At 40.0% G+C, this 57,671-nt stretch carries 53 protein-coding genes and 1 tRNA gene (2 of these 54 running past the window's edge); 29 read left to right on the forward strand and 25 right to left on the reverse strand.

Annotated elements, in window-relative coordinates; genetic code table 11:
• The 12 genes from EHQ58_RS11285 to EHQ58_RS11340 form a co-directional block, all read right to left on the reverse strand.
• Positions 1 to 501 carry the 5' portion of an LA_2490 family SGNH/GDSL-type esterase gene (locus tag EHQ58_RS11285; protein WP_135623995.1) on the reverse strand. It extends 747 nt beyond the left edge of the window, so the window shows 501 of its 1,248 coding nt (coding positions 1-501); its start codon is at positions 499 to 501; its stop codon lies off the left edge, out of view.
• 49 nt (positions 502 to 550) lie between these two features.
• Positions 551 to 1,231: a DUF6989 domain-containing protein gene (locus EHQ58_RS11290; RefSeq protein WP_135623996.1), complete on the reverse strand. Its 681-nt coding sequence runs from the start codon at positions 1,229 to 1,231 to the stop codon at positions 551 to 553.
• 66 nt (positions 1,232 to 1,297) lie between these two features.
• Positions 1,298 to 1,374: transfer RNA gene (locus tag EHQ58_RS11295), tRNA-Val, on the reverse strand.
• A 15-nt stretch (positions 1,375 to 1,389) separates the two neighbouring features.
• Entirely contained in the window at positions 1,390 to 2,697 is a 1,308-nt protein-coding gene (locus tag EHQ58_RS11300) for a UvrD-helicase domain-containing protein (protein WP_135623997.1), read from the reverse strand.
• A 39-nt stretch (positions 2,698 to 2,736) separates the two neighbouring features.
• Positions 2,737 to 5,529, reverse strand: a complete 2,793-nt coding sequence (locus tag EHQ58_RS11305) for a TonB-dependent receptor plug domain-containing protein (protein WP_135623998.1) — start codon at positions 5,527 to 5,529, stop codon at positions 2,737 to 2,739.
• Between the two features lie 9 nt (positions 5,530 to 5,538).
• Positions 5,539 to 7,074 (reverse strand): ABC transporter substrate binding protein, encoded by a 1,536-nt coding sequence (locus EHQ58_RS11310; protein WP_135623999.1) that lies wholly within the window; start codon positions 7,072 to 7,074, stop codon positions 5,539 to 5,541.
• A 3-nt stretch (positions 7,075 to 7,077) separates the two neighbouring features.
• A complete protein-coding gene (locus tag EHQ58_RS11315) occupies positions 7,078 to 9,522 on the reverse strand; it encodes a SpoIIE family protein phosphatase (protein ID WP_167883612.1) in 2,445 nt (814 codons plus the stop codon).
• 69 nt (positions 9,523 to 9,591) lie between these two features.
• The gene (locus EHQ58_RS11320) at positions 9,592 to 12,459 is read right to left on the reverse strand and encodes a TonB-dependent receptor plug domain-containing protein (RefSeq protein ID WP_167883613.1); all 2,868 of its coding nucleotides are present in this window, start codon (positions 12,457 to 12,459) and stop codon (positions 9,592 to 9,594) included.
• Between the two features lie 67 nt (positions 12,460 to 12,526).
• Positions 12,527 to 14,308, reverse strand: a complete 1,782-nt coding sequence (locus tag EHQ58_RS11325; protein ID WP_135624002.1) for a hypothetical protein — start codon at positions 14,306 to 14,308, stop codon at positions 12,527 to 12,529.
• 167 nt (positions 14,309 to 14,475) lie between these two features.
• Positions 14,476 to 15,723 (reverse strand): serine hydroxymethyltransferase, encoded by a 1,248-nt coding sequence (gene glyA, locus EHQ58_RS11330; RefSeq protein WP_135624003.1) that lies wholly within the window; start codon positions 15,721 to 15,723, stop codon positions 14,476 to 14,478.
• On the reverse strand, positions 15,720 to 16,592 hold the full coding sequence (locus EHQ58_RS11335) for a lipoate--protein ligase family protein (RefSeq protein WP_135624004.1): 873 nt from the start codon (positions 16,590 to 16,592) through the stop codon (positions 15,720 to 15,722). Before EHQ58_RS11335 ends, glyA begins: the two co-directional genes overlap by 4 nt.
• The gene (locus EHQ58_RS11340; RefSeq protein ID WP_135624005.1) at positions 16,589 to 17,410 is read right to left on the reverse strand and encodes a rhomboid family intramembrane serine protease; all 822 of its coding nucleotides are present in this window, start codon (positions 17,408 to 17,410) and stop codon (positions 16,589 to 16,591) included. Before EHQ58_RS11340 ends, EHQ58_RS11335 begins: the two co-directional genes overlap by 4 nt.
• Positions 17,411 to 17,468: 58 nt before the next feature.
• Here EHQ58_RS11340 and EHQ58_RS11345 point away from each other — a divergent pair, with 58 nt between their 5' ends.
• From EHQ58_RS11345 to EHQ58_RS11355, 3 genes are all read left to right on the forward strand, one after another.
• On the forward strand, positions 17,469 to 18,422 hold the full coding sequence (locus EHQ58_RS11345; protein WP_135624288.1) for an MBL fold metallo-hydrolase: 954 nt from the start codon (positions 17,469 to 17,471) through the stop codon (positions 18,420 to 18,422).
• Between the two features lie 15 nt (positions 18,423 to 18,437).
• Positions 18,438 to 20,858, forward strand: a complete 2,421-nt coding sequence (locus tag EHQ58_RS11350) for a penicillin-binding protein 1A (RefSeq protein ID WP_135624006.1) — start codon at positions 18,438 to 18,440, stop codon at positions 20,856 to 20,858.
• A 152-nt stretch (positions 20,859 to 21,010) separates the two neighbouring features.
• A complete protein-coding gene (locus EHQ58_RS11355) occupies positions 21,011 to 21,445 on the forward strand; it encodes a tetratricopeptide repeat protein (protein WP_135624007.1) in 435 nt (144 codons plus the stop codon).
• 47 nt (positions 21,446 to 21,492) lie between these two features.
• On the opposite strand, the gene EHQ58_RS11360 is transcribed toward EHQ58_RS11355, so the two are convergent.
• Genes EHQ58_RS11360 through sppA form a run of 3 tightly spaced genes read right to left on the reverse strand, consistent with a single transcriptional unit; the run spans position 21,493 to position 24,562 of the window.
• Positions 21,493 to 22,164 carry a hypothetical protein gene (locus tag EHQ58_RS11360; RefSeq protein WP_135624008.1) on the reverse strand — a complete coding sequence of 224 codons (672 nt, stop codon included), beginning with the start codon at positions 22,162 to 22,164 and terminating at the stop codon, positions 21,493 to 21,495.
• The gene (locus EHQ58_RS11365; RefSeq protein WP_135624009.1) at positions 22,133 to 23,560 is read right to left on the reverse strand and encodes an MBOAT family O-acyltransferase; all 1,428 of its coding nucleotides are present in this window, start codon (positions 23,558 to 23,560) and stop codon (positions 22,133 to 22,135) included. Before EHQ58_RS11365 ends, EHQ58_RS11360 begins: the two co-directional genes overlap by 32 nt.
• Before the next feature lie 6 nt (positions 23,561 to 23,566).
• Positions 23,567 to 24,562: a signal peptide peptidase SppA gene (gene sppA, locus EHQ58_RS11370; protein ID WP_135624010.1), complete on the reverse strand. Its 996-nt coding sequence runs from the start codon at positions 24,560 to 24,562 to the stop codon at positions 23,567 to 23,569.
• A gap of 24 nt (positions 24,563 to 24,586) precedes the next feature.
• Between sppA and EHQ58_RS11375 the strand changes: the two genes are divergently transcribed.
• Positions 24,587 to 25,519 carry an aldose 1-epimerase gene (locus tag EHQ58_RS11375; RefSeq protein WP_246047335.1) on the forward strand — a complete coding sequence of 311 codons (933 nt, stop codon included), beginning with the start codon at positions 24,587 to 24,589 and terminating at the stop codon, positions 25,517 to 25,519.
• Positions 25,520 to 25,568: 49 nt separating this feature from the next.
• Positions 25,569 to 25,781, forward strand: coding sequence for a hypothetical protein (locus tag EHQ58_RS11380; RefSeq protein WP_135624011.1), 213 nt, complete (start codon positions 25,569 to 25,571; stop codon positions 25,779 to 25,781).
• On the opposite strand, the gene EHQ58_RS11385 is transcribed toward EHQ58_RS11380, so the two are convergent.
• A complete protein-coding gene (locus tag EHQ58_RS11385) occupies positions 25,732 to 26,661 on the reverse strand; it encodes a hypothetical protein (protein ID WP_135624012.1) in 930 nt (309 codons plus the stop codon). The genes EHQ58_RS11380 and EHQ58_RS11385 overlap by 50 nt on opposite strands.
• A gap of 39 nt (positions 26,662 to 26,700) precedes the next feature.
• Between EHQ58_RS11385 and EHQ58_RS11390 the strand changes: the two genes are divergently transcribed.
• The 5 genes from EHQ58_RS11390 (at position 26,701) to EHQ58_RS11410 (ending at position 30,736) form a co-directional block, all read left to right on the forward strand.
• Complete coding sequence (locus EHQ58_RS11390; protein ID WP_135624013.1) at positions 26,701 to 27,471, forward strand: LOG family protein; 771 nt, start codon at positions 26,701 to 26,703, stop codon at positions 27,469 to 27,471.
• Positions 27,472 to 27,490: 19 nt separating this feature from the next.
• Positions 27,491 to 27,781, forward strand: coding sequence for a 50S ribosomal protein L28 (gene rpmB, locus EHQ58_RS11395; RefSeq protein ID WP_135624014.1), 291 nt, complete (start codon positions 27,491 to 27,493; stop codon positions 27,779 to 27,781).
• A 21-nt stretch (positions 27,782 to 27,802) separates the two neighbouring features.
• A complete protein-coding gene (gene nth, locus EHQ58_RS11400; protein ID WP_135624015.1) occupies positions 27,803 to 28,456 on the forward strand; it encodes an endonuclease III in 654 nt (217 codons plus the stop codon).
• A 775-nt stretch (positions 28,457 to 29,231) separates the two neighbouring features.
• A complete protein-coding gene (locus EHQ58_RS11405; RefSeq protein ID WP_135624016.1) occupies positions 29,232 to 30,143 on the forward strand; it encodes a UbiA-like polyprenyltransferase in 912 nt (303 codons plus the stop codon).
• The gene (locus tag EHQ58_RS11410; protein ID WP_135624017.1) at positions 30,140 to 30,736 is read left to right on the forward strand and encodes a UbiX family flavin prenyltransferase; all 597 of its coding nucleotides are present in this window, start codon (positions 30,140 to 30,142) and stop codon (positions 30,734 to 30,736) included. Before EHQ58_RS11405 ends, EHQ58_RS11410 begins: the two co-directional genes overlap by 4 nt.
• On the opposite strand, the gene EHQ58_RS11415 is transcribed toward EHQ58_RS11410, so the two are convergent.
• A complete protein-coding gene (locus tag EHQ58_RS11415; protein ID WP_167883614.1) occupies positions 30,720 to 31,133 on the reverse strand; it encodes an acyl-CoA thioesterase in 414 nt (137 codons plus the stop codon). The two genes, EHQ58_RS11410 and EHQ58_RS11415, sit on opposite strands and share 17 nt — an antisense overlap.
• A gap of 68 nt (positions 31,134 to 31,201) precedes the next feature.
• Between EHQ58_RS11415 and pyrB the strand changes: the two genes are divergently transcribed.
• The 12 genes from pyrB (at position 31,202) to EHQ58_RS11475 (ending at position 40,615) form a co-directional block, all read left to right on the forward strand.
• The gene (gene pyrB / locus EHQ58_RS11420; protein ID WP_135624018.1) at positions 31,202 to 32,155 is read left to right on the forward strand and encodes an aspartate carbamoyltransferase; all 954 of its coding nucleotides are present in this window, start codon (positions 31,202 to 31,204) and stop codon (positions 32,153 to 32,155) included.
• A complete protein-coding gene (locus tag EHQ58_RS11425) occupies positions 32,148 to 32,519 on the forward strand; it encodes a DUF2203 domain-containing protein (RefSeq protein ID WP_135624019.1) in 372 nt (123 codons plus the stop codon). Before pyrB ends, EHQ58_RS11425 begins: the two co-directional genes overlap by 8 nt.
• A complete protein-coding gene (locus EHQ58_RS11430; protein ID WP_135624020.1) occupies positions 32,503 to 33,729 on the forward strand; it encodes an LL-diaminopimelate aminotransferase in 1,227 nt (408 codons plus the stop codon). The genes EHQ58_RS11425 and EHQ58_RS11430 overlap by 17 nt, the downstream gene beginning before the upstream one ends.
• A 52-nt stretch (positions 33,730 to 33,781) precedes the next feature.
• Complete coding sequence (locus tag EHQ58_RS11435; protein WP_135624021.1) at positions 33,782 to 34,771, forward strand: adhesin OmpL37 family surface protein; 990 nt, start codon at positions 33,782 to 33,784, stop codon at positions 34,769 to 34,771.
• 1 nt (position 34,772) lies between these two features.
• Positions 34,773 to 35,411: a hypothetical protein gene (locus EHQ58_RS11440; RefSeq protein ID WP_135624022.1), complete on the forward strand. Its 639-nt coding sequence runs from the start codon at positions 34,773 to 34,775 to the stop codon at positions 35,409 to 35,411.
• Positions 35,412 to 35,489: 78 nt separating this feature from the next.
• Positions 35,490 to 36,632, forward strand: coding sequence for a CBS domain-containing protein (locus tag EHQ58_RS11445; protein WP_246047336.1), 1,143 nt, complete (start codon positions 35,490 to 35,492; stop codon positions 36,630 to 36,632).
• Between the two features lie 130 nt (positions 36,633 to 36,762).
• Positions 36,763 to 38,166 (forward strand): transcription termination factor Rho, encoded by a 1,404-nt coding sequence (gene rho, locus EHQ58_RS11450; RefSeq protein WP_135624024.1) that lies wholly within the window; start codon positions 36,763 to 36,765, stop codon positions 38,164 to 38,166.
• Between the two features lie 10 nt (positions 38,167 to 38,176).
• Entirely contained in the window at positions 38,177 to 38,377 is a 201-nt protein-coding gene (gene rpmE / locus EHQ58_RS11455; RefSeq protein ID WP_135624025.1) for a 50S ribosomal protein L31, read from the forward strand.
• 55 nt (positions 38,378 to 38,432) lie between these two features.
• Entirely contained in the window at positions 38,433 to 39,221 is a 789-nt protein-coding gene (locus EHQ58_RS11460; RefSeq protein WP_135624026.1) for a pentapeptide repeat-containing protein, read from the forward strand.
• Positions 39,222 to 39,226: 5 nt separating this feature from the next.
• Entirely contained in the window at positions 39,227 to 39,415 is a 189-nt protein-coding gene (locus tag EHQ58_RS11465; protein WP_135624027.1) for a hypothetical protein, read from the forward strand.
• Between the two features lie 71 nt (positions 39,416 to 39,486).
• On the forward strand, positions 39,487 to 39,846 hold the full coding sequence (locus EHQ58_RS11470; protein WP_135624028.1) for an STAS domain-containing protein: 360 nt from the start codon (positions 39,487 to 39,489) through the stop codon (positions 39,844 to 39,846).
• Position 39,847: 1 nt separating this feature from the next.
• Complete coding sequence (locus EHQ58_RS11475; RefSeq protein ID WP_135624029.1) at positions 39,848 to 40,615, forward strand: LA_1326/LA_4305 family lipoprotein; 768 nt, start codon at positions 39,848 to 39,850, stop codon at positions 40,613 to 40,615.
• Between the two features lie 12 nt (positions 40,616 to 40,627).
• On the opposite strand, the gene EHQ58_RS11480 is transcribed toward EHQ58_RS11475, so the two are convergent.
• The 7 genes from EHQ58_RS11480 to EHQ58_RS11510 all read right to left on the reverse strand — a co-directional run bounded on the left by EHQ58_RS11480 (position 40,628) and on the right by EHQ58_RS11510 (position 50,643).
• Positions 40,628 to 42,298, reverse strand: a complete 1,671-nt coding sequence (locus tag EHQ58_RS11480) for a DUF342 domain-containing protein (RefSeq protein ID WP_135624030.1) — start codon at positions 42,296 to 42,298, stop codon at positions 40,628 to 40,630.
• A 6-nt stretch (positions 42,299 to 42,304) separates the two neighbouring features.
• Positions 42,305 to 43,372 carry a glycosyltransferase family protein gene (locus EHQ58_RS11485; protein ID WP_135624031.1) on the reverse strand — a complete coding sequence of 356 codons (1,068 nt, stop codon included), beginning with the start codon at positions 43,370 to 43,372 and terminating at the stop codon, positions 42,305 to 42,307.
• Between the two features lie 4 nt (positions 43,373 to 43,376).
• Positions 43,377 to 44,210, reverse strand: a complete 834-nt coding sequence (locus EHQ58_RS11490; protein WP_135624032.1) for a TrmH family RNA methyltransferase — start codon at positions 44,208 to 44,210, stop codon at positions 43,377 to 43,379.
• Between the two features lie 6 nt (positions 44,211 to 44,216).
• Positions 44,217 to 45,056 (reverse strand): class I SAM-dependent methyltransferase, encoded by an 840-nt coding sequence (locus tag EHQ58_RS11495; RefSeq protein ID WP_135624033.1) that lies wholly within the window; start codon positions 45,054 to 45,056, stop codon positions 44,217 to 44,219.
• Positions 45,053 to 46,960, reverse strand: a complete 1,908-nt coding sequence (locus EHQ58_RS11500; protein ID WP_246047337.1) for a SpoIIE family protein phosphatase — start codon at positions 46,958 to 46,960, stop codon at positions 45,053 to 45,055. The genes EHQ58_RS11495 and EHQ58_RS11500 overlap by 4 nt, the downstream gene beginning before the upstream one ends.
• 52 nt (positions 46,961 to 47,012) lie before the next feature.
• Positions 47,013 to 48,302, reverse strand: a complete 1,290-nt coding sequence (locus tag EHQ58_RS11505) for a citrate synthase (RefSeq protein ID WP_135624034.1) — start codon at positions 48,300 to 48,302, stop codon at positions 47,013 to 47,015.
• Positions 48,303 to 48,369: 67 nt separating this feature from the next.
• Complete coding sequence (locus EHQ58_RS11510; protein ID WP_135624035.1) at positions 48,370 to 50,643, reverse strand: transglycosylase SLT domain-containing protein; 2,274 nt, start codon at positions 50,641 to 50,643, stop codon at positions 48,370 to 48,372.
• A 48-nt stretch (positions 50,644 to 50,691) separates the two neighbouring features.
• Between EHQ58_RS11510 and EHQ58_RS11515 the strand changes: the two genes are divergently transcribed.
• The 7 genes from EHQ58_RS11515 to EHQ58_RS11545 all read left to right on the forward strand — a co-directional run bounded on the left by EHQ58_RS11515 (position 50,692) and on the right by EHQ58_RS11545 (position 56,446).
• Positions 50,692 to 51,900 carry an LBF_1011 family protein gene (locus tag EHQ58_RS11515; protein ID WP_135624036.1) on the forward strand — a complete coding sequence of 403 codons (1,209 nt, stop codon included), beginning with the start codon at positions 50,692 to 50,694 and terminating at the stop codon, positions 51,898 to 51,900.
• Positions 51,901 to 51,902: 2 nt separating this feature from the next.
• On the forward strand, positions 51,903 to 52,676 hold the full coding sequence (locus EHQ58_RS11520; protein WP_135624037.1) for a hypothetical protein: 774 nt from the start codon (positions 51,903 to 51,905) through the stop codon (positions 52,674 to 52,676).
• Between the two features lie 69 nt (positions 52,677 to 52,745).
• Positions 52,746 to 53,186 (forward strand): bactofilin family protein, encoded by a 441-nt coding sequence (locus tag EHQ58_RS11525; protein ID WP_135624038.1) that lies wholly within the window; start codon positions 52,746 to 52,748, stop codon positions 53,184 to 53,186.
• On the forward strand, positions 53,187 to 54,122 hold the full coding sequence (locus EHQ58_RS11530) for a PdxA family dehydrogenase (protein WP_135624039.1): 936 nt from the start codon (positions 53,187 to 53,189) through the stop codon (positions 54,120 to 54,122).
• 1 nt (position 54,123) lies between these two features.
• Entirely contained in the window at positions 54,124 to 54,543 is a 420-nt protein-coding gene (locus EHQ58_RS11535) for a hypothetical protein (protein ID WP_135624040.1), read from the forward strand.
• Between the two features lie 16 nt (positions 54,544 to 54,559).
• Positions 54,560 to 55,675 (forward strand): DegT/DnrJ/EryC1/StrS aminotransferase family protein, encoded by a 1,116-nt coding sequence (locus tag EHQ58_RS11540; protein WP_135624041.1) that lies wholly within the window; start codon positions 54,560 to 54,562, stop codon positions 55,673 to 55,675.
• Between the two features lie 9 nt (positions 55,676 to 55,684).
• Positions 55,685 to 56,446, forward strand: coding sequence for a hypothetical protein (locus EHQ58_RS11545; protein WP_135624042.1), 762 nt, complete (start codon positions 55,685 to 55,687; stop codon positions 56,444 to 56,446).
• Between the two features lie 77 nt (positions 56,447 to 56,523).
• On the opposite strand, the gene EHQ58_RS11550 is transcribed toward EHQ58_RS11545, so the two are convergent.
• Positions 56,524 to 57,671 carry the 3' portion of a 2-oxoglutarate dehydrogenase E1 component gene (locus EHQ58_RS11550; RefSeq protein WP_135624043.1) on the reverse strand. It continues 1,618 nt past the right edge of the window, so only the last 1,148 of its 2,766 coding nucleotides appear in the window; its start codon lies off the right edge, out of view; the stop codon is at positions 56,524 to 56,526.

The raw sequence follows: 57,671 nt of genomic DNA on the forward strand, positions 1-57,671 counted from the left end.
AAAATCGTTAGGTGATATAAAAAATAAAACTTCCTTAATGTTCGTTACTTTTTGGGATATATCTTCAAGACGTTTGGCATCACCAAGCGAGCCATAAGCATCCACACCTAAATTCAGTGATTGATAGACTTCTTCATTAATCTTGATCCTGTTAAGAAGTGAGCAAAAGGTTTCCTCGTCGGAGACTCCAAATCCCATGACCATACTGTCGCCTAAACAAAATAATTTCGGCCGCTGACTTTCTGGTTCCTCTTTTCCTCTAAGTCCAAGAGAGTTGGTGGTAAATCGACCCTCCCATGCGCCTGCGTAGTGCTTGATGTAGCGGCTTTCATTTGGTTGTAACGTGACTCCGTAGTCGGGATGGTAGGCATGAAGTAATTTGACGTCTCGGTAATATTGGAGTGATGCTGGATTGAATCCTATAAGTAAGAGTTCGGTACCAAGAATTGTCGCGATTGAAAAAATGGCGAAGGTTCCGAATTTCTGCAAAAACGACTTCATCCCTCTAAAATTTTAGAAATGGCTAGAGACGCAAGCATTTCAGACGAAACTATAGGATTCGTTCAATGAGAAGATAGAAGAAAGTAAGGCTACCCAAGTATTGGATCATGATCAAAAATCCTATACTCATCTGAATTAGAAAATGACTCTGAGAGAAACCTTGGTAGGCAAGGTAAGTTACCACACCCAGAATCATTTCTGGGATAAGTACATATATAGCCATGCCACTGACTTTCGTAACATTTTGTGCATACCATGAGTTTAGCATCCAAGACGTAGCTTCCGCTCCGCCAAAGACGACTAAGGATAGGGAAGCAACCCAGAGGCACGTGCCTATAATGGATACAGACCGTTCTTCCAACTTGATTCCAGTGTAAACTAAAATGAATAGGGGGATGGCCCACAAGCCAGCCATATATCCGGATACTGTACCGATCTTAAAGAAACCATCCTCAGGAAAAACTAACACGCCCAAAACATCGGATAGAAACCAATCAGGGAAGACAAGGAAGACAGAAAGGGGAAATAAAAATTTCCAAATCTGAAAAGGAGTAAACCATCTAAAAGTTTTGGATAATATAACTAAGACTATGTGAAATAATGCAGTGAGACTTGCAAATTTGATTCCTGGCTCTAAGTTTACATATCTCATTGTAAGTAGAGAAATGATTCCAAACGAAACAAAAAAAACAAATAATAATGATTCTTCAAGGATGGGTAACTTTTTCATATGACAGAAAATAAAGTAACATTCTGATTCTGAAAAGCAATCTAATTTCTGGGGAAAAATGGCGTTTGGTGGGAGATACTGGGATCGAACCAGCGACCTCTACCATGTCAAGGTAGCGCTCTAACCAGCTGAGCTAATCCCCCAAACGTAGTACCAATTCACCAGAGCAGTCGATATCGTAAAGTAGGTTTTCCCTGCGAATCGAAGTTACGGAAATAACTGAAAAATTCGTCCTCCAGGCCGTGTTTTCTCTTCGGTAATTTCCTACCTAAGAGTATGAGTTCATCTTTCGCCCTTGAAATGCCGACGTAAAGGATTCGTCGCTCCTCTTCGAGTAGGGTGTTGTCCATGGATTCGGGCATCGACCATCCCGCGCTCAGATCTAATATCACGGTACGATATTCTAAGCCCTTGGCCGCATGAATGGTAGTAATTTTTTTCTCTGGGATCCCGGATTGAATCCATTCTTTCCTTCGAAAATTTGATCTAACAAGCATTATCGATTCTTTATCCTCCATTAGCGCTTTCTCTAATTTTTGAACCATATTGTATCGATCTGACTTGGGATTCTCCATCGTGAATTGCAACACTGAGGCATTTCCGTTTCTATGCGATTTGACAATCTTTGAAATTTTAGATTTATTTTTCTGAAGAGCATGAGTAGAAAGATCAATGATTCCCTTTAGAGATCTGTAATTTGTAGTAAGGAAAAATTGTTCTGTTTTATTAAAGTAAGTAGGAAAATTAAGAAATGGCTCTGGTGTTGCTCCGCGAAAACCATAGATTGCCTGCCAGTCATCACCAACCACTATTAGGTTTGGCGGCCGAATTTGTTGCAAGATTTTCAATTGAGTCGTATCCGTATCTTGAAACTCATCCACAATTACGGAATCAAACAATGAAGGTAAAATGTGTGTCCAATTTTCCTTGTTTTCCAATCCATTGAGAGTGATCAAGGGAAGGTCTTCAAATTCCAATAAATTTTCTTTCGCTTTCCATGTACTGAGTGCCTTAATATACTTCTCATATATTTCTGGATGTTCTGACTTAAAATAATAAGCATTCTGACGGAAAAGGATGGAAAACGGTGTGCCGCCGATTTTAAATCGGTCCTTATACAGAAAATCAATTGTGAAAGCTTCGAGTTGCTTTTTTTCAATGATCCGCATCGGAGATTTGCTATAAATTGGATGATAAGATTTAATCATTTGATAGCAGAACGCATGAAAGGTTAAAATTATATATCGGTCTGATAAAAGATTTTGAAGGATTCGATTCTGAAATTCTTCTGCTGCTTTGTTTGTGAAGGTGACTATGAGAGTTCGATCAGGTCTGATGCCACCTTTGCGCTCTTGTTCCGCAAGTAATCCGATCATAGTCGCTGTTTTCCCTGATCCAGCAGCCGCGATGACTTGTTTCACAGGTGCATTGGATTTGATGACAGCTTTTTGTTCCTCATTCCACATAAGGAATAAGGTCCAAAAATTAGTTTATTTATAAAAAAATTAAAACACGGCACGCATTTGTAGCCAGTAAGTTCTACCTTCATAGGTTGGTGTTCCCGCAGCAAGTGAAACATCTCCTGCGATACTATTGATCGGATATAATACTTTAGAGTCTAAAATATTTTTTATGCTGAGCACTATCGAAACCGAGTCATTAACTGAATATTGAAGAGAAACATTTATCAAATGTTTTCCTCTTACGTTCGCGCCTGTTGGAGCGAACCAATTATAATAATATAAATGGTTGATACCGATCGAATATTTATCAGTGGGGATGATTTGCAAATGACTCCTTGTGATATTTTCTGGATATGCTTTGAAATGTTTATTTCGTGTGTCGCTTGTTAAATATTGAGAGGAATGTAGTTCTGTACTTGCACCAAGAACCTTAACTATCGAATGGCTGACACCGATATGGAAGAATTTATGTTCGTAAGCGACACTTACTTCAGCACCACCTTGCCTGAGTAAACCTGGTGTATTCCGAAAGAAAAAATATCCCTTCCAATCACCAGGTTCATCCGTTCCAATTTTGGGCGCTGAATTTGTATCTGGATTTGGATAGATGACTCCTACATCTATGACGTTCTGAATCATATTATAGAATAAAACAGCATCTGTACTCAGTTTGTTTTTATGTTTATATTTTGTCGCGAATTCAATACTCCGCATTTTTTCTGGTTTGGCTTGCGGGATATTTTGGAAAATTGTGGGATTTTTATTATTGTCGACATTTGGAACTTGAGCAAGCTCAACTTGATTGAAATTATCACTTCTTAGCAATCCATCTTTTTGGTATCCACCAGTGTAGGAAACTCCTACTGCACCTCGAAAGCCCTCCTGATAGGAGAGACGAAACTTTAAATCATTATTTGGTGAAACGGTAGTACCGATCCGGGGGGAGAAGTTTGAGCCCCAGAATGGATGCTTGTCATAACGTACGGCAGCAAAGATATCCCATTTTTCGTTTAACTTATGGGCATCTTCCATAAAAAAACTGGCAACAGGGATCGTATTCGTAAAAACAAATTTATTTGTCTCATTTACACGGTAGGGAGAGGGCACACCTTCTTCGATTTTGTAAAAATTGGCTGGCTCTGCTTTATTTACGATAAAATTGTTACCATCTGAATCCATCCGACCTAAATCGTACTTTCGGTATTCCAATCCAATCGCCAAATTATTCTTAGACGAAACTGTCCAATTTAAAATTCCAGACCCACCATACCGATTCTCTCTTGTGCCAGCTAATCTAACTCCAGAATGCGATTGAAACCCAAAGTCGTCCTGCGTATAAAAAAGTCTTGTAGTGAATTTTAACTGCTCAGAAAATTCGTGTAAATAGGAAATGGCTCCGTTTCGTATTTTGCTGATTGCCTCATTTCGATCCCGATAAAAGTTATAAAGATCTCGCCTTTGGTCAGCGAACATCGTATTAATTTTTAAACCTTTGTATTCAATTTGACCATGCATCATTTCATTTTGATTTCGGTCCACCCGGTTTCCACTAGCAGCAGCTATGTTTCCATAGAAGTTACTCCCAAATTGAGAGCTTGTTTTTAAAGCTTGGATTTCTCTCGGATCAGTTATAAGTTCTAGACCTTGGATTTCAGCGCCCTCATAGGTTCTCTGTCTCGTCCAACCCTCACTTCTTATTTTTTGACCCTCATACTGCATCTTAGAAAGATAAAAGTATGTCTTTAATTCCGGAATGATCTTTCCATTGTTTCCCGATTGAATATTAAAATTACGAAAACCATCCTTGCCTCCTCCCATTTGAATGGCTGTATCAGGATTAGACACTCCATTCTTGGTGATGATATTGATAACTCCGAGTAAGGCACCTTGGCCCAAGGTAACCGAACCTGGACCCCTTATTACTTCAATTCGATCGATATAATCTAAATTGATACTGTTAATAATAGAATCTGGAGGACCAAACTGCCATTCCGTGTTCATATTTACACCGTTCAATAATAGCAATACTTTTGAATTTGAATCAGGAGCTAAGCCACGAAATCCAGCAATGGAATCATCTTGGTCTTCAACTTTAAAATAACCTGGTACATACGTCATTAGTAAGTCGTTTATCGTTCTCGCACCTGAAAGTTTAATTTGATTTGAATTGATTACTGTTACAGACACGGGCTGTTTATCTGCATCCTTAATGACGTTGGATGCAACGGTGATGTTTGTTTCGGAAAGCAATCGAAATACTTCCCGACGTTCCTGTTCTTCTTCCTCTTTCGCAATTGAAAAATTTCTATAAGTCTTAATCGGAGAATTAAGGATATACTCTTTTATGTTATGAATTCTTCGGATTCGGTTTTGATTGGTGCGCAAACGGATCACAATTTTTTTTGCAAATTCATCCCATATGAAATCGTTAGAAGATTCCATTTCCTTTATATCGATAGATAAACCATCTAATTCAGTTAAGATGTTGATTTGGTTATGGGCATCGATCAGTTCTGCAGTCTCTGCTTTATAGATATGACCGTAAATGCTCCAATTTGGATTGGCATTATAATATCCATCGATGTAAAATTGATCAGAAGAGGGGATCGCTTTTTCATGCTCTTCTTCGGTAAGAGTGGCTTGAAATCCTGCTTTTTCCAAATTTTGTTTGAGTGAAAGTCGAAAGTTTTCTTCTGCTTTTTTATCCTCAATAGAGCCTTCGATAGGCAAAAATTTTCCAATTTTCACGCTTGTGAGACGAATGGCTTCTCCTTGTAAATCCGAAAATAAATAATTAATAAAAAAACATAGTATAATATACGTATATAATTTCATCGAGTATTTTTACTTTAATCTTTTTTCTAAATTCCGAATGGCTTCTCTTCTTTTAATGGATAAACGTAAGTATTCGATTGCAGTTTTGTCACCTGGATCGAGTAAAAGGACTTTTTCAAAATTGTCGATCGCGGTGTCATAATTTCGATTTTGATACTCTTGGATTCCTTCGGGAGTAAGGGAAGAAACTTGACCAAATTCCTTTTTCCGTAGCGCCTCCAATTCATTCTTTGCATTCGTATTTTGTGGGTAAGTATGTAAAGAATCCAAAAAAGACCGAATCGCTTCAAAAATATGACCTTGGTTTCTTTGTAAGATTGCCTTCTGTCTTTCTTTTTCGCTTTGACTGATAAGAGAGTTTTGAACACCCTCGCGTGCTAGGACAAGATTTGGGTTTAGAGATAATGCTTTTTGATATTCGGCTTTGGCTGATGAATAGTTTCCTGCTTCCGAAAAGTTTTTTGCTTTTTGTAAAATATCCCTAACGAGACTTCCTGAAAGTTTTTCAACCGTTAGCTGTTGGTAGACGATGGCTGATTGGTTCATGGGATCATCTTTTAAAATGCTCTCAAATATTACCTTACTTGATTTCCACTTTCCCTCATTTAGTAATTGTAAGCCTATGGAAAACAAACGACTCTTCTTGGCTCTTTCCTGGATTAAAGTTGGGATTTTTATCTTTGATTCTTTTGCAAAATTTTCATTTAATAAGAAATTGAAATGTTTTGGAAGGTGTACCCTCTCTTTTTCACAATTGGAATTTCCACCTATAATCGCATTAGCCATTTCCCCCGTTTCAATTCCTATTTTTGTATAGTCAGCACTGATGCCAAATGTAGCACCTGATTTAACAAGAGCGGGAAAGGAACTCATAAGAATGATGGAGTTTTTTTTACTAAATTCGGAAATGGTTTCAAAATTTTCAGAATTGTACAAGGGATCAGAAGAAATAAAAAGGGCATCCGGATGTTTTTGCATTTCATTCAAATCTTTTTTGAATGATTCCGGCGTTGTTTTCTTTTTCATGAAAAGCAATCTATTTTTTAAATCAGCATGTTCGCCTTCTTCGGAAGAAAATTCACCTTCCTCGTTGGAATAGAACGAGTAAACGGTTTTTGCATCAGGATAAATATCCTTTAATACATTCAAAAAGGATTCAACGGGAACATCCATCGTAACACCGCAAATATTCGAAGATTCCAAATCAAGACTTTTGGCATAGGATATCATCGAAAATAAGATCGGTAATTTATGAGTATATTCCTGTGCTGCACGCGTAGCTCCCTTCCCAATGGTTATGATCAGTGGAACGCCTTTGTTTTCCAATTCCTGAAAGTAAGTAGCCTGTGATTCATATTCAGAGTCGATGATATCTAGATAGTTAATGTGAATCTCATGATTTATACTTGTTTGGATTCCAAACAGTGCCTGTTCGTAAATAGAATTGTCTGATGTCAATAATACTTCTATTGGCTTTTTATCAACTCCGCTAACTTGTATTGAAGAGAATGTAAGCAGTAAAAATAGAATGATTCGTAATCGCATATTTCAAAGTACCTTTTTACTTTTTTTTAGCGTGGATAATTTTTCTTTCGCTTGCTTAAAGTTAGGTTCTATAACTAAACATTTTTCCCAGTTTTTTTTTGCCTGGTCCAAGTCTCCCGTAAATTGATATATATTTCCGATATTGAAAAGCAGAAGGGTATTTTCTTTATCCAAGGAAAGCGCTTTTAAGTAATATTTTAAAGATTCAGAATATCTTTTTAGTTTAAATAGTCGATCACCAATTTGAATTGCTTCTTCTAGCTGAGCCTCTGGACTCCTTCTCGATATCTCACCAAAGAAGGACACTTCATCGTCAAAAATAGGACTTTTTTGATTTATTTTTGTCTGTAAAGATTTCGTTTTTTGGTGATTTGGTTTTATTTGATCCGCTTTCTCTAACAAAGTTTTTGCTCGATTGAAAATGCCCGATTCAATATAAATTTCAGAAAGATTGTGTAGGTTTTCTAAATGATGAGGATCTCTAAGATAGAGTCTTTCTCCGAAATCAGCAGCTTCAGGCCTCCTTTCCTCGTTTCGATACGCGAGGGAAATTTGGAAGAGCGCCTCATTTTCCATCGGAATCATATCTAATAATTGAGAATAAGATTCGATTGCCTTTTCCCATTGTTTCGTCTCCATATAACCACTACCGAGTAAACGTAAAATGTTAGGTGTTGGTTTATGTTTTGTGACAGCTTTGTTGAGCCATATTAAAGCTTCCTTAGGTTTTCCAGAATCGAGAAGAGAAGTAACTTTCTCGAGAGTGGAATCGAGTTCACCATCTGTATCATGCCGGGATGAAAATCTTTTATTTTGGCTTTCAGAATATACAATGCGTAGAAGCGAAATATCATCATATAAAGATCCAAACTCTTTGATTTTAGTGATGATTTTTACAGGCTCTCCCTCACCCTCCTCGACACGCCTCAAAAACAAATCACTATTTTCATTTATGATTTCATTCTTTCCGTCATAGCCAATGATGATATCATCTCGTCCATCCGATCCTGTTATAATCTGATCTCCAGGTGACAGTTGATAGGTTTTTATGAAAAATCTATTTTCTTGACCAGGAGTACCTATTTTACATAAGTCCATAGCTGATTCGAGAAAACTTGCCTTGCCATCACGATATAATACGCTAGGAGGATGTTCGGCGTTGATATAGTAAAGCATACCTGTCTCATTTTCAATCAGTCCAATACAGACAGAAATATACATAGTACCGTCAAAAGACAAAAAGACGTTTTGGAGGTCTAAAAATCTTTCCTTTAGCCAGATCTCAGGATAAATTTGCATATTTGAATAGGTTCTTGAGCGGATGAGTCCCGCATTAAAAACGACACCTAACGCTAGCGCTCCGCCTGCACCTTGTATTGATTTTCCCATAGCGTCAGCATTTAGAAAGACCGTGTATTCTTTGTTCTGAAGTTTAATGGTATCAGTAATGCAGATGTCACCTCCGATCTGGGAATTCCAATTGCGAAACGAAAATTTCTTTTTTTGTTCTGTAATGAAATCTGTTTTAACATTTTTGGAATAATTATTATTAGAAGACAGTGGTTCAAGAAGTAGGGATGTCAGATAGTAATCTCCATCTTGAGAGATTTTCAACTCATTCACTTCCTCTAATGTTTTGTTTAATGCTTCAGTCCTCTCCAATACTTTTTGTTCAAGGTGATGTGTAAAATCCTGAATTTTTTCTCCCATGGAATTGAATGCGTTTGCTAAATGTCCGATTTCATCTCTTCCTTGGAGTAAGATACGATGACTAAAATCACCTGTTCCAAATTTTTGCGCTCCTTCGCTTAAAATTTGTAATGGATGAGATAAGGAGATGGAAATAAAAAAAGCGATACCGATGCCTATTATGAATAATATCCCCGACGAATATAAGATTGAATTTCTAAGATCGATGATAGGTGAAAAAATTTCCTCGGAATTAAATTCGAAGACAGCGGTTCCTATTCGGATATTTTTATTTTGGTATTTAATATAAATCGGATATGCAAATTCTAAAAGGGATTGTTTGTCTTCTAAGATTTCACGGGAAGCAAGTGAAGTGAGTGAAGAGAAATAAGCAAAAGTTTCACGACTGACCTTTGGATCCTTTTTTTGAGAATCGAGACGTGCAACGATTTCTCCATCCAAATTAATTACAAATGTATCCTTTAAGGCTCGGACATTTGATTCTTTAAGTTTTGTGATCGCGGATGTGGTCGCCTCATAAGTATCGCCAACGAGAAGTTCATCATCAGCAATCTTTGCTATATTGGTCGCTATATTTTTGCAAACTTCGTATGTTTTCTCTATGACAATTCCTTTATTTTTGAAGTAAACGATCGTAGAGAGTGGAACGACACATAATACAACGATTCCAGACACAAGTAAGATCATCTTGGTTCGGAGTTTCGTATTTTCGAGAATGTGAAATTTATGCCGATCCATTATGGATGTCCGATCGCTCATTGAATCGAAAAAAAGAACAAAGTAAAGGAAAAAAGATATTAACGTTCTCTAAAATTTATAGCCAACCGTGAACCAAATATTTCGTCTCTCCAGTGGATGCTGTGTGGGATAGTATTCACCCGTTGCCACGCGAATCCCAGGATCAAAAAATTGTTCATTGAGAACATTGTTCATTTGCAATTGCAAAAACATTCCATCCGTAAAAAAATCTTCCCATCGGATGTTGATTTTTAACATTTGATAGCCTGCCACAGATCCAGTAGGATTCGTCGCGATTGACCGTCTAACATCTATATAATTCGTTCCGGCATAGAACGAGATTTTTGGCTGAAGATAGTAAGTAACTCCTAAAAATGCCTTATGTGGTGCAATATTTGGAATGTCACCACGACTCGGAATTTTAGTAATCCCTAAGATTTCCTTATATAGAATGGCCTCCACGTCATCTCTGTAATTTGCTCCGATTCTTCCTTCCGTAGATGGGGAAGTGGTAAGACCAATAGGTAAATCATAGTAATACCCTTTATTATAAGTATAGTTGAAATGGAGACTTAGATTTTTTTTAACTTCCCATACGAGTTCCGACTCAATTCCAAAAATATTGGCTCGACCTACGTTTTGATTTTGAAGCCAAGTTGATTTTGGAGTGAAGTTTCCAATCGTAGAAGCATCGTTTGTTTGGACTTGTAAAATCAAATCAGATATAGAATTATAAAAAGTTTGGATCGAGGAATATAGCCCTTTTGTGAACCTGTATCCCACTCCGAATTCCACAGATGTAAGTTTCTCTGGTGTTAAACTCGCGTTTGGTTTTCTTTGCGGTGTGAGAGAAAATAATTCAATCGCGGAAGGTTCACGAAAGGCGCGCCCCACAAGGAATTTAAAGGTTAAATCTTTTGTTGCTTGATAGATGGCACTGATTCTTGGCGTACTTGCGTAGCCATAGGTTGTAATATAATCACGACGATAACCAGCGGTAAATGCGAGTTTGCTAAATGGTCTATATACTTGTTGTACAAACATGGCATAATTGGAATATTGATAGCGATCACTACTACCATAGTCTTTTCCTACCACAAAGTTTTTAGCCGAGATCCCCAGAATCAAGGAAACCTTAGTCGTTGGATTCCAATTTAATCGTGATTCACCAAAATACCCATAATCAGGGCGAGAATAGTTGTTTGCAATTGTCGTATCTGTTGGCCGATAAACAGCTCCTGGTCCCACTTGGTTTGGATAGACTTCCCCACTTGAGTTGAGAACCTCTGAGTTCCTAACAATTCCTTCTGTGTCGATGCTAAGAGTGTCATTGATCTTATGATTGTATCCGATGAGAAGCGAATTGCTTCTGAAATCCCAGCGTGATCCTTTAAATCCTGGAAGTCCGAGGCTGCCTTGTTTCATAACATCGATTTGTTGGGTCCCATTCGGAAAGGTTCCTTGTCCTTGTAAATACTGCCAATTGACAGTTTCGAAACGTAAGCCTCCTTTTGAAAATTTAGCTGTTATGTTGTAGGTTTTTTCACCTGAAACATTATAGCCAGGGGACCAATAGTAGCCCACAGAATTTGAATCAGGATTGCACATCGTATTGCCACATAAGTCCTTCGAAAACTTGTAAAATGGATCATACTTATAATTGTAATTTGGATTTTCTTTGGTGGCTCCATTCTGCTTCGGATCGAGTCCTTGGATCCCACCCATATTTGGACCGTCAGTTTGGTAGTAGTAACCGAAGACGCTATACTGGATAGGTGTGGCTCCCTCGGAGACTCCTCGTGCCGAGAAGCTAGCAGCTGCACCTGGATTGGCAAACTTATTTGTGCTTGTTGCTTCGTAAGATCCGAGGGTCAGGTCTGCATGGTTCCCTGGACTTAAGGCACCGTCCTTCATGATGATATTGATAATACCGTTGAAGGCATTAGCACCGTATAGGGCAGAGGCCGGACCAGAAATAACCTCAATGCGAGCTACGTTATTGAGGGGAAATCTTACGCTTCCCGCAAGCATCGCATTCTCGTTTAGATTGTTATCTGGAATGCCATCCACATAAATCAATGTCCGCTGCATTCCACCAACTAATCCTCGTTGGTGTATTAAGTCTGGATAGATTCCGTAATTATGTTGAAAATCAATTCCAGGAATATCATGGAGCGCATCTGATAGAGTTCTATATCCACGCTCGGCAATTTGTTGGGCAGAGATAACGTAAATCGCTGCAGGAGCCTCCTTTCGTTTTGTTTTAGTGCGCGTCGCAGTTACAACTTCTGTATTTTCAAGGAGATTAAAAATTTCTTGAGTCTCTTTTTTGATGTCCTGCTTTTCAATCGGAAAGACAATCTCTTTGCCAAGTTCCGTTTGCACAAGATGATCATTTATATTTTCAGAGTATACTTTTGATTTTGGGTTGAGTTTGATTCTAAAGATGAGTCGATTTACAAATTTATCGATGATGGCATCATCATCTTCAGAAAATTCCTCTTTCGGTAGTTTTAATTCCTTCCATTCTGAAAGTAGATTTGTGATACTAATCGCATCAATGACATAACCCGTCTTGGACGAATAGATTTGTCCATAGAGATTCAACTGGCTACTCGTATCTTTTTTATAATATCCAGACACAATAATGGAATCTTCTGATTTTGCTAAATCAAGTGCGTCAGAAAGACTTTCTTTATCAGAGAGGGCAATAACTTCAAATCCGAGTCTGCTGAATTCGGTTCTGATTTTATCTTTGGTTTGATCTGCGATGGAGGCATTTACTTTCGATTGGAAAGGTAAAAATGATAGGATATACGCTTTTTTAGCCGGTTTTCCATAGAGAGAAAAAGAAAGAGATAAAAACAGGATTACAAGTCGTACCCAATGCATATATTTGCCAGCGCCAATGCTAGCTAAATATAAAAATCCTGTCATGTAAGTTTTATACATGTAAAGGAATAGAGATCACTGTATCTAAAACGCCTGACTCAACAGGGAAAGATCAATCTGTTTCAATGAGAATATAGGCAGAGAACTCGGTAACTTTTGCCCTATAACATTGCTTAAATTCTTTTAAAAATTGACGATTCAAAATATCATATTTCTGATCTTTTTTTAGCAAAAACATTTTCCCACTTTGACAAATTTCTTTCATCTCGCCGCTTTGGATCAGATCCATATATTTTTTTGCACTTCCTAATGATTCCTCTTCGAGTGCATCATTCACAAGAAAATTTGGATGGTAAACTCCCCTGACAAATACTTTCGAATAACAAGCCCAAACCGCCTCAGGCGTGCAAGAATCCACAGGGAACAAAGGATAAATTGTGAAATCCTGATTACCGCGAGAAGTTTTGCTCTTTTCTTTTTTATTCTGAAAATACTTTGCTTCTTCGCTTAATTCTAAGTTTTCTACTCGTATGCTGAAGATATCTCTAAAATTTGATCTGGTCAAATATAAGTTGATCAGAATGGAGATGGAAAAACCAAACGAAATCAGAAGAATGAGTAGTACCATCAAAATTGATTTAGTTTTTTTGTTTTCCCAATTCGATAAAGGAAGATTTATGACGGACACAAAAATCGACATGAGCGCAAATTTATGTAAATTATCCCATTCGTTGATTTGTTTGAAAGTAAAGAGCAACGGAAATCCAAAACAAATACCGAAGGAGACAATTTTGTAGATGGATGAAATTTTAATATTTTTCCTTAAGAGTGAGATCAGTAAAAAAGAATATATAAATACTAATGGTCCGCTCAATCGAAAATATTCCAAGATCGATTCCCAAGATTTGTTAAATACGAGAATTTGAACGGGATCATATTCCGGTCCGCTCATCGTCGCACTCGGGACTACTTTAGAAAGGAGGAGCGCAAGGAGCAGGAAAAAAATATATTTTGATAGCTCAATGATCGTGTAACGCGAGAATACTACCTTCTGTTCATATAAGAGAGAAACAACTAAGGTAACGAACAAAATCAAAAGAAATACTGAGAATACACTCGCATTTGCTGTAATCTGAAACATCACCAAACAAAATGCTATAAAAATGAAACGAAAATTTCTATTAAAAATGCCCTTCGAAAATAGAAAAACAAGCAAAACGGGTGTTATATATCCGAGAGGCCACGAATTGGATGAAAAATATTCGAGTAAATGAATATATTCATACCATCCTTGCAATTCTCCATAATTTTGAATAAAGCCGTTTCTCGGGAAACTGCTTGCAGTTAAGAGTAAAATAGAGACGAAAAAAATTCCCAGTCTCCCTGGATTCAAAATATTAACTGTTGTAAGAATGAGTAAATTTAAGTTAAAAACGAAGAAGAGGAAAGAAAAATAAATACCATCAACCGCGGATAAATGGAGACTTTTTGCCAGAAGGCCAGAGTATAAAATAAAGCCTTGGTGGTAGTTTGCAGGGAATTCTGGAAATCCTGTAAACGAGACAGGGAATCGTTGGTCCATGATTTGCGAAGTTAGGTGGATCAGATTCGTCGGACAGTGCCCGTCAAAGAATCCAGGATTAATCCTTCCTCCAAATATGTAGGTGAGCGCAGCACTCAAAGTAAAGACGAGAAGTGGATTTCCTGAATTCGCTGGTTTGAGTTTTTTTAAAAAACGAGAGAGTAATATTTTAGAAAAGAGAATGGAGAAGAAAAAGGCAAATATGATTTTAGTTGGAAAATCGAATCCGACTTGCGAAATTCCAATCGCGATGAATTGAAAGCACAATAGAAAAAAGTTAAAGGAAAAGAGACTTCTATATAGAATACCCATAGACAGATGTCAAAATTACATATTTCCTATCCCAATGCAATCAAAGTTAAAGGATTCCGAATTGGCAAAAAAAATACTGCCTCAGAAAGGAAGGACTTACGACTCTTGCGGGAAAACAAGATCCCTAACCCTCTCCGGATTAGGGCAAACATTTTCAAAGTTATCTGTTAGTCGAGTCTGAATTTGTTCATTGGAAATCCTTTTGTGATTTCCAAAACTCCTGCCTTCACTTTGTTTTTCCATGTATCGTCACCAAAATGGTCAAGAAAATCGCAGATTAAATTTGCCACCTTTTCAATTTCGGCGTCTTTAAGTCCACGGGTAGTGAGAGCTGGTGTTCCGAGTCGAATCCCGGATGCCACAGCCGGAGGGTTTTTATCAAACGGGATCGCATTTTTATTCACAGTGATTCCGACAGCATCGAGACCATCGGCAGCATCACGGCCAGTCAGACCTTTGACGGAGACATCGAGTAACACCAAATGGTTGTCAGTCCCACCAGAGATAACTCTGTATCCTCGCTTTTGAAAGATTTCGGCAAGGATCTTAGCATTTTTAACGACTTGTTTAATATAGGTTTTGAATTCTGGCTGTAAGGCCTCGCCAAAAGCGACGGCTTTTGCTGCTATCACGTGCATTAGGGGTCCACCTTGGATACCAGGGAACACACGCGAGTTTAAGATTTTTTCATGTTCTGTTTGAGATAGGATGAGTCCACCTCTTGGCCCACGTAAGGTTTTGTGAGTGGTCGTTGTGACAAAATCACACAGTCCGATAGGAGTAGGGTGTTCGCCTGCCACCACCAAACCAGAGATATGTGCGATGTCTGCCATGATTTTGGCGCCAATCGAATCCGCTATTTCCCGAAACTTAGCGAAATCAATAATACGGGGGTAGGCAGAGGCTCCAACGACAATAAGCTTCGGTTTGTGTTCTTTTGCTAGTTTTGCAACTTCTGCATAATCAATCGTTTCTTCTTTTTCTGTAACACCATAAGGGATCGGTCGATAATACTTTCCACTGATGTTTACCGCAGAACCATGAGTTAAGTGACCACCGTGGGCTAGGTTCATCCCAAGAAAAGAATCTCCTGGTTCGAGTGCCGCAAGAAAAACTGCCATGTTCGCCTGTGCACCGCTATGTGGTTGGACATTGGCATACTGCGCACCAAACATTTTTTTAGCTCGTTCAATAGCTAAAGTCTCAATCGCATCTGCATTTTCGCAGCCATTATAATACCTTTTACCAGGATAGCCTTCTGCATATTTATTTGTGAGTGTGGAGTGATAGGATTCCAAGACGGCTTGTGAAACAAAGTTTTCACTAGCAATCATTTCTAGTGAATTTTCTTGTCTTTCGTCTTCGTGTTTTAATGCTTTAAAAACTTCTGGGTCTTGGTTTTGCAATATGCTCATGTCGGAATTTCTCTGTTTAAGATATAGGGTAAACTTTCGTACTTCAATTTACGAATAATTTCAGATTCTTTTAGCACCGATCTACGAAAAGAAGAAAACCCTTGGGAAAAGAAGGAAAAATCTACTTTTGGATTTGCATTATGAATTCCCAAATAGGACAGAAATCCGTCCAAAAGGCTGCCTCCAAACGAACTCGTGTCGAAGGTGGGCGGAAGCGAGGTTAAAAAATCTCGATGTTTTCTTGCTTTGCGATACTCGGGCTCTTCGGGTGGATGAAGAAGGAGTCCTGATACTTTATCAATCAATGCTTCTTCCAAAATCAAGGTTCCGTGCTGAACGATACAATTTTTTTTTCGAAATTGTGCATTCCCCGAAATCTTTTTTAAAACACCACCATCGGAAACCGTGATATCAGATTTACCGTTAGAACCAGCAGATATCAGTTGTTTGCTAAGAGCGGACGTTACAAGGCCAAGTAAGATTTGATACGAATCCTTTACCGCAAAAAGTTCCATTCTTTTCTCTAGATTAACATAGATGGAGTAGTTAATATTCCCCGTCGGATTTTGGAATACCGTCCCTCCACCACTCGCACGACGTGCCAGAAAAACAATCTCCTCGTCTTTTGGATATTTGAGTAGGTTTCCAGAAGTGATGCGCGATCGAAAAGCACTGATTACCTGTGGTGCGATCGTAAGCTCTGGATTTTCTGAAAGCCCTAGAACAATGGTACGTGGATTTTTCCAGAGGCGAATCCCACCAATTAAGTCGTGTTTTACTAGATGGAGAGAAATGGCCTCTTCGATCGCCAGATTGGAGTATGGCGATCTTATTTTGCAAACCGGAAAATAAAATACTCCTTCGTTCACTCGTTGAAGTATTTTTGGGAGGCATCATTTAGAAATTTTTTTTCGCTCCGAGACAGACTGTTCATACCATCTTTCGAAATTTTTTCTAAAAGCTCATCTACTCTTTTTTTTGCATTCTCTCCTTTATACATTTCAGCTTGGTATCTTTGGAAGCGCCTCTTTTGCAAATAACGAGAAAGAGACCAGCCAGAAGATTTGGAAGCGCCTTGCCAGCCATGGTAGAGTTTAATCAAAACGAAAGCTCCAAGGATCCCACCTAAATGAGCCATATGTGCAATGTGTCCACCTTGTGAAAAAACGATCATGAGCATGAGGATCATCACAAAATATTTTGCCTTTAGCGGAAAAATGAGCATGAATATGATTTCCCGGTTTGGCCACAAAAAGGCATATGCTGCAAGGAGTCCAAATGTAGCACCACTAGCGCCAAGTACCATTCCCTGTGGAAATCCCAAAACCGAGGCAATCACAGTAACCACCCCTCCCATAAAGGCACAAAAAAAATAAAATTTCAAAAAGGCTCTTTCTCCATATTGGGATTCGATTTCAGAGCCAAACATCCATAAGGTGAGCATATTCATAAGGAGATGCATAATATCGCCATGTAGAAAGGAATACGTCACAAGTTGCCAAACAAAACCTTGTAGCACAGCCTCCGAGCGTAATGCAAAAAACCCTTCAATCATGTTTGTTTTTAAAACAGTTTGTGAGAGAAATTGTGCTACAAAAATAACGCTATTGATGATGAGAAGGCTACGAACAACCGGAGTCAGTTCCGGTCCGAATCTAAGCTGGTATCCTGGGTTACGAGGGGGCATATTTTCAAGATCGTAAATCTTGAGTGACAAGGAAAGTCGATTTCCAAGAATCGAGGAAGTGATCGTACAACTATTTGGGGTTCGTGGATCGATCGCCGCCCCTCTCCGCAATCAGGACTATCGGAATAAAATCCTAGATATTGTGTCTCTTTATCAGAGACTTGGGGAGAACATATCCCCTGAAAAATTTTGGAAATCACTCCCATACCATCTCAAATTTGTCACAGGTAGCGATACTACGTGTGTCACAGTGACGGACTCGAATGGTGAGATCTATATCCTGGATATGGGCACAGGGATTCGTAATGTAGGGGACAACCTCATCCAATCCTATTTTAAAAATCCATCAGTCACAAAAGTGAATCTTTTTGTCACTCATACGCACTGGGATCACATCCAAGGTTTGCCTTTCTTTAAGCCGATTTACTTTCCCGATTTCCATTTGAAATTTCATTCTCCGTATTCCGATTTGGAAAAAAGGCTCGGGGTGCAACAAGGTCCCGAATTTTTTCCAGTGAGTTTTGCTTCCGTGGGCTGTAAAAAAGAATTCAAATACTTCACTCCTGGGGAAACGCTCTCCTTTGCTAACGGGTTAACGGTAGAATGTTACCCTCTCCGCCATCCAGGTGGTTCTTGTGCTTATAAGTTTACGACCAAAGAAGGAAAGGTTTTTATCTTTGCTACCGATGCGGAATTTACTGGCCAAGATATGGAGCTCATCCACGAATCTTCTGCTTTCTTCAAGGACGCCGATCTTCTCATACTCGATGCCCAATACACCTTAGATGAATCCTTTTCAAAGTTTGATTGGGGTCATACTTCTTATACGATGGCTGTCAATTGCGCCACATCTTGGAACATAAAAAATTTAGTGCTAACACACCATGAACCATCTTATTCCGATCAAAAAATTTATGAAATTTTTGACGCCGCCAAAGAACACAAACGGTTGCTTGGTGGGCATAAACTAAAAATACATCTCGCACGGGAAGGTCTTAGATTTCATCTCTAAACCTATCTAAATTTTATGAACCCAGAAAAAATATTAAAAATCACTTTAAATTCCTTATTCGTTTCCTCTCTTCTTGGAGGATTGTTTTTTGGTTATATTCTCTCGGAAGTAAACCAAGGAAAAGAATTACAAAAATTATCCTCCTACCAACCAACGACACCTACGAAACTGTATGATTCCAATGGCGTCCTTTTTGCCGAACTCTATCGACATAAACAAGAACTTCTCAAATACCAAGACATCCCACCTCATGTGATCCAAGCATTCCTTAGCGTAGAGGATGATAATTTTTTTAATCACTTTGGCATTGATTTTATGGCCATTGCGAGAGCTGCCATTAAAAACGTGTTAGCTGGTAGAATTGTGCAGGGTGGGTCTACGCTCACACAACAATTAGCGAAAACAATCCTACAAGAACGAAAAAAGACCTTCGCCCGAAAATTTTTAGAGGCGCTCCTCACCCTACAAATCGAACAGGAATACACAAAAGAAGAAATTCTAGAAATCTATTTCAATTTGATTTATCTCGGTCATGGAACTACTGGTCTTTCTTCAGCTGCCAATGTTTACTTTCAAAAAGATGTGCGGGACCTAGACCTTGCCGAGGCAGCACTCCTCGCTCGTTTGCCGAAGGCACCTGTAAACTACTCACCGTTTAAAAATCCCATGGAAGCAAAGAATGCCCATTTGATGGTTCTTGGTCTGATGGCAAAAAACGGTTTTGTACCTAAAGAAAACGTAAAAGTTATCCACGAAGAATTTTGGAATCGCTACTGGCCTGTTGTCATCACTCAGTCACCATCCCGCTCTACCTGGGGTGCAAAACTGAACCGCGCCCCGCATTTCACAGAATGGGTTAGACAAATATTAGAGAAAGAAGTAGGTGAGGAGGCAGTCTACACAGGTGGATTGAGGGTTTATACGACTCTTGATGTGAGAAAACAAGAAATTGCCGAAGAAGAACTTAGAAATGCTCTCATTGTTCAGGATAAATATGCTTTCGGTGCTAATTTTCGTTATGCGGGACGTGCCGATAGATCGCTTGTTTCTCTTTACAATTTACTTGGATCGGTTTTCCCTGTTGGTGTTCCCTTTATTACGAACCTTGATGACAGGCAGGTATTCCGACTCGAGTTAGAAAAAGAAATGGCACCTGCACTTGAATTACTCACTGCATTTGTTCCCTCTGAGAATGAAAATGCAGCCGTCAAAGAATTCCGTAGGTCCTCACTGGTATTTTCCTCTAATTTACATGTTGAAGGTGCTATCGTTACCATAGACCACCAAACAGGATACATACAGACTATGGTTGGTGGGTCTCGTTTTACACCAAAGAATCAGTTCAATCGTGCCATGTCTGCACGGCGTCAAACAGGCTCTGCTTTCAAACCGATTGTATATGCCGCCGCAATCAATAACCGATCTGTTGGTTCGGGGACAGGTATCATGGATGCCCCATTAACCACCCTTACCGAAGAGGGAGATGGGTATTCCCCTCAGGACATTTCAGGTGACTTTCGTGGTATGGTGCCACTCTCTCGCGCCCTTTCTCTTTCTTTAAATATCGTATCCGTTCAGGTACTCATGCGCACGGGAACGGATGCCGTCATTGATTTTGCCTCTCGCGTGACAAAAACAGGAAAAGCAAGATTTCCTACAGGTCCTGCACTCGCGCTTGGTGTGGCAGAATTAACGCCATATGAAATGGCAGTCGCGTATTCCATTATGGCGAACAAAGGAAAAGATGTGATTCCGTTTAGCGTTCGTTATGTTCTAAATCAAAGTGGTTCAGTCATTTACAATCGAGAAAAACAAGTGCAAGAAGAACTTGCCGAAGAAGCAAAAAATGGGTCGATCCAAGTCATCCCGGAATCGACCGCTTATATCATTAAGCAGATGTTAATTGGTGTGGCTACGGGAGGAACGCCGACAGCGGCACTTCGGGATGCTGACAAGGGAAATTACAAAGGTGAGTCTGGAGGAAAGACAGGATCCACCTCTTCGTACACGAATGTTTGGTACTGTGGGTTCGATCCGAAGTACACGACCGTTGTATGGATGGGATTCGATAAATCCTCCCTTTCTCTTGGCCAAGGCACCACCGCCGCCGGAGTGGCAGCACCGATTTGGGGGAAATTGTACTCTCGCTGGTATAACGGCGGTCCTTATCCGAGTTTTTACCCGAACGGGAAAGCCGATGAAATACCAGCAGATGTCGTGAAAGGTGCCACCTGCTCTTTTAACGGGCTCACTCCGGGTCCGAATTGCCCGCTCACTGGAAATTTATTCTTAAAACCCATTACGATTGCGGGTCGCACCCTTTCCGTGCCAGGAAGCCGTCAGTGTGACGGGGAACGAGACCATTTTCGGTCCATGGACCTGAAAGATTTCCTCCAACGCGAATTGGAAATCACGGATGATGAATTAAAACGATGATTTATGCGACCAATTGTGCAGATTCTGTACACTTGGTCGTTATTTAAGCAAACTACCTTCTCGAAAGGGGCAGGAAAGCACTTTTAAACACAACTTAACTTGGCACGCTAATTGCAATATATCATCCAGAAGCTCAGCTTCTCGGAGGATATATGAAACGAATCGCAACTCTAGCACTTCTCACTCTCACTTTTTCCCTTTCAGCAATGGAAATGAGAGAAGAAGAAGAAGTTTCTACTCTAGTAAACTCTTATGACAAGGCTACTCTCACAGAGATTTCCAATGAATTGGTCAGAATCGCATCTGGGGAAGAGCTTATGGGCGAGTTTGATCTTGCTACTTTGCATTATAAACGAGCTCTTAAAATCCGTGAATCCATTGGGCTAAAAAGCCACAAAAGTTATGCTTCTATTCTTTATCTATCGTCAAGTGCTCAGTTCCAAGCGGGCTATATCTGCGAAGCAGCAGTAGCTGCCAAAGATGCGAGTCTTGAATTTGCAAAGCATGGTTTAGACAAATTCCAAGCAAAAGCAATGACAGATCATATAACTTACGGAAAGGTTTGTGCGCAAGTGGCAATGAAGTAAGGATTCTTATTCTAGAGATGGTTACCCGATTTTGATTCTCCCCTGGATCAGTCCAACCTCCCGTAGTAATATACGTGAGGTTGGAATTCTTTTTTAGCATACTTCGCACGTATTTTTTTAAACAAAACATCTTCCAAATAAGCCTTTTTCACTTCCCAGGCGATTCCAAAATTTGCTTCCTCATAGCCAGATTCATACTGAAGATGTGCGATCGACAGATCCTTCGAGTCATAGTGATAGAGTAGTTTGTGATTAAATTCCATTTCTCGGAAAGGGATTTCTAAACATGGGTCAGATTTGAATTGATAAGGGATGCTTATTGTCGATGGAATTTCACAATCTTTCGACTTTAAGATTTCGGTCCCGAGCAAAATCCAAGAACCATTCTTTTCATAAAAGCCATGGCCCAATTTCTGTTTGATAAACTGTTTTCCCTCACGCTTCTCCTTTGAAAGGTATTTTTTTACAAATCGCTTATCGGAAGTAAGGTGGATCCATTCATAGATTTCTAATTCATGGTCCTTGGCCCCCATGGCCGATTTGTTGGTGATAGGACGAGTGTAGAGACCAATGGGTATCACTGCCTTTGTTGGATCCAAATCGGTAGGTAATACCCGTATCCAACTCATATCAGCACAGGACATTGATATGCCACCAAGCAGAAGTATGGTGGCATTCTTTAGAGTTTTAAAATTGAAAATAAATAAAATCTTGGCCACCGTCTCCGAATATTCCTAAAAGCAAAAAGATGGCTAGGGTGAAAATCGGAAGTAAAACATTCTGATATTTTTTTAACTTTGTATAAGCTAGATCAGAATATTGGAGCCAATTAAAAAAGAGTCCAAGCGCAATAAAAACAGGCAATTCACCAACTCGATCCAAGGTTTCTCCTACATCCTTAAACGTGAGGATTCCCTTAAAAATCTGGTAAGCCGTGGACATAGATTCGTCTCCCTTGGCTGCAGATCGGAAAAAGATTCCAGAAAACGAAAAGGTTAGGTAGACAAAAAGGAAACGAATGAAGCCAACAAAAGGAAATGTATCCGGTAATAATCTTTTTTTGCCGCGCGCGAGATAGATGGAACGTTCAATCCATAGAAAGGCACCTAAATAGGCACCCCAGGCAACGAAAGCCCAATTGGCACCATGCCAGAGGCCGCCAAGACACATCGTGATAAACATGTTTACATTGGATCGAAAGACACTCCCTTTGCTACCACCTAATGGAATGTATAAATAATCTCGGAGCCAAGAGGAGAGTGTGATGTGCCAACGACTCCAGATTTCGCGGTAACTTTGGGACAGAAAGGGTCCCTGGAAATTTTCAGGGATCTCGTAACCTAATAGGTTTGCTGATCCTCGTGCAAGATCCGTATACCCAGAAAAGTCACAATAGATCTGCATCCCAAAAGCCATCGTTGCAAAGAAAAGGGAGAAGCTATCAAACTTACTAGGATCAAGGTATAGAGGAGAAATGATAGGAGCAATATTCTCGGCTATGACTACTTTTTTAAAGAGTCCCCCTAGGATCAGGAAAATCCCTTTTTTCATCCTATCGGCATCAATTTCTGGATGGTCGATTTGGGGGATAAAATTGTCCGAACGCATGATGGGTCCGGCGATCAGTTGTGGAAAAAATAAAATGAAGAGAAAGTAGTCTTCAAACTTAACTTTTTCTTTTAAGATCCCTCGGTGTATGTCCACTTGGAGGGCAATCACTTGAAAGGTGTAAAAGCTGATAGCAAGCGGGAGAAAAATATTTAGTGATGTTGCAAAAGATTTTACTTCTTGCCAACCAAACACTGAATAGAGGGTGCCGGTGACAAAATAAAAATATTTAAAGAAACCTAAATTGATTAAGTTTAAGAGCACCACGAACGCTAAGAGTTTATCGTTCGACTTACCTTGGTTTTTTCGTTTAAAAATCCATTCGCTAAATAAATAATTTACGAGTATAACGGCAAGGAAGTGAAATAAAAAAGGAAAACTGAAATACGCGTAAAAAACAAGGGAGGAGAGGATCAGTAACGGCTTTCTGCCTTTTTGAGATATATTCCAATAGAGAATATATGTGAAAAAAAACAGAATTAAGTAGGGAATCGAATTAAATAGCATGAATTCCTATAACTCCCAAAGATAGAAAAATCGAGCGCTGGAAGACGAACTAAAAAGTTTCTCAAATCCACCTAACATGGATGGTCGGTTTCCTGCTTCATTCGCTAGGTAAATATTATCTATCCTACCGCTCCCTCTTTGGTAAACGATGAGCCTTGGATTGCCTCGTTTTTCTCCTGTGTAATTCGGATGGGACATGAGATGAAGTTGCATATCATCAAAATATCCGATAAAATCAATGAGTCCTTCTTTTTTTGCTTGGTCTGCGGTAAAGATTCTTCCATCGCAAAGTTCTTTGAGTTTGGCCTCACTCACTCCAGGCCTTCCTTTTTTTACCACCTGGAAAAAACGTTCGAAAAGATTGTCGATGATGGATTGAAGGATCTTTTTTTGTTCGGGGGTCTGTTCTGTAAATGGTGAGCCGATGGCTTTGTTTGCTCCGGAAGTGACAGATTGGTCCTTGATTCCTAACTTTTCCATCCCTTCTCTAAAATTGAATCCTTGCATGATTACACCTACAGAACCTGTAACAGTTGTTGGATGGGCACCGATGACATCAGAACTCATGGCAATATAATAGGCACCGCTGGCTGCTGTATCCATAAAGGCAGAGTAAACGGGAATATTTTTTCTTGCCTTAAATCTAAGGATTTCTTGGTAGATGATATCACTTGCCGTTACGGTTCCTCCAGGTGAGTTGATTTTTAAGAGTACACCTTTGATATCCGGATCTTTTTCAGCAAATTTTAAAGTCTCTTTAATGCGGGCAACGGGAGACTCCACAGAACTCCCGAAAAAAGAAGTATCTCTACTTTCATCGGAGATCACGCCTTCTATGGGAATGACTAAGATCTTATCTTTGTCTTTGCCTGAAATGATCTTCTCTTCAAAATTTGGCCTTGGTCCGCCAAAAGAAGGAAAACTGGCAAAGATGCAATGGTGTAAAAAAAGACTGGTAAAAATGAGGGTAAGGGGCGTTAAAAAGTACTTCCGTAAAGACATAGAACCTTTTTAAGATCGGAAAGATTGGATTCAATCATTTTTGGAGGATTGTCATTGTACAAGTTAAAAACAAAGAGGGCCTCTTTTGAGGTGTATCCGGCTGGTGGTGGACAGTGGCTTGGGCTTTCTTTAGCATCTCCCGCAGATGGAGCGGAAATATCTGTCATTTCTGGTCACAAGGCCCCTGATCCATTTTTTGCATCGGGATCCTTTTTGATGTTTCCATGGGTCAACCGCTTGGAACCTAACCCTTGGGCAAGAGAGCCTTTTTATCCCAGCACACACTGGTTAACGGATGGTAATGGAATTCCCCTCCACGGTTTATATCATAACTTACCTCGAATCTTAAAAGACGAAACGATAGGCGAAAACCAAAGCACTGTCAGTTTTTCCTTCGTTCTACCCACAGAATGGGAAGGCACCACGCTCCATAAGATCAATGTAACCGAAAGATTTGTGTTGACCGATAGTGAATTAAAAGTTCAGTATATATTGAAAAACGAATCAGATTCAAATTTTTCTTTCGCACTCGGGATCCATCCATATTTTCGCTTAGGAGATGAGTCGTCGATTGATGACCTTTATCTATTTGGATCAGGTTTTCACGAAGTTAAGTTAGGGGATTATCTGCTCCCAGAGAAAATTCTCAGTGAGGAAATTCGATTTGAGGAAGAAGTAAAATTGGAGGGGCGGAGCTACGATTCCTTATACCAAGCTAGACTGACGGATGGTACAGATTCCTATTTTGGTTTTTTTTCCATGAATCGAAAAGACCGGGTGCTTGTTGGCGGAGGTAACTTTTATCAGATATTTACCCCCAGCGATCGGAAATCCATTGCCATCGAACCGATGACTGCAACAGGGAATTTCCTCCATTTTTGTAATGATTTTTCTCACAAGCTTCCACCAGGTGAAGTCAAAAAAATTGAATTTTTTATCCGTTTGGAGAGTTTTTAGAATTATTCTAAGCTAAAACTGTCTAATTCAGTGAGGCTATAATTTGACTATGACAGATTCCATCATTCAATCATGCAAACAAGTAAGTAAAAATCTATTAGAGATAAAATATTTTGCTGAGAAAAAGAATACGAGTCGAACTTCCGTTTACCGAGCTCTACATGATAGAAAGTTGAATGAAGTGCTCATCGGTAAGAATTCTAGATTCATCATTATGGATGATCAGGCGAAAAAATGGAAGCCAGGTCGTCAGCCGAGCTAAGATTTTTTATCTGATCCGTCGTAAAACTTGGGAATTGCCTTTCCAAGTTTTCTTCTTGTAGCAATTCAGAATTTTCTAATAGAAGGAAATGATTCATCATTCTTTCTGAAATCATTGCTAGGAGATCGGGATTCCAAATCGGTTTTAATTTCCAATACTCTAAGAGATACAGGTCTTTTTTAATGGGAAGGAAACGACCCTGAAACTCGTAATGTGTTTCCCCAAAACTTTTTTCTATGAATTTATCTTTTACCTTAATGAATAACTCTCCTACTATAGGAGCAGGTTTTTCAAAGATCCGACTCTTCCCAAAATGTTTAATTTGGTGAAGACGGTATAATTTTACAATACATTCAATTTTACCATCAAACCATAGCAGTTGGAAGGAGGGATCTCCTAAATCAAAGGTTGCGTTTGGTGTTAGATGGATTCTTTTGAATGTGACAGAACTGATAAAAATCGATCTTGGATTGGAAAAAAAACGAAACAGAGGGAAATGCCCAGGAGCATCTCTCACGAAATTCCTAGGTTTAATCCCTAAAAAATGGATCATTCGATTTTCTAGCTCGTTACGTTTCCTTCGTTCTAAGACGACGGGAAAAAACTTCGATAGGAGGCTTTCTGTAGGACTCAAATGGAACGTCGCCTTTAGTTCCAGATTGGACTTTAAGATAGGCCTAGGCTCCGTCGTCCATTCGAGGCTCAGACAGTTTTTGAGTTCCTCCGTTTGAAATTTTAACTCCTCTTCGGTTAATTTTTTTTTCAATTGGGTTTCTTGTAAATTGATTCCAATTAACTTTAAGCTAACCCTTGCCTGGCGATCAAAAAGAAACATATCTGACTTTAAAATGGAATTAAAAAGATTTATTAAGAATTTCATCGCTAAAGACCCGTACCTTGGTCGATCTATTAGAACAGAATGACAGACTTATCGTTTGAGAACAGAGATTTTTTATGGGGAGATAACGCAGGACCCGTGCGCATACTTTCCGAATACCTTCATCCCAAAGCAGAATTTGCAAAAAAAGAAATTACAGACACTGTCGTTGTCTTTGGTTCGGCACGCATTCCGAGTCCGGAAATAGCTAGGGATCATTCTGGTAAAAATGGAAGGATTGAGAAATTTCTGCCGTATTATCAGGATGCGGTCCAGTTTTCTGCCCTGATTACGGAATGGGGCAAAACCTTTTCCTCAGAATTTAGCGGTCGTAGCCTTCATATTTGCACGGGTGGGGGACCAGGAATTATGGAAGCTGGTAATCGGGGAGCACATGAGTCCCATGGCAAGTCGATTGCCTTGAATATCGTACTGCCGCACGAACAGCACGTGAACCCATATGCGACAGAAGAGCTGAGCTTTGAATTCCATTATTTTTTTATGCGTAAGCTTTGGTTTATGAAAAAGTGCCGAGGGATGATCGCCTTTCCTGGGGGCTTTGGTACCTTCGATGAACTGTTCGAAACTTTGACCTTAGTGCAAACTGGGAAAAAGTCTCGCATTCCTATCATACTGTATGGACGCAAATTTTGGAACGAGGTGATCAATTTCCAAGCTCTGGCAGACCATGGTCTCATTTCCAGTGAAGATTTAGATCTTTTTGCTTTTGCCGACACGCCAGAAGAAGCCTTTGTTTACTTCCAGGAAAAGATTCGTTTGGAATTGACCAAGAAATTAGGTACAAAAACATAGCGGAAACAAGGGAAATCATATGGCAAGAACATGCGTAGTAACAGGAAAAGGAACGACAGCGGGAAATAACGTTGCTCACTCCCACAAAAAGAATCGTAGGATTTGGAAAGTGAATGTGGTTACTAAAAAAATATTCCTAGAAGATGAGAACAGATGGGTTCGTGTGAAAATTTCTACGCGAGCACTTAGAACACTTCGAAAAAAAGGTCTGAAAGTTGCGATCAAAGACCATGGTGGTGACCTCGGTGCGATTGCGCCAAAAAAATATGTTGGTATCACTCCTACAAAAGCGATCGCTCCGCAAGCATAAACTTTTACTTTTCCGGTTCCATTGAAAAAGACCGGGAAACCTCCTAAATCCAAATTAGCACATAACATTTATGATTTGTTATATGCTAAGTTTGGAGAGGTAAACACCCCCCTTACATTCCAAGCACCACATGAACTGGCGATCGCTGTTATTCTCTCGGCGCAGTGCACAGATGAGCGAGTGAACCAAGTCACTCCCGCTCTATTTAAAGCCTTCCCAACCCTAAATGATTTTGCCCAGGCAAAAATATCAGAGATTGAATCCTTAATCTTTTCTACAGGCTTTTATCATAACAAAGCAAAAAGCATACAAGGATTTGCAAAAATGGTTCTTTCTGATTATGGAGGAGTGATTCCGAATACGATGCAGGAGGCCGTCAAACTTCCTGGGTTTGGTAGAAAGACCGCTAATGTTGTGTTAAATGAACTTTATGGAGTAAATGAAGGATTTGTCGTAGACACTCATGTAAAACGACTGACCAAAAGATTGGGACTTACGAAACAAACAGATCCAGTAAAAATTGAAAGGGAGATTATGGAACTTGTCCCCCCGAAATACTATCGAAATCTTTCGTTGTACCTAATATTTCTCGGTCGATCGAATTGCCAAGCCCGGCGAACGGAGTGTTCGACCTGCGTTCTGGCAAAAGTTTGTCCTTCTTACTCACCTGCATAGCAGGTAACTCCGACTCATCTACGTTTTTATGTTTCAACTTCCACGAACGATTTCTATCCCTAAGGTTTATGGATACAACTTCATGATGGATGCGAATCAGGTCCCGATTTCTAAAATACAAATCCAAAACGCCAATCTTTCCAAAATCATTCGGACAATGAATTTCGTGAACATTTGCTAAAAATTTAAAACTAGCTTGTGTATCTGGTTCGGTCAGAAGAAAGAAGGGCAATTTTGAATCCTTCGGAAGTTTCACGATTCCTTTTTTGTTTTCTCCATCCTCAGAGGTAAAATAAATAAATGCATCTTTATCGTAAATTTCCTCAGATTCTTGAAATGATGATAAAAAACCTAATCCAAGTTTTACGTTACCAATTTCGATTGTGTTCATTTTGTCCTTTTGGTATCCGTCATAGGGAAAGGAATTTAAATTTTTATCTTTCAATTCGATAAACGGAAAGAGTAGATAAGCCCTTCCATTTTTCTTTTCATGATCGAGTTTTTCTGCTTCCACATGTGATAGTAAGCTACCAAAGCCGCCGCGACCCTCGGAATCCATCTTTGTGATTGCATTTTTTCCGCAGTGAAAAAAGATTTTGATCGGTCGATCCTTTTCACTTGCATGCGATAAAAGGGAGCTGGAGATAAACAAAAAGATGATGGCAAAGAAGATCGTTTTCATACTAAAGATTCCTTCTTTAAAGAACGGATAAATGTCAAGTTTCATGAACCAAAAAAGTCAGATTCTGTCTAATCATAGGATAGCCTTAAAGAAATGAAAATCTTTCGAAATCTCATCCTCTATGGTAAAATGATCAAATTCTCACATACGCTCTTCGCACTGCCTTTCGCAGGCATTTCCTTTGTGCTCGCTTATCTTGAATCACCACTTGAAATGAACGATCTGATTCGGATTGGATTATTATCGATCTTATGTATGTTTAGCGCCAGAAGTGCCGCCATGGGATTCAATCGTTATGTGGATGCCGAGATTGATGAAAAAAATCCGAGAACCGAAAAAAGGGAAATACCAGCTGGCAAAATCTCGAAAATCTCTGCTCTCGTTTTTATTGGTCTTTCCTCGTTTATTTTTATCCTATCGAGTTTTTTCGTAAATAAAATTGCATTTCTATTATCCTTTCCCGCACTCTTTGTTCTCTTTCTTTACTCGTTAACGAAAAGGTTTACCTTGTTTTGCCATATTGTCCTTGGAGTATCTTTGGCGCTCGCTCCTCTGGGTGCATGGATTGCGATCACGGAATCCATGAGCCTTGTGCCTATTTTCTTTTCGATAGGGCTACTTTTCCATATTGCAGCCTTTGACGTACTTTATGCCATCCAGGATATCAGCTTCGATCAAAAAGAAAACCTTCATTCCATTCCCTCAAGGCTTGGCGAACGAAATGCACGCATCATTGCTATTATTTTGCATCTCATCTCGATCTCGGTATTTGTTGTGGCGGGTCGGTATGCCGGTCTAGGATTTGCCTTTTTTATTATCTTGAGTTTTATTGCCTTCCTTGTTGTCTATGAGCACCAATTGTCTTGGAAACATGAATCGGGTGAATTGCCCATAGAATTTTACCAAGTAAATTCTTATATTAGTGTTGTATTGTTTTTAGCCATCCTTATCGATAAATGGGGTGATTTACTCTTAAAATTATCCTCTGGTATTAGCCTCCGTTGAAACTAGTCGTCGGTTTAGCGGGTGCTAGTGGTTCGATATACGCAGCTCGATTTTTGAAAGCGCTTTCACATCTTCCCGGAGAAACCTACCTAATAGTGAGTCCTCCTTCACTCCGTATTTTTTCAGAGGAATATGAAACAAAGGTTTCTAAACCTGAAGAGATCTTAGAATTCATTCGATCCAAATTTGGTTTGGGTACAGAACATCAATTCCATATCCGAAATTTTCATGATATCGGAGCCGACATTGCCAGTGGATCGAATACCTGGGATGCGATGGTGGTTGTTCCTTGTAGCATGAAGACAGTTGCCTCCATTACGGCGGGACTGACTGAAAATTTAATAGAAAGAGCAGCTGACGTCAGTTTAAAAGAAAGAAGGCGCCTGATCGTCGTACCACGAGAAACTCCATACAACCGAATCCACCTACGTAACTTATTATCGTTAGATGAAGCAGGCGGAATCATCCTTCCTGCTTCTCCAGGTTTTTACCAGATGCCAAAAACATTGGATGATCTTGGAGATTTTATCGCGGGAAGAATTTTTAATCTATTAGGTATCGATGCTTCCCTTTTTCCTAAGTGGGAAGGGTAAATTTCCGAAAATGTGGGTAGGGCTTGCCATTTTCACCTAAACAAACATAGGTGATTTCACTTTCGATGACTTCAGACAATTTCCGAGTTTCAGGATTGTTTGTGATCGCAAGAGTTTTACTCGTAATCGATGATTTTCCGAGTTTTAAGACTTTCCCATAGATTTGAATGATGTCGCCTGCTCTGGCAGGTGAGCGGAATACGACATTGTCCATAGAAATCGTGACAATATTTGTGTATTGTATTTTGGTCATGACGAACATGGCCATCCCTTCATCGATCCAAGAAAGCATTTTCCCACCAAAAAGGTTGTTATGGTAATTTAGATCGTCTGGTTGGACCAGGTGTTGCGTGACCAAATCCATCTCTGCGATTTTTGCTAAAATTGATTCTGACATAAGAACCATTAAAATTTTGTTTTCGATTTATTCGATACCAAAAACCCTTGGTAATAGATTTCGGCCTTATGTATTCATACTCCCATCGCAACATCCTAGACACCCTCCAATTTTCCAAAGAAGACCTAGATTTCCTCATTGGAAAAACAAGAATCATGCACGATCTCCACGAATCGGGAAAAGCGTTCGGTATATTGAAAGGAAAACTTCTCGCCTCGCTTTTTTTCGAGGCTTCCACCCGAACGAGGTTGTCTTTCGAGGCCGCCATGGAAAGGTTAGGTGGGAGGTTGGTCTCCACTGTGGGATTTCAGTTTTCTTCGATTTCAAAGGGCGAAACTCTTTACGACACCATGAAAATGATCGAAGCATACGCGGATATTGCCGTGATCCGTCACCCTGTGGAAGGTAGTTCCCGCATCGCGGCAGGGGCTGTTTCTATACCCGTCATCAATGCCGGCGATGGAGCTGGCCAACATCCTACACAAGCACTCCTTGATTTATATACCATCATTTCCGAAAAGGGAAGCTTTGAGGATTTGAGCATTGCCTTCATCGGAGATTTGAAATATGGCAGGACCATCCATTCCCTGATCAATTTGCTCAGACATTACAAGGTTCATCTCTACCTCATCTCACCAGAAGAGCTAAGACTGCCTGAATCGTACAAAAAAAATATAAACGGGTTTCCTATGACTTGGGAGGAAACTACGGATATTAAGGCTGTCTGGGATTCTGATGTTGCATACGTCACTCGAATCCAAGAAGAAAGATTTCCAGATCATAAAGAATATGAAAAGTTAAAAGACATTTACAAGGTTAACAAGGAGCTTGTGCTCGCTTCCAAAAAAAACACGACCATCCTTCATCCCCTCCCTCGGGTCAATGAACTCTCGACAGATGTAGATGACCTTCCGAATGCCGCCTACTTTAGGCAGGCGAAGTATGGTGTCGTCGTAAGAATGGCCTTATTATGCCTGAGCCTGGGTGTGGAATTTGGCGGAAAAGAAGATGCGCATGGATAAAAAAATTTGGTCTCTCGGTGAGGCTAGGGAAGTGCTTCCTCTTGTTAAAGAAATTACTAGCGAATATTACAAAGAATCGAGTCTCCTAGCGAGCGAGATTCGGACGAAAGTATATCCAGAAAATATATTGGAAGAAAAGGAAGATAAGATCTCCTCTCTAGTTCAGAGATGGTCCAATGAAATATTAGCATTGGGTATGGACGTGAAGGGCCTTTGGCTTGTGGATTTTGATCACGGAAATGGATATTATTGTTGGACTTGGGGCGAAGAAGACGTGTTATACGAACATGGGTATAATGACGGGTTTCGTTCTCGAAAATTAATCGAAGATAAAAAAGAGGAAAATGATGACGGGAATCAATGAACATTATTTAAAATTAAAAGCGGGCTATCTTTTTCCTGAGATTGGTCGTCGCGTAAAGGCTTATTCGGAAGCACATCCTTCAGAAAAAATCATACGTCTAGGAATTGGAGATGTGACTCTTCCTCTTGCACCAAGCATCGTAAATGCGATGGTCGATGCGGCAAAAGAAATGGGAAGTCCAGCCGGTTTCCATGGATACGGACCTGAGCAAGGATACGGATTCTTAATTCAGAAAATCATAGAACATGATTACACTAAACGTGGAGTAAAAATCGATGAAGACGAAGTATTTGTTTCCGACGGATCTAAATGCGATTGCGGTAACATCCAAGAAATTTTCTCTTTAGATTCAAAGATTGCTGTTGTTGATCCCGTTTATCCAGTGTATGTTGATACGAATGTCATGGCAGGACGAACAGGGGAAGTTGATGCCAATGGACGATATGAAAATATTGTTTATATGCCAGCGACCGAAGCCAACAATTTTGAGCCTGATTTTCCGAAAGAGAAAGCTGACATTATTTATCTCTGTTATCCGAACAATCCTACTGGCATGGTAGCTTCCAAATCGCGCCTTGCCGAATGGGTAAGTTTTGCCAAAAAATCCGGGAGTATCATCCTTTTTGATTCAGCTTACGAATCCTTCATCCAAGATCCAGAAATTCCAAAATCGATCTATGAAATTCCTGGCGCTAAAGAAGTGGCGATGGAATTTCGCTCTTTTTCTAAGACTGCTGGTTTTACGGGAACACGATGTGCTTACCTTGTCATTCCGAAAGAATTAAAAGGCAAAACTTCAAAAGGGGAAGAGGTGAGTTTCAATTCCCTTTGGGCACGCAGACATACAACCAAGTTCAATGGGGTTTCCTACATCACACAGAAAGGTGCTGAGGCAGTATTTTCGCACCAAGGTCAAAAAGAGATCGGCGAACAGATCGCATACTATATGCAAAATGCGAAGTTGATCAGAGAAGGTCTCGGTAAAGCAGGGTACACGATCTTTGGCGGAACCAACGCTCCCTACATATGGCTAAAAACTGCTAAGGGTATGAAATCGTGGGAATTTTTCGATCATTTGCTTACCAATGCGCAGGTCGTAGGAACTCCCGGATCAGGGTTTGGGCCCGCTGGTGAGGGATATTTTCGGCTTTCCGCCTTCGGAAAACGAGAAGACGTGATTTCTGCTCTCGAACGCATACAAAAATTGTAAAAATTGAGCAAGGTTTTCCCAGTAGCTCCGATATATATTACAAGGTAGAGCTATGGGAAAATGGAAATACATCCTCTTTACGGCACTTGCGGGATTGCATATCTCGCATTTGAGTGCTGTGTCCCCCGAACAAACAAATTTGGGGATATTGATATTCGAGAACAAAGAGAACATCAATTTTATTAACGTGTGCCTGAGCAATCTAGCACCTCCACAAGAAGAAGCCGCGGCACCAGCAACAACGCCAGGCACACCTGCGACTGAACCCGCGAAAAAGAATATTGATCATGATTATTTCAAACTTCTGAAAGAAGCCAATCAATCTGACTTTTCGGGCAATATGTGGTATCTGCAAAGTAATTACACATATTCTTTCCGCCAACTCAGACGAGCTCAGGGTGAATTGAAAAATATCTTTGAAGTTGTATTGCAAAAGTACATCGAAGATGCAAGATCCCTTCTTGAATCGGCGGCCCCTACGATCATTCGTTCCAATGATAGCCAATCCAAAGCTCTCCTTCGTCTGGGCTTTCGGGACTTAAGGTCAGCAGAAGATTTGTATACAACAGGTCTCAATTCAAGCCCACACCAATTTCGATATAAGCTAACACTTTACAGAGAAGGCATTTTGACCCTCAGACGTGCCAAACGTTTTGCCATACTTGCGATGATTTATAGCAAAACACCTGATGAGGATAAGCCTGAATACCAATACCGATCCAACGAAGATCTAAAAGAAGCACGTGCAGAAGAGAAACAGAGAAATTACGAAAAGGTTCGCGATACTTTGATCAACTTCATCGAAAACAAAAGAATGGAACGCACAGTACAACCTCCGGGCAATCCTGATGCGAAACCATTGGATTTGTTAGAACAACATGATGATAATTACGGCTTCATTACCGCAAAGCGTCTGGATTTGTTAATCGAAGCAAACCTTCAAATCAAAGAAACCGAAGGTGCTAAGAGGGAATCTGTTCCTCCTGTTCCTGCTTTTGATGATAAGGGTACCATTACGTATCCACAAACCCCAAATAAATAAGATGAAACCTATACTCTACCTACTCATCTTTAGTTTTAGCCTTTCACTCATAGGAAAGACAACACTTTCCTATCGAGAAAGAAAGAAGCAGTTTGATCAAAAAATAAACCTGCTCTTTGATATCAGAGAAAATCTCAACCTGGAAGAAGAATCAGGCAAAAACCCATTACAAGCGGTAAGACAGAATGTGGAAGAAGCTTACCGAGTAGGTGCAAGAGCAGAAATGGAAAAAAGTCTTTCACTTGCCGAAGGTGAAATCCTTTTTGTCGCTCGTAAGCTCTGTTCCAAGATGGAAGATATTTCTGCAGATCTTTACCAGAAAGCCCAAGTCAGCTACTACTTAGTCGAGACCGATGAAAAAAACTCTGGTAAAAAAATGGAGTGGGACACGAAGGAAAAAATTTCTCGGTATTTGGGAATGGCAAAGACTGAAAAAGACCACGCGAAAGAATTTTTCCTCTCGGGCAACTATCATATGTCACTTCACACCTATAAGAGATCGATCATTTACTCACTTCTCTCTCTTCGAACGCAAGGTAGTGATGCGCCAGAAGGTTACACAAATGCAGCCAATTCCTGGGCGGAACCTGTTTGGCAATCGGTTAACAAACAAAAACTAGGAACCATCCAAACAAACTAAAATTTAGATTTTCACTTTAGGTTATTTTTGCAAAATGACTCGAAAGTGAAAATCGAGTCTCTCTACAAGCACTTCCTTATGACTAGAGCTAGTCATTTACCTGTTGTGAATCTAGAAGGTAATTTAATCGGATTTATTTCCAAAGATAGAATCTTGCGTGAGTTAGCTGATCTTGGGGAAGAAAGACCAGATTATGAAAAGATACCCTTAGAAATTTTAGATAGAGAGATGAATGAAGGGTTACTCAATTTTTTTAAGGACTCGAGTAAACTTCCCGTATTGGATGAGTTTGGGGTAAGGAAGGAATTTTGGGACAAACCGAGATTTCTTGCTGAATTTTCGAAACTCGATGCCTCTTCTAAAAAAGATCCCAAGTTAGTCGATATCATTGAGAAAAATGAAAAGCGCCGTGACTCCCGAGAGTCCATCCATTGGTACATGGAATTAATCCTATCTAATTTCCCGGATGGACTACTTTCCACAGATGTCTCAGGAAATACGGTTTTTTATAACGAATCCTTTGAGCGAAAGTTTCTCCCGCTTCCTTTTTTTAAGGATTCGATTGAGATTGCTGAGAGATTTTTAAGAGATCTAAATCGAGATCTTTTTGCAAATTATCTAAAGGACAACGATCTAGAGATTGAATCTAAAGAACATTCTGTATACGAACTCCAGTCCCTTGTGAAGGAACTGGATGCCTTTGTTAAAATTGTGACACTTCGTAACGAAGAGAAAGTTGTCGGATTCCTTTACCAACTGTCGCCTCTGGCACAAAAAGTAGATTCTCTTTCCAAAAAGGGCACAATCTTTCCCGATCTCGATGAAGCTCTCTCTTCAAAATATCCATTGGAACGCGTGTTAGAGGAACTGGAATCTCGGTATATCTATGAAACTTTAAAAAGGAATCGGAACAATATTTCTCATGCCGCTTCGGAACTCGCGATACCGCGCACGACCTTACAGAACCGGATCAAATTTTTAAAGATCTCGGAAAAGTTCAAGGAAGAGGAAACGGGCAAAAAAAAGGTAATTCCCAGAAAGCGTTCTGATTTGGCTCAGGCCTTAAAGAAAATACTGCCCAAAAAAGCCGAAACAACAAAGGCAAAGTCTACTCCAAAAAAGAAACAAGCTAAGCCACCGGCAAAACAGATCCTTAAGAAAAAAGGTTCGGTAGCGAAAAAGAAAACCAAATCCGTGCAAAAGATAAAAAAAAGACGTTGACGAATTTTTCCTGAGGTTGACCCTTTCCTTACCATTTAGGTAAACTTCTACTTCGCTTCACTGATGGCCTTTCGGTCATAAATGGTTTCCCAATTTCAAATTCAAAATTCAAACAAGATGTAAAATTTCTATGGCGTCACGCAAACAAGAAGAACTCCCATTATCCAACCCTGAAGAACAGCCTGAATACTCGAACGGCATTATGGACCAAGAAGAAGGTTCCGAGCCTCCTAAACAATTTAAGAAAAAACGCGGTAGGTATGAAGGTCCCATTCCTCCGTCTCTCGATTTAGTCGAACTCAAGAAAAAGAACATAAACGAACTAGCTGATTTAGCGAAGGGTCTCGGCGTTGAAAACACGCATGGACTCAAAAAACAAAATCTTATGTTCGCTCTCCTTCAGGCCCAAACCGAGAAAGACGGACAAGTGCACGCTGCGGGTGTTATGGAAAAGCTTCCCGATGGCTATGGATTTTTACGATCACCTGATTATAATTATGTTCCAGGTCCAGATGACATTTATGTATCCCCTTCACAAATCAAGCTCTTTGGGCTGAGAACCGGTGATACAGTTGAGGGACTCATTCGACCTCCAAAAGAAGCAGAACGTTTTTTTGCGATGCTGCGAGTGGAATCGATCAATGGGTATCCCGTTGAAGTAGCACAGAAGAGAAATCTTTTCGATAACCTAACTCCGCTTTATCCAGATGAAAAAATCAATATGGAGTTTGATCCCAGTCATATGGACACTCGCATCATTGATCTTATGTGTCCAATCGGAAAAGGTCAGAGAGCACTGATTGTGGCACCACCTAGAACTGGTAAAACGGTTCTTATGCAATCCATTGCCAATGCGATTACAAGAAACCATCCAGAGATTTTTCTCATCGTACTTCTGATTGATGAACGTCCAGAAGAGGTGACAGATATGGCTCGCCATGTAAAAGGTGAAGTTGTCAGTTCCACATTTGATGAGCCGGCACAAAGGCACGTACAAGTAGCCGAGATGGTCATTGAAAAAGCAAAACGTCTTGTGGAACATGGTAGAGATGTAGTCATTTTACTCGATTCGATCACAAGGCTTGCTCGTGCTTACAACCAGGTGGTACCCACATCAGGGAAAATCCTCTCAGGTGGTGTGGATTCCAATGCTCTCCACAAACCGAAACGATTTTTTGGCGCAGCCAGAAATATCGAGGAAGGCGGTTCTCTTACCATCATCGCGACGGCTCTCATTGATACAGGCTCTAGAATGGATGAGGTGATTTTCGAGGAATTTAAGGGTACGGGCAATATGGAAATCCACTTGGACAGAAAACTCGCGGACAAGCGTATTTTCCCTGCCATTGACATCAACAGGTCTGGGACGCGGAAAGAGGAACTCCTCTTACCACAAGATGTGCTCACGCGTGTCTTTATCCTTCGAAAAGTACTTTCTCCCATGAGCATCACCGAAAGTATGGAACTATTGATCGAAAAGATGCGAACCTCGAAGACCAATGATTCGTTTTTGGCGAGCATGAACACGAACTAAGAAGGGCACCATGAAGACTGACATCCATCCAAAATACGTAGCTGCGAAAATCAAGTGTGCATGTGGAAACGTGATCGAAACCAGATCTTATGCTGGTGATATGAGCGTTGAGATTTGCTCTCAGTGCCATCCATTTTTCACAGGGAAATCAAAGCTCATCGATACAGCTGGCCGAGTAGATAAATTCAAGAAAAAATACAAAATGAAATAGGACTTCCGTCCTCTGACTTTCGTCTAAATTTTGGATTGTTTTTAGGAGTTACCAAATGGCAGTGATGGACTTTAACAGATATAAGGAAATCAACGACCAAAGGTTGAACTACCGGGAAATGGAGGATGCCAATGTGGTATCCTACTATCGCAATACGGGCTGTGGTGATGGGTATCGCATCTATTTGAAAGTAAATGACCATGGGCTCGTTGAAGATGCGAGCTACACGACGACAGGTTGCGGCTTCGGAATCGTCGCTTTGGCCATGGCCACGGAGTATGCGAAGGGTAAATCCATGGAAGATTTACGCAAACTAACTCCAGAAATCTTAGAAACCCTTTTTGAATTCCCCGAGCGAAGGAAAAATTACCCTGAATCTGCCGTCGCAGCTTTGAAAAAAGCGGTCGAAGATTGGGAAAAGGGTGCTACTGTTCCTCCTGAAAAGCGAGTGAGCAAAGCAAAGGCACTAGAACTTCTCGCGAACCAAGGCCATCTGAGAGAAGCAGATCTTTCCAGTGTGATGATAGAGAAAGAAAACTTAAACGGTGTCGATTTCTCTCATGCAAATTTGAATAATGCCTTTTTACAAAATTCTAGTTTCGTTGGTGCTAACTTTTCTGGCACAAATTTGAGAGCCTCCTTTTTGAATGGAGCCGACCTCAGAAAGGCAAATTTCCGAGGAGCTGACTTGCGTTGGGCTAAACTTGCAGGCGCAGACATTGAAGGTGCGGATTTTACGGGTGCTCTTTATGACATTGGAACGCGTGTAGACCAAAAACAGATGTATATCTTTGATGTGATGACAAAAGCAGGGAAGGATCTTTACGTTTCCACGGAAGAATAGTACGAATGAAAGTCGGTGAAAAGGTAAAAATCACCAAACGAACTTTCCTAAATCAAGGGATTTTTATATTTACAGGTTCTACTGTAGAAATAAAAGACATACAGGCTGAAATGGCGACGGTCATTTATTTCGATAAAGAAGGCCATCCTCACGATCTACAATTGTCTCTTTCGGACCTCGGTCCTTTAGACTAGAATACCGAATTTCTTGACACAATAGTCAGATTCTATAACCTATTGCTATCGTTTGATTTTATTGATAATCCATGCTCATCCAATCTCATTCTCAAGAAGACCATTTGCTTTTCTCAATCCAACAGGATATTTTGATGGAAAACTCACGCGAGTTTTATCATGAGTTTGAGCGAGCCATGGAAGGAAAAGCTTTCCTTCGTATCACCTTAAACTTTGCGGCCGTTAAATTTTTGGACTCCTCTGGGATCGGTGCTGTGATCAAAGCATCATCAGCCTTACACAATAAAGGCATTGAAATTTTCGTAACAAATTTAAACAAAAATTTAAACTCCGTGTTTCGTCTCTCGGGACTCAATCACATACTTTCGATTCTGACCCTAGACGAGTATCTCTCTAAGTTTCCAGAATTTAGAAAGGCTTTGGAACCTTAAAATGAAAAATAAATTTTCCATATTTCTTCTGTCATGTTTTTTGATTCTGAATGTTTTCATCAGCTGCAGTAGCGGCGTGAAGTCTAGAGAGTTACTTTTCCGAAACAATGATTTTGCGACCTATAGCATCAAACGGGAAAATATAACGCTTAAATCGGAGTCGAGACTTCCAAAATCATTCTCACATCCCGTAGAAATTTCAGAACAGAAATTACTCGATCTTCTCGGAAATCTAAAATATAAAAGCGAAAGCTCTTACGGGAATCTAAATCTTTATATTTTTGAAGAAGAAGAGATCAAGGAATTTGCCGTAGATTTGGCAGATGCCTTACAGAAAGTAAAACCAAGTGAAATTTTACTCGTAATTTCTAAATTCAATCCACTTAGGTCTGTTGTTTCTCATTATGCAAGAACTGGATTTTATATCTGGTCCACTGAAAATACGATTGAGATTCTATTTGGTGAAATACAACAAGAGATTGCCTTTGATGAACAAGGCAATTACTTTGATTGGTCTCGCATTCCAGAAATTTCTTTCGACAATACGGCCGACTCAAGTTTCGTTATAGCCAACCCTAGTTTTACATTTAAGCAAGTAGAGGGTTTCAAAAACCGTCGATGGATCGTCTTTAACAAGTCTGATTTGAATCGGGTGAAATTTGAGAAACGTAAAAATGCCTCTAAAGATGTAAAGAAGACCATTGATTCCGATATGACGCCAGAGAAAAGGGTCGATCGCGATGAGGATGACGCGATTTTACAAGAGTAGCATGCTTTTATATTAACGTTCGCTCGCAGGTATGTTTCTTTCTGCATGCACATTGCCATCAATTCCTAATTGCAAAACAGTTTTTCCGACCACTGAATTTAACGTAGACCGATAAATTTTCCCCACACCAAAGCTTACTTCCACGCCTGGAAATATTTCTCGTCTCACTTCGACATAGGCAGTTTTGCTTGGTTCATAGGAACCGAGGGCAGTATCAAATTGCTTCTGAATTGTCTCAAGTAAGGAAGTATATTTATCATTGGCATCTTTGAGCTTTCCGATCATATCTTTTTCTTCGGTTTTAAGTTCACGTTTACTAGCTTGTTCAGATAATTTTTGTAAGGTGAGTTGTACCTTGCGCAGAGTTACTTCCTTCTCTACAAGCTCGTGTCGCATGCGATTCAATTCTTCTAATAATTCGGGGGGAGTTCCGATCGCCACTTTCGTTTTCGTCTCCACGATGGCTCCGAGCTTCTCGCAGACGATGGTGTTACCAGCAATGATGGTTCCGCCAATAATTTCGCCACGGCCACCACTCACTTGGATTAAATCTTTAGCAGATAAGTCGGAGTGCATCGATGCTTCCTCAATAAAGATTGATCCGGATGCAGTTAACTTACCCTGTTCAACAAACTTTGCGTAAATATTTCCTTCTGATTCGATATACCCTTCACCTCGTCCCATAAATCCGCCAGAAATGACGATATCCCCTTTTGCTTTAAGGAATGCTTTGCCAACAGAACTATTGATGATTATGCTTCCATTTGTCGTGAGTGAAAAGCCATCTCCTATCTTATGTTCTACGATGATGGTTCCTGGAAAATCAACATTGCCAGTGGAGTAGTCGACTGCTTCTAAACTAATGACTTCATCAACTCTGATCTCTCCATTTCTTTCGAGTACGGGCCTACCTGCGATCCTTGAGTATAGCTTACCTTCTTTTTCGATAACATTGATTCCAACCACCCAGCTGACTTCTCTCTCTTTTTGGCACGGTAAAAGATCTGAAGTAATTGTTCGTCCGTCTTGGCCAGGTTTTGGCGGAATTTTTTCGGCGAGAAGCACATCAGGCTTCACCGATTGTATCATAGAAATATTTTTATAATCGATGCGACCGTGTTCATCTTCTTCGAGATGAGGTTTATTTTCGGATCGGAAATAAATCTGTATTTCGCCATCTCTTCCTGCAATCGGAGGAATGCCTTTGGCAAAGATAGTGGGCGTTAGAAATTCTGGATTTCGAATACAGTTAACAATCACTGCATCTATGATTCCAACGCTGATTCCGATATTGGCTATCTTTTCCCTTAATTGATGTTCGGTGAGTAGTGCTCCGCCATGTTTCGGAGGGTGCAGGATCAGTGTCGCTTGCATCTGATCTTCCGAAATGGAAATATCAACATAAGAATCTTCCGGGGTTCCCTTCGACCAATTGCCAATCTCTGTTTCTCTACCATCTGCGATGGCAATGATACGTTTGATTTGGTCCTGGTCATAATTTTCCACGCCAAAAAGTTTGATACGGGAAATGACGTCCTTTAATTCTACCTTTGCGCCTTTTGCACCCGCTTTTGTGACACGAAGGTATGCCTTTCCCGTCTTGTTTTCGATTTGAAAAAAACCATTTTCATTGGCTTCTAAATCTTGTAAAATTCGATCTGAATAGGATTCGGATGGAGGCATATTTCTTCAGGTATACTCTAATATATGTTTAATGATAGTGTCTTCACCATCAGGTTCTATGTCTAAAAGTTTTTTTGATCCTAGACCCATCTGTATGTTTGAAATGCTATCCTCAAAACTACAATTCGAAATTTGATGATGAGTAATGTAAGAACTGGGAAATTTTTTTTGCAAAACATCTACGAGAAAAGGGTATTCTGAAAAATCCCCTCGGTCGGTGTAGATTACGGGAGTCTCAGCATAAAATACTTCAGACATAATGCCATATCCAGGCTTGGTGAGAACGTAATCGGAAGCTCGAACTAAATCTGGATAGTAGCCTCCTATTGGTGTGACTACTTTACTTAAGTCAATACCTGGGACTCCTGAAGCCACGAGTTTAATGTGTTTTGGGAGATTGTCCCACCTCATCTCAAAACCGCTTAGGCCATAAGCGCCAAAGGAAATTAGGATATACGTAATGTCTTTTGAAAACCCATAAAGCTCGCGTGCTTCCGCTTTCGCAAGGTGGGGCTTACGACCAACCATTCCGACCGTGGAAGACTCAAGAAACGTGGGCATGGGACAGGTAAATGGTAAGAACAAAGCCTCGGTCGCAAAAGAATATTCAGCTTTGAGAATTTCAGAAATTTCAAAGAAATATGGATCCACTTTACCATAATTTTCATAAACGAAATCCCATGTGAAATTTCCTATGAAAATAGAAGGGAGTTCTGCTTCTAAAGCCAGAACAATGGGGAATGATCCTGCATCGGTAATGATTAAATCAACCTGATGCTGACGACAATAAAGCGCTTCTGAGGTTAAAAAAGAGTTTTTACTTCTTTCAAAAATTTGTAAGGCATCCTTCGTTTTTTGTATGTCAATGGAAAGCGAATCCTTTTGATAAACTCCTACATCCAAACCAAGCTCTCGTTTGATGAGTTTTGGATGATGCCAATCTATGAAGCCAATCCGAGTACTGACCAAATGGATTTTTGAGATTTCGGGTCGTTCCAAAAGTTTTTTTAAAATTACGGAAGTTCGACTGATGTGACCAAATCCATGACCAGATACATAATAATAGATAATCAAAATATTAACCCTTGTTTTGCTGTCTTAAGGATTCGTACAAAATGATTCCGCATGACATGGCCAAATTTAAGGAGTCTGCTTCTCCAAACATCGGGAGATAAAGAGAATCATCACTATTTTGTTTCGCAAAATCAGTAAGTCCGTATTGCTCACTTCCAAATAGAAAAGCAGATTTTAAATCCATATTTGCACTGGTATAGAGTTTTTTACCGTCGGGAGTCACTGCATAAATTTGATAGTTTTGTTTCTTAAGATTTAAGAAAACATCTTCAATGGAGCTTATAAATATTGGTAAGGTAAATAGTGTACCCGTGCTTGCACGAACAACATTTGGATTGAATAGGTCGATCCTAGGATCTGTGATGATGACAAGTCCAACTCCAGCGCCTTCTGCCGTTCGAAGAATCGTTCCCAGATTTCCCGGTTTTTCTACTCCTTCGATAATGAGGATGGGATTCATGTATAGCGGAGAACTTAGCTCCCAATTCATAGTAGCATCCGGAGTCTCTGCAACCGCGATCAGTCCATCGGGACGGTCTCTATAAGAAATCTTTTCAAAGATTTTTTTTGGCAATTGGAAAACGGGACAATTTACTTTATCAACTAATGCCTGTTCGCTCGATCCAAGATAACATTCGGGAGATACGAAAAGACAATCCAATTTTATCGGAAACTTTTTTGATCCTTTTGGATTCTCCATGATGGACTTTTGGATCTCTCTAAAACCTTCGATAAAAAATTTTTTTTCCGCATCCCGATTTCTTTTTTCTTTTAGGGATGATACCCATTTAACCCTTGGATTTGAGAAGCTCGTAATTTCTTGGATTTGTCCTCGCATAATAAATCAAACTTTTCTTTGGAAGAAGGAGCAGAAGCCTGATGGATATTTTTTTCCAGATGTTTCTGGAATGAATAATTCATCCGTATGATAAACTCCTTTTGTTTTCATTCGACTGGAAAGGATACGTTCAAGGGTCAATGGACTGTATCCTTGGCTATGGCAGCTTAAAATTACAAATTTGGGAGAATGATCGCATAACTCCATTAGGGCATCCATAAGCTCAGGTAAATTTTCCTCAATTTTCCAAACTTCACCTTTAGATCCTCTACCGAAACTAGGCGGGTCTAAGATGATACCCTGGTATTTTTTATTTCTTTTTATTTCACGGCGAATAAATTTCATCACGTCGTCTACAATCCATCGTACGGGCTTATCAGCAAGTCCTGATAAAGCTGCATTTTCCCGCGCCCAGTCAACCATTCCTTTAGAGGCATCAACATGACAAACATGCATCCCGGCGTCTAAGCAGGCTAAGGTGGATCCTCCCGAATATGCGAAAAGATTCAAAACTTCAAAACCATCACCTGTTTTACCAAGTTCTCTGATTCGATCCCAATTTGTTTTTTGTTCTGGAAAAATGCCTATATGCCCGAAAGGAGTGAGTTTGATTTTAAATTTTAAATCAGCAAAATTGATCACAAAACTTTCAGGAATTTTTTTAATGAAATTCCATGATCCGGATCCCGTTTCATTTTTAACGTATTTGGCGTCAGCATCATTCCATTCCTTTGGAGTCTCTTTGCTGTAAGCAGAGGAAGGGGAGGAACGGATCAATTTATATCCTCCCACCATTTCTAACTTTGAAAAATCGCCCGAATCGATTAGTTGGTATTCGTCTTTCATTTTAAATCCAAAAGTATAAAGGTAATGTCATCTTCCCATTCTTTTAGAGGGCGTTTAGAGAACGATTCTAATTCTGCAATCAGAGTCTTGGTCCATGTTTTCCCCGGAAGGACATAATGGTTTCTCAAAAAATCTATGAGTCTATCTTCTCCATACATTTCTTCCTCTTCATTAAAAGTTTCGGTGACTCCATCTGTTAATAGGAGTACCCGGTCCCCGCTGATCATATGATGATTCACTTCATCTATCGTGATCGCGGAAAAAGCCCCCATGATTTTTCCTTTTGGATGCACTTTGATGATCTCTCCGTTTCGTCTTTGTAAGTATATTGAGGGATGACCAGCTCGTCCAAATCTCCATACATGGGTTTCAATGTTCAAATAAACGTATGCGGCTGTTAGGAACTGTGTATTACAATTTCCATAAAGGACATTGTTCATCCCCTCAAGAACTCGTTTCGGCGAGAAAAGATTTTCTTTTTGTGTTGTGAATGCAACTTTCCCCATGGCACTAATGAGAGAAGCAGGAATCCCGTGCCCAGATACATCGCAAATAAGCGTACCTAATTCACTGCTGTTCGGAGAAGAGAACTCATAAAAATCCCCTCCCACTTGCTTCATAGGTCTTATGAAAACTTCTATGTCCAAGCTGTAGATATTTGGAATGGTTTTTGGGAGTGATTGCATCAAAATATCACGTGAAATTTGACGCTCTTTTTCGTGGCGAACGACCTGAGCTTCGGCCCGATCTTTTTCCAAGCGTAATAATTGGATCCTATCTGCTAAGGCAAAAGAAAATAATGTAATATCCGCAAGTGATGCAATGGGAAATAACATCTCTTCGAAAAAAGAATTGGTTGAGACCGAGATTAACTTTAATAAACTATAGGTGATACTCGCAAGCATGAGAATTAAAAAGGCAGCACCAAAAAAATAAAAGGAACGAATCTTTCGATAAAAGCCCCAAACAATAAGTATTAGAATGAACAAAGCGACTATAGCAGTTGCAACGCTAAGCATAATGGAAGCAAGATAAATTTGACCAGTTAAAGAAAATATGATATTTAAAGCAAAAACAAGAGAAAATACAAACAAGAGTCTTGCGGCAAATGGTAGTCTTTTATCTAGTTTTAAAAAACTTCTTGTAAATAGACAAAAGAAAAGTAGGCTGATGCTAAAGAAAAGAGAGAGGCCTGAACGCATTAATATAATGGATTCTGGATATAAAAAATAACTTCCAAAACCGAGAAGACTCATTTGGCCTAATCCAAAAAACAAAACATAACCAAGATAATATAAATAGTTTTCGTCTCTAACAAAAAAAGCAATAGCGAGATTATAAATTAAAATGATAGCAAGGGAACCAAAAAATAGACCGTAAATCCATTGTTCCGTATAATCAATATTTCGAATTGACTCATCTGTTACCAATTCAACAGCAAATTGTAATGAGATATCTGATCTAACTTTTAAATAAATCGGTTCGCTAATCGTCTCTTTCGGTATGGAAACGATATAGTTACGATGTGGAAATTCTCTCTCGGACATCGTGATATAATGTCCTGTTCGTTTTTCTAAAACGTTTCCGTCCTTGTCGAAAAAGTAAAAATTAATATAATCAATGTTATGTGCTTTTAGTAGTATATAGAATTTTTCGTTTGAGTCTATAATTTCGTTTTCTAGTTTAAATTTAAACCAATGTGTAGACTTTGAAAAACCAAAATTAAAGTAATTTGTCCCGCTTGATTGGAAATTGATCGAATCTGCTTTTGCTTTAATGTCATCAACTTTCAGCTTGTTTGATTTATCTTCCCAGGTGGTTACTCGGGTGGTAATTCTGACTGGTAGTTCTTCCGCAGTCAGAATGGTGGAGAAAATAGAAATGAAAAGTAAAAGGAAGGGCATTTTTGAGGAAAAGACAGATGAAATACCCAACTGTCTTTTCCTATAGCAATGTTTAGGCGTTCTTTTTGGCAACTTCGTAGGGAGTTGCTATCGCACCGGTATAAATTTGGCGTGGTCTACCAATCTTCATATTCGGATCTTCTATCATTTCTTTCCACTGAGCAATCCAACCTGGCAATCTACCCATCGCAAACATAACTGTAAACATGTTCGTCGGAATGCCTAGCGCGCGGTAAATGATCCCTGAGTAGAAGTCTACATTCGGATAGAGTTTTCTTTCTACGAAGTAAGGATCGTTCAACGCTGCTTCTTCCAATTCTTTGGCGATATCAAGTAGCGGGTCCTTGATTCCCAGTTTATTGAGAACTTTGTCACATGCTACTTTGATGATTTTTGCACGAGGATCAAAGTTTTTATAAACTCTATGTCCAAAGCCATTGAGTCGGAAGGAGCTATTTTTATCCTTTGCTTGTTCAACAATTTTTTTGACGCTAAGGCCAGATTTTTTGATCCCTTCTAGCATCTCCAATACCTCTTGGTTAGCTCCTCCATGACGAGGTCCCCAAAGAGCTAGAATCCCAGCTGAAATGGCACCATAGAGATTCGCAAGGGAAGATCCAACCAAACGAACAGTTGATGTAGAACAGTTTTGTTCGTGATCAGCATGCAAAATGAGAAGAAGGTTTAGTGCCGCTACGATCTCTGGATCAATTTTATATTCCTCAGCTGGAACGGCAAACATCATGTTCAGGAAATTGCTGCCATAATCTAAATCATTTAACGGATGTATGGTGGGCTGGCCAATGGATTTTTTGTAAGCAAAGGCAGCAATGGTCGGGAACTTTGCAAGAAGTCGAATGATCGAAATCTCTCTATGTTCTTCATTCATCGGATCATACGAGTCTTGGTAATAAGTTGATAGACAACCCATCATACAAGACATGATCGCCATAGGATGCCCATCTTTCGGAAAACCGTTAAACAAACGTTTTAGATCTTCGTGGATCATCGTATGGTGTGTAATAGATGTATTCCAGTTTTTAAGTTCAGAGGCGTTCGGCAATTTGCCATGAATTAAAAGATACGCTACTTCTGTAAAAGTTGATTTTGCAGCAAGGTCTTCAATCGGAATGCCACGGTATCTGAGGATTCCTTGTTCTCCATCTAAGAAAGTAATAGCGCTGGTACAGGCTCCTGTATTCAAGTATCCACTGTCAATAGTAACGTAGCCTGTTAGCTGGCGAAGTTTTGTAATATCAATCGCCTTTTCATTTTCGGAACCAGTTAGGACGGGTAGTTCATACTCTTTCCCATCAATTTTTAGAATTGCCTTTTCGGACATACCTTCTCCTGTCTATTCTCTTCTAAGTAGAAGAATATTGTAGGAAAAACACAGGAAAAGCTATTTTTTAAAGCTTATGGTATTTTTTCATAATGTCATACGCATAGTAATTAGAGACCACAATTCGGCAGTAGTCCCGCGATTCTTTCACCGGCAGGTCCTCCAGAAAATGATTAAAATCTCCCCGATACACTGCTTTTTTCCACTTACGTAGATTCCCTGGCCCCCCGTTATATGCTATGGAAGCCCACCTCAACTGGTTCTCATTTGATCTGAGAAGATAGGCCAAAAATTTTGTTCCTAGGCGAATCGAAATATTTGGAGTGTATAGGGAGTATTCTGTAACACCCATTCGATTTGCTAATTCTTTGCCTGTTGCTGGCATAATCTGCATGAGTCCTCGTGCGTTGGATCTGGAGGTTGCCGTTTCCTTGAAGAAGGATTCTTGCCGCATTAAGGCATAAACCATATCTTCAGAAATCTGATTTTCATCGGCATATTTTCTCACTAATTCTCTATGCGGCCTTGGGTAGATTCGACTGGAAACCTGGGTTGGTAAGAGAATGGGGTCATCGGGGATCATTAATCGTTTCAAAAGAGAGCGAGTGTAAAACGCAGTGTAGTAAGTGTTTTGGGACTTGTCACCGATTCCTACGAGAATCTCTTCCTTTTCTTCTTCTGACAATTTTTCTTTAAGACTATAGTGATTTACAAGTGCTAATCCGAGAGTATCTTCACCTAACTTAAAATAATCGGAAGCGAGGGCAAGTGTACGGTTGCTTCCGATACGACTGGAAGCATTCGAAAGTTTAATACCTAGCTCATATGAGCCTTTCGGGAAGGCAAAGCCCAAGTTCTTTCCTAGTAGGTGACTAGATTCTTCTGGAATGCCAGCGGAATAAGAAAGGTATTCGAAAAGCGAATCTTTGTTGTAGGTTGGATTGTCCGGTGCTTGGTCTTCTTTAATTAAAGTTATAAATTCTTCTCTAATGACCCTTGTATAATAAGACCCGGGGCATAACTGATAGTATCTCTTCAGTTCTTTTTTTAGTCTGGCAGATTCCGATTTAGCTTGGAGTGCCCGCAAATACCAATAAACGAGTCTCCCTTTAACAGGAAGATTTGGAATTTCCGAGAGGGCTCTTTCAAATTTCTGAATGGGTGCATAAGTAATCTCTGAATTGTTTCTTATCACGAGAAGGTCGAGGAGACGGTCTTGGTAAAATAAATTGAATGGATATTTCCCTAAATACAATACTAAGTTTTCGAAATAGAGTTCTTTTTCGCCCTGCCTATCATAAGATGCAGCCAAAATTCTATACGTTCCCGCATCTTTTCCTCCGAAACTTTTCACGAGTTCGATGGCATTCTCGAATTTATTTTGTTGGTATAAAATATCAGCAAGTGATATGATCCATGACGGATCTATTTCCACATAGCTTCGATTTGCTCTAAATACGCGGAATAATTCATCAATACGATTGACTTTAGTTAGCTGAAGTGTTAAGTTCTTAAATCCTTGATAAAACTGTAACCTCGTAGAAAATAATTCCGGTCTTGATTTAAAAATTGCCTCTTTGTCGTTTGTATTAATGGCAGGGAAGAATAATGTAAGTTCTGAGATAGGGAGTTGGTGGATATGCCCATTCCCTTTCCATTTTCCCCAATCCGCAGCGATGTATTGAATCGTGTATTCTTGAACCGTATCTCTTTGCAAACAAAGAAGCCATTCGTGTAATGCGCCTGCCTCGTCGCCAAGCATAAGTTTTGCTTTTCCGTATCTATAATGAGAATCAGGTGTTACTATGAAGTATTTGACTGATTCTGGAACGCTCTGTGTTTTTTCTAATATATCTTTCCAACGATTCTCAATTGCAAGTAAACGAATCAACTCATCGAAAGCCTTACGGCAGATGGGGTCTTCTTCAAAATTCAGTCGCGAAAGGTATTGGATTTTTTCTTCGTTATTAAAATGATTTCTCTGACTGATCTCATTGTAGAGTCTCCAGTAGGAAAGTCTAAATAAGGTGGTCTGATAAGGCATGGTTTGAGTCAGAATTTTTTTTGTCTCGGCGGCAGAAGTATCACTCACGAAGACTCCCCTAACAAGGGAAACCAGGTATCGAAAGCGTGTTTCCTTATTTCCGTTAGGTGCCTTTTCGTGAAATTCAATGAGACTGTAGACTTCGCTTTCTCTGGAAGGGGAACTTGTCTTAAATTTCTCCTCGATTTTATCCCATTGGTGGGATTTGATCCAATAATAGAGGTCTTCTTCTGCGTATAAGTTGGTGGTTAGGGCACAAACCAACAGAATTCTACTTGCTAGCCAAAAAAACCTCATGCATACTTCCTATACTTACGAATTTTAGAGGGAAAGGAAACCCTCCTTATGAGCTCAAAAAGCGAACTGAAATTACCCTGGCCGGAAATGACTCTTCATTTTCCGGCACCTGTCCAAACGATTTCCGAATCCAAACTAGGAGATCTCTGGCCAGAATTTGTCCAAGCATTCCAAGGAAAATACAGTCGATTCGCGAGCTACTTAATGTATCTATCGACCGATTTTTCAGGAGGTTTTAAAGTTTGCTCGGTTTTAGGAGCAAATCCTGCTGAAAATACATTCAATGTGCCCTTTACACCCCCAGGACCCCCGATTTCGAAAGAGATTCGAAATCAAATATGGGCGCTCTGCCAAAAGAGAGAATGGGATGAGGTAAACCGAGAAGAATGGGAACTACTTGGCATGAGCTTCCTTTTGACAGGCGAGCTAGATTCTTTTTATGCATGGGTAGAGATGACCAAAAAAGAATTCGGTCTATCCGAGGAATGTAAAAAATTCCTAACTCTGCTCGGCTGGAATTTTGAAACCAATTTAACAGAAACGAACGTCTTGAATTCATTGGTAAGTTATGTGATTGGTGACTTTGCAAAAGCGGACTTCTCATTCCTTGCGCAAGCCGTTTTAAAGGAAGGATATTGGCAGTTCAGTGGAGTGTTGTTTGATGCGATCGCAAAAAACATCTGGAAGGGCAGAGAGATTTTACCTTTCCTTGATTTTTTATCTGGTTTTTATGCAGACTGGCAAAATTGGGAAAAAAGCAAGTTTCTAAAAGTTACTCTTGGCAAAGTGCCTCCTTTCTCGGTCTTGATCCGCGCCAAAAAAATACTGACTCCATCCGAATTTATTGAATATTCGAATCATCTTAAACTACTTTTTCGAGGTGATTTTGAGGAACCAGAAGGCGATTTCGGGTATGATCTCGCAATATCTGTCGATCCGTTTTTGTCGACACTGATACGCTTTGACAAAGAAGGTGAATCTTACAAAGCCGAACTGATGGAAGAATTGGAAAGTAAGCCTTATTCTTATATTGTAAATTTACAGTATGCAATTGTATTATACCGACAAGGTGATGCGAATGGCTTTTTGCAATATTATCAAAATGGAGGCCGGCTTCGGTATTTGGCTGTGCCGCTTTATCTTTATGCACGTGTTATGGAAAATAAAAACGAGGAAGCTCTTGCAAATTCGATATTTCAAACTCTTGACAAATTGCGCAAAACACCGGTTTTTCCAAGCGAGTTAGGTGAAATTTAACTATGGCTCTGACTCCTGAAGACATACAAGAATTGACGAAACTCCAAAAGATGATTCGAAATTTGGAAAAAATCGAAAAAACAGCTAAGGATAATTTACAGAAAGAAAGAGTGGCCTTTGATATTGAGAGATACCGCAGGCGGATGCAAGAAGTCTCACCAGAAGGCATTCCGGAAAACCTAGAACAAACGATGCAAAATGCAAAGTTACGCGCGTCAGATCCGAACAATGCGAAAAATAAAGTAATCTCACAATACCCAGTCATGAAAATCACTCCAAATTCAAATGACACTGAGATAAACCAGATAGGTACATTGATCAATATAATGGATTTAGAATATATTCCGATCGTAGGGGATGCTCATATTAAATTTGATTATTCTCACGCTACGGAACGGGACTCGGTATTGAAATATATGGAAAACCTTCGTCGGAATATGAAAATTCTGATTGAGACCATAGAAGAGTATGCTGCCGCCGACAAACAAGAATTTCGTGAGCAGTTGTCTCGAATGAAAAACAAACAGTCTCGAATTTTTATTGCAGAATCGTTTGAGACCTTAACAAAATTCCAAGACTTTTTGAAATCGGTGAATGCGGAAATCAGAGAGGGAAATAACGTTATCATGAACATGGAAGAACCAATCAAGTTCAACCCTCGCTTTGAAAAGGCTACCATGCTTGAGGGAAAATCCATTATGGAGGCCCTACGGGAGTTCAATACGTTTGTGGACGAGGCCTGTGAACTGATCAAACTGCCATCCTTTCGGAATTAAAAAAACCTTTTCAATGGCAGGGACTCCTCTTAACCTGGGAAAAACTCTCTATAATGGACCGCACCCAGCATGGCTTTAGTAAAAAACCAAACAGAAGTAACCAATTCCACAATCGGAGAAAACTCCTACTTCAATGGTAAATTCTTCATCAATGGCTCACTCAAAATTGATGGCAAATTTGAAGGAAAATCTCTGCAAGCAGAGCACCTTTACATCGGCGTCACTGGCAAAGTAAAAACGAATATCACCGCTTCGAGCGTGATCGTGGAAGGGATTGTTGCTGGAAATGTCACGGCAAGAAACCGAGTTATGCTCCTTCCAACCTCAAAGATTCTTGGAGACATTAAAACTCCCGAGCTCATCATTCAGAATGGTGTGATCCTCGAGGGGAGATGTATGATTTCTAATGATTTGAAGCATAGTGCAAAGGATTTGATCGAACTTGAATACTCAAAGGATTCTCTCAGTGTTGAAAAAATCTTTGGGAAACAGCCTACTACCAAAGAATAATTGAAGACGATACTTCTTTCCGAAGGGGATCCGACGAGCATCAATTATGAGCTGCTCCTTGGATCTCAGTCTTATCTGAAAAAACTTTCCAAACAATTCCGCATTGTTCTCATTCGAGGGAACCACCGTCTAAAAGATCAGGTATTTTCTCGGGTGGAAGAGATTCCCGATACATTCGGTCTTTTTTCTTTGCATTTGCATTCCCTCTCTCCCTCAGAAAACAAACAAATCAAACTAGGCAAACCAAGTGAAGTTTCTGGTCGAACGTCTTATCGGTCCCTACTTGCTGCCATCCACTTGCAAAAGGAAATTCCTTCTTCTCATCTCATTACCCTCCCGCTCAGCAAAGAATGGGTCATCAAATCAGGAGTGAGTGATTTTCGAGGTCATACAGAAACTTTGGCATCGTCCTACAACAGACCCACCTATATGATGATGTCGGGAAAAAATCTAAAGGTCATTCCCCTGACAACACACGTCCCCCTCAAGGAAGTAACCAATGAGTTAAAAAAGGTCCAAATCAAAAGCCTGATTTCAGCGATCAAAAACTCTAAGCTTTTGAAAGAACCTAAAATTGGTCTCCTGGGCTTAAATCCGCATGCGGGTGAAGGCGGTAAGATTGGTAAGGAAGAAATTGAGATTTTGGAACCCTTGATGGATGCCTTTCGAAAGGCCAAACTTGCGATCACAGGACCTCTCTCTGCTGACTCGGCGTTTTTAAAGGACGCCAAATCTTTCGATTTATATTTGTCCTGCTATCACGATCAGGGACTCATCCCATTTAAAATGATTGAAGGAAAGGTCGGGGTAAATGTAACCTTAGGTTTAGATTTCATTCGCGTATCGCCAGATCACGGAACTGCCTTCGATATTGCAGGGAAAGGAAAAGCCGATCCAACTGGTCTTCTCTCTTGTTTGAAACTTTTAGAAAATTAAAATGACACTTATCGAATACTTAGCATTCCCGATTCTATTTATATGGTTCATAGGATTACTATTAACATTCTTTAGGCGAGATCTCGAACCCCATTGGAAATTCTTTTTCTTTTTAGTTTTTTGTTTTTATATGGTACAATTTTTTCCAGAGTTTTGGGCAGGCGTTTCCCGTTGGAAGACCAATCCGAAAGCAGAACTTTTGACTTGGATTTCTGCTCTTGGAAATGCTACGTATGTATTTTTATTCTTACTCTGGCCCCTCGTGTTAATCCGTATTTATTACTCTGCTTCAAATAACTTGAGTAAAACGCTCATTCCTCTTCTTGCATACGGAACTGTGATCTACTGGGTTTTGTTTTTTTTATGGTCTTATTATTCCAAAGAGTGGAATCAATTTTTAGAAGGATTTATCACAAAATAAAGTTAAAGGAAAAAGTATGTCAGTCCCATTTATCGATATAAAACGTTTTGAGTCAGGATTTTTAGACGAGTGGAATGAAAAAGTAAAATCAATGTCTGCTGTAGCACAGTTTATTGGTGGATCAGAAGTCACAGAACTGGAAGCTGAACTGGCAAAATGGACAGGCACAAAATATGCGTTAGCTTGTGCAAATGGGACGGATGCCATTCAAATCGCCTTGCGAGCCGTAGGTGTAGGTCGGGGTGATAAGGTTTTAGTTCCAGATTCGACCTTTTGGGCCACATTTGAATCTGTTGTCAATGTCGGAGCCGATCCTTATACGATCGATACAAATCCAAATGACCTCCAAATGGATTTTTCTGTTTTTAAAGATGCCATAGAGAAGGTAAAACCGAAAGCAGCCATCATAGTCCATCTTTACGGATGGGGGTCAGGGGACATCGAATCCTATCGAAAGCTTTGCAAAGAAAAAAACATTCCTCTCATAGAGGATGGGGCTCAGTGTTTTGGAGTGAAATTTAAAGGAGATCCGATTTACAAGGATGCTCTCATTTCCACTACATCCTTTTACCCTGCCAAAGTGTTAGGTGCTGCTGGTGATGGTGGCGCCGTTTTCACAAATGATGAAGAAATTTCCATCCTTGCCCGAAGGCTTGCCAATCACGGAAGGACATCTCATTATGAGCATGGCATCGTTGGCTGGAATTCTAGGTTAGATTCCTTGCAAGCTGCCTTCCTTCGTATTTCCCTAAAACATCTTTCGGCCCGGATTGATTCTCGAAGGAAATCCCAAGAATTCTTTTATGCAGAACTTCCGAAACTTGGAATCAATGTGATCCATCCTCCGGCAAACTATTATGAGAATGGCTACTGCAATGTGACTCTCGTCGATCCAGCGGAACGTCCAAAAATAGAAGCGGTCTTAAAAGAAAAGGGAATTGGCTTTGGAAATATTTACCCTGGAGCGATGTCAGACCAGCCAGGAGCCAAACCGCACTTGATCGAAAGATTTGGAAAAGATCAAAATGCTAGACGAATCGCAGCCTCCGTATTAAATTTTCCTTTATTCGCATATATGACTGATGGTGAGTTAGCTGAAGTGATTTCCGCTATCAAGTTATATAAGAAATAATAGGACAAAATGGAAAAATTTAGAATTGGCGTATTCTTGTTTCTTCTCCTGGTCGTTGCTGTTTTGACTTTTAGTTTAACGAAAAGTTGGCGGCTGTATGATTCAGGATATGAGGTCACGGTAGAGACTCCAGAAGAACTCAAAGAAAAGGAAAAGGATAACATCCTAGATCCAAATGCTGATTTAGATTTAGAAGACGGAACGGGAAAGGTCCTTTGGAAACAATATTTTATTTATCCTGTTGGTCTTGTGACAGAAGCGGGCGGAGTTGGTCCAGATGGAATCACTTCTCATGCAAGGAATCTTTTTTCAGTTAACTTAAAATCTGGAACTGTGAAAAAACTCTTTTTAAGAGATATTTATATCTGGGATTTTTTCTCGGGCGAATTCACTAAAAAGATTATCTCCAATAACATTGATGAACCGAAAGAAGATACTCTATCCATAGAGAAAAAATTGATCATCATCGCGGCAAATTTAGATTCAAATAAAGATGGTGTTCTAAATCATAAAGATGCCAAACGAATTTTTATCTATGACCCCGATCGAGAGTTATTAGAAGATGTCATGCCTGAAGGATACCAGTTTAAGAAACTGATTTTGAATACCCAGAAAAACAATCTAGCGCTTGTCGTTAAAAAAATTCCGATGAATACTTCCTTAGAGTTAGAGAAGAAAAAAGAAACACCAGCGGCGACTGTTATCAAACAAGAAATTTTTTCTTATGATGTAAATACTAATAAAGGGGTATTAACAGGCGCTTTAGATTGAGTTTGTTTTTGGCACCAGTTAAAAAAAAGCCTGAGTAAAATACTCAGGCTTTTTTGTTTTTAATTACGTCGTACGATTTAGCTTAGGGCGTCCTTAACCAACTCTGCTTGTTCTTTAAGATGCGTGACAACGTGTCCACAGGCAGGGCTTGGAAATTCTGATCTTCCCGCATAGTGAAGGCGTTTGCTCTCAGGGATCAATCCTTCAATCCTGTCTCGAATGAACGACCACGCACCTTGGTTTTTCGGCTCTTCCTGAACCCAAACAAACTTCTTTGCTTTTGTATATGTAGAAAGCATCTGTTTGATTTGTTTCTCTGGAAATGGATACAATTGTTCTACGCGAATGATCGCGATGTTTTCTTTTTTCTCAGTATCCACTGCTTTACGTAGGTCGTAATACACTTTACCGGAACAAAATAAAACCTGATCTACTTTTTCGGGTTTTGCGATTGGATCGATCAGGACCTTTTTAAAAGCCCCTGTCGTGATTTCATCTAAGGTAGAGCCAGCCTCTTTGAGTCTGAGTAGGGACTTTGGAGTCATGATCACGAGAGGCTTTCTGAAACTTTGTAGAATTTGTCTTCGTAACAGATGGAAATACTGTGCTGGTGTTGTCAGGTTGGCAACCTGGATGTTGTCTAGTGCACATAACTGCAAAAATCGCTCTAGTCTTGCCGAAGAATGTTCTGGACCTTGGCCTTCGTAACCGTGTGGAAGAAGACAGACAAGTCCACTCATCCTTTGCCATTTGATTTCAGAAGAAGAAAGAAATTGGTCAAAGATCACCTGTGCATTATTCGCAAAGTCTCCAAACTGTGCTTCCCACATCACTAGGGAATTTGGATCAGCAAGGGAGTATCCATATTCAAAACCGAGACAGGAGTATTCAGAAAGTGAGGAGTTGACAATGTCAATTCTTGCCTGCTTTTCGCTGATATGATTGAGTAAGGTGAGTTTTTTCCCATTTTTGATGTCGGCGAGTGTCGCATGCCTGTGTGAGAACGTGCCTCTTTGCGCATCTTGGCCTGCAAGGCGGATGGGGAATCCATTCTCGAGGATAGAACCAAAGGAGAGAGCTTCCGCAAAACCCCAATCAATTGGTAGTTCTCCTGCACCCATTTTTTGCCTGTCCTCTAAAACCTTAACATGTTTCGGGTTAGGAGAAAAGCCATTGGGAATAGTGGTAATCGCTTTTACAATCCCACCTAATTGTTGTTGAAGTA

Origin of the sequence: Leptospira ognonensis (genome assembly GCF_004770745.1) — a bacterium.
GTDB classification, from domain to species: domain Bacteria; phylum Spirochaetota; class Leptospiria; order Leptospirales; family Leptospiraceae; genus Leptospira_A; species Leptospira_A ognonensis.

Excerpts from the sequence above, each read along its gene's own strand:
- EHQ58_RS11470 (WP_135624028.1), top strand. The coding sequence starts at position 39,487 with ATGCTCATCCAATCTCATTCTCAAGAAGACCATTTGCTTTTCTCAATC.
- sppA (WP_135624010.1), bottom strand. The coding sequence starts at position 24,562 with ATGTCTTTACGGAAGTACTTTTTAACGCCCCTTACCCTCATTTTTACC.
- EHQ58_RS11310 (WP_135623999.1), bottom strand. The coding sequence starts at position 7,074 with ATGCGATTACGAATCATTCTATTTTTACTGCTTACATTCTCTTCAATA.
- EHQ58_RS11520 (WP_135624037.1), top strand. The coding sequence starts at position 51,903 with ATGGCTCTGACTCCTGAAGACATACAAGAATTGACGAAACTCCAAAAG.
- EHQ58_RS11315 (WP_167883612.1), bottom strand. The coding sequence starts at position 9,522 with ATGGATCGGCATAAATTTCACATTCTCGAAAATACGAAACTCCGAACC.
- EHQ58_RS11490 (WP_135624032.1), bottom strand. The coding sequence starts at position 44,210 with ATGCGAGGACAAATCCAAGAAATTACGAGCTTCTCAAATCCAAGGGTT.
- EHQ58_RS11340 (WP_135624005.1), bottom strand. The coding sequence starts at position 17,410 with ATGCCCCCTCGTAACCCAGGATACCAGCTTAGATTCGGACCGGAACTG.
- EHQ58_RS11355 (WP_135624007.1), top strand. The coding sequence starts at position 21,011 with ATGAAACGAATCGCAACTCTAGCACTTCTCACTCTCACTTTTTCCCTT.
- EHQ58_RS11385 (WP_135624012.1), bottom strand. The coding sequence starts at position 26,661 with ATGAAATTCTTAATAAATCTTTTTAATTCCATTTTAAAGTCAGATATG.
- EHQ58_RS11405 (WP_135624016.1), top strand. The coding sequence starts at position 29,232 with ATGAAAATCTTTCGAAATCTCATCCTCTATGGTAAAATGATCAAATTC.
- EHQ58_RS11480 (WP_135624030.1), bottom strand. The coding sequence starts at position 42,298 with ATGCCTCCATCCGAATCCTATTCAGATCGAATTTTACAAGATTTAGAA.
- EHQ58_RS11515 (WP_135624036.1), top strand. The coding sequence starts at position 50,692 with ATGAGCTCAAAAAGCGAACTGAAATTACCCTGGCCGGAAATGACTCTT.
- rpmE (WP_135624025.1), top strand. The coding sequence starts at position 38,177 with ATGAAGACTGACATCCATCCAAAATACGTAGCTGCGAAAATCAAGTGT.
- EHQ58_RS11435 (WP_135624021.1), top strand. The coding sequence starts at position 33,782 with ATGGGAAAATGGAAATACATCCTCTTTACGGCACTTGCGGGATTGCAT.
- EHQ58_RS11425 (WP_135624019.1), top strand. The coding sequence starts at position 32,148 with ATGGATAAAAAAATTTGGTCTCTCGGTGAGGCTAGGGAAGTGCTTCCT.
- EHQ58_RS11305 (WP_135623998.1), bottom strand. The coding sequence starts at position 5,529 with ATGAAATTATATACGTATATTATACTATGTTTTTTTATTAATTATTTA.
- EHQ58_RS11460 (WP_135624026.1), top strand. The coding sequence starts at position 38,433 with ATGGCAGTGATGGACTTTAACAGATATAAGGAAATCAACGACCAAAGG.
- EHQ58_RS11320 (WP_167883613.1), bottom strand. The coding sequence starts at position 12,459 with ATGACAGGATTTTTATATTTAGCTAGCATTGGCGCTGGCAAATATATG.
- EHQ58_RS11380 (WP_135624011.1), top strand. The coding sequence starts at position 25,569 with ATGACAGATTCCATCATTCAATCATGCAAACAAGTAAGTAAAAATCTA.
- EHQ58_RS11500 (WP_246047337.1), bottom strand. The coding sequence starts at position 46,960 with ATGCCCTTCCTTTTACTTTTCATTTCTATTTTCTCCACCATTCTGACT.
- EHQ58_RS11545 (WP_135624042.1), top strand. The coding sequence starts at position 55,685 with ATGGAAAAATTTAGAATTGGCGTATTCTTGTTTCTTCTCCTGGTCGTT.
- EHQ58_RS11540 (WP_135624041.1), top strand. The coding sequence starts at position 54,560 with ATGTCAGTCCCATTTATCGATATAAAACGTTTTGAGTCAGGATTTTTA.
- glyA (WP_135624003.1), bottom strand. The coding sequence starts at position 15,723 with ATGAGCATATTGCAAAACCAAGACCCAGAAGTTTTTAAAGCATTAAAA.
- EHQ58_RS11365 (WP_135624009.1), bottom strand. The coding sequence starts at position 23,560 with ATGCTATTTAATTCGATTCCCTACTTAATTCTGTTTTTTTTCACATAT.
- rho (WP_135624024.1), top strand. The coding sequence starts at position 36,763 with ATGGCGTCACGCAAACAAGAAGAACTCCCATTATCCAACCCTGAAGAA.
- EHQ58_RS11325 (WP_135624002.1), bottom strand. The coding sequence starts at position 14,308 with ATGGGTATTCTATATAGAAGTCTCTTTTCCTTTAACTTTTTTCTATTG.
- EHQ58_RS11415 (WP_167883614.1), bottom strand. The coding sequence starts at position 31,133 with ATGTCAGAATCAATTTTAGCAAAAATCGCAGAGATGGATTTGGTCACG.
- rpmB (WP_135624014.1), top strand. The coding sequence starts at position 27,491 with ATGGCAAGAACATGCGTAGTAACAGGAAAAGGAACGACAGCGGGAAAT.
- EHQ58_RS11495 (WP_135624033.1), bottom strand. The coding sequence starts at position 45,056 with ATGAAAGACGAATACCAACTAATCGATTCGGGCGATTTTTCAAAGTTA.
- EHQ58_RS11510 (WP_135624035.1), bottom strand. The coding sequence starts at position 50,643 with ATGAGGTTTTTTTGGCTAGCAAGTAGAATTCTGTTGGTTTGTGCCCTA.
- EHQ58_RS11440 (WP_135624022.1), top strand. The coding sequence starts at position 34,773 with ATGAAACCTATACTCTACCTACTCATCTTTAGTTTTAGCCTTTCACTC.
- pyrB (WP_135624018.1), top strand. The coding sequence starts at position 31,202 with ATGTATTCATACTCCCATCGCAACATCCTAGACACCCTCCAATTTTCC.
- EHQ58_RS11525 (WP_135624038.1), top strand. The coding sequence starts at position 52,746 with ATGGCTTTAGTAAAAAACCAAACAGAAGTAACCAATTCCACAATCGGA.
- EHQ58_RS11350 (WP_135624006.1), top strand. The coding sequence starts at position 18,438 with ATGAACCCAGAAAAAATATTAAAAATCACTTTAAATTCCTTATTCGTT.
- EHQ58_RS11465 (WP_135624027.1), top strand. The coding sequence starts at position 39,227 with ATGAAAGTCGGTGAAAAGGTAAAAATCACCAAACGAACTTTCCTAAAT.
- EHQ58_RS11445 (WP_246047336.1), top strand. The coding sequence starts at position 35,490 with ATGACTAGAGCTAGTCATTTACCTGTTGTGAATCTAGAAGGTAATTTA.
- EHQ58_RS11475 (WP_135624029.1), top strand. The coding sequence starts at position 39,848 with ATGAAAAATAAATTTTCCATATTTCTTCTGTCATGTTTTTTGATTCTG.
- EHQ58_RS11390 (WP_135624013.1), top strand. The coding sequence starts at position 26,701 with ATGACAGACTTATCGTTTGAGAACAGAGATTTTTTATGGGGAGATAAC.
- EHQ58_RS11505 (WP_135624034.1), bottom strand. The coding sequence starts at position 48,302 with ATGTCCGAAAAGGCAATTCTAAAAATTGATGGGAAAGAGTATGAACTA.
- EHQ58_RS11300 (WP_135623997.1), bottom strand. The coding sequence starts at position 2,697 with ATGTGGAATGAGGAACAAAAAGCTGTCATCAAATCCAATGCACCTGTG.
- EHQ58_RS11290 (WP_135623996.1), bottom strand. The coding sequence starts at position 1,231 with ATGAAAAAGTTACCCATCCTTGAAGAATCATTATTATTTGTTTTTTTT.
- EHQ58_RS11535 (WP_135624040.1), top strand. The coding sequence starts at position 54,124 with ATGACACTTATCGAATACTTAGCATTCCCGATTCTATTTATATGGTTC.
- EHQ58_RS11430 (WP_135624020.1), top strand. The coding sequence starts at position 32,503 with ATGACGGGAATCAATGAACATTATTTAAAATTAAAAGCGGGCTATCTT.